Below are 57138 nucleotides of genomic sequence, written 5' to 3'. Positions count from 1 at the left end.
GTACAGCGCGCCCACGCCCATCAGCATGCAGCTCACCGTGCAGTTGCCGCCGATCCAGTTCTGGCCGCCCCTGGCCAGCGCGCTCTTGATGACCGGCAGGTTCACCGGATCGAGGATGATGATGGCGTCATCCTTCATGCGCAGGGTGGAGGCGGCGTCGATCCAGTGACCGTTCCAGCCGGCCGCGCGCAGCTTGGGGAAAATCTCGGCGGTGTAGTCACCGCCCTGGGCGGTGATGATGATGTCGCACTTCTTGAGCGCGGCGATGTCGTGCGCATCCTTGAGTGTGGACTCGTTCTTCGCCTGCGCCGGGGCTTTTCCGCCCGCGTTGGAGGTCGAGAAAAACACCGGCTCGATCAGACCGAAGTCGCCTTCCGCCTGCATCCGGTCCAGCAGCACGGAGCCGACCATGCCGCGCCAGCCCACCAACCCTACGAGATTACCAACCTTCATCACATCGCCCCTTTCGTTTCAAATCACTTTGGAATCCACGGCGGCCATTTGCGGCAGGCCGGGTTCCCAATGGTTTTGGTCGCCCGGCTCGTCGAGCCGGGAAGGCGTGACGAACCGGGCCGAGTCAGCCTTTGGTTGTCTTCTTGGTAATGGCACCGACCACCGCGTCACCCATTTCACGGGTTCCCACCTTGGTGGTGCCATCGGAATAAATGTCCGCGGTGCGCAAGCCCGAGACGAGCACGTCCTTCACCGCCGACTCGATACGGTCGGCAGCCTGAGGCTGGTTGAGTGAAAAGCGGAGCATCATGGCAGCAGACAATATTGTAGCCAATGGATTGGCGATGCCTTGGCCGGCGATGTCAGGCGCGCTGCCGTGGCTGGGTTCGTACAGGCCCTGGTTGCTGGCGTTCAGCGAGGCCGAGGGCAGCATGCCGATCGAGCCCGTCAGCATCGCCGCCTCGTCCGACAGGATGTCGCCAAACATGTTGCCGGTGACCACTACGTCGAACTTCTTGGGCGCCTTGACCAGTTGCATGGCCGCGTTGTCCACGTACATGTGGTCGAGCGCCACGTCGGGGTATTCGCGGCCGACCTCGGTGACCACGTCCTTCCAGAGCTGGAAGGTTTCCAGCACGTTGGCCTTGTCCACGCTGGTGACGCGTTTGCTGCGCTTGCGCGCCGCCTGGAACGCGACGTGCGCGATGCGCTCGATTTCCGGGCGCGAATAGCGCATCGTGTCGAAGGCTTCCTCGGCACCGGGGAAGTGGCCATCGACGGCGGTACGGCGACCACGCGGCTGGCCAAAATAAATATCACCCGTCAGTTCGCGGATGATCAGGATGTCCAGCCCGGCGATCAATTCGGGCTTCAGGCTGGATGCGCCGACCAGCTGCTCGTAGCAAATGGCCGGGCGGAAATTGGCAAACAGGCCCAGGTTCTTGCGCAGGCCCAAAATCGCCTGCTCGGGGCGCAGCGCACGCTCCAGCTTGTCGAATTTCCAGTCGCCCACGGCGCCGAACAGTATGGCGTCGGCGGCCTTGGCAAGCTTGAGCGTGGACTCTGGCAGCGGGTGGCCATGGGCTTCGTAGGCGGCGCCGCCGACCAGTGCGGATTCCATCTCGAACGGGAGATCGAGGACTTCCAGCACCTTGATGGCTTCGGCCACGATCTCAACCCCGATGCCGTCACCCGGCAGTACTGCAATTTTCATGGTTTTATTCGGTTTTTCTTTGATTACTATTAAATTGGTAGCTTACTGTGCAAGCGTGGTATGGGCTAGCCACGGTTTCTGTGCCAAACGCTGGGCTTCGAAGGCCCGGATCTTGTCGGACTGCAGCAGCGTCAGGCCAATGTCGTCAAGGCCGCCCAGCAGGCAATGCTTGCGAAACGGCTGTACGTCGAACGGCAACTCTTCGCCCTGCGGCTTGATGACGACCTGGCGCGCCAGGTCCACCGTCAGCGTGTAGCCGGGGAAAACCGCGGCTTCGTCAAACAGCTGGCCGACCTGCGCCTCGCTCAGCACGATGGGCAGCAGGCCGTTCTTGAAGCAGTTGTTGAAAAAAATGTCGGCGTAAGAGGGTGCGATGATGGCGCGAAAGCCGTACTGATCCAGCGCCCAGGGGGCGTGTTCGCGCGAGGAGCCGCAGCCGAAATTCTTGCGCGCCAGCAGGATGGACGCGCCCTGGTAGCGTGGCTGGTTCAGCACGAAGTCGGGGTTCGGCCGGCGTGTGGCCGGGTCCTGGCCGGGAAAACCGGGGTCCAGGTAGCGCCAGGCGTCGAACAGATTCGGGCCGAAGCCGGTCTTGCGGATGGATTTGAGGAACTGCTTGGGGATGATCGCGTCGGTGTCGACGTTTTCGCGATCCATCGGCGCCACCAGGCCCTTGTGTACGGTAAATTTTTGCATGATGTTTGTCTATCTCTAGTCAGTTGAGGGCAGAGCAAAATTGCTCCGCAATTCTTGGTCTGCCCCGCAAAGCTTCAGGAAAACCGGCGGATGTCGACAAAATGGCCATGCACCGCGGCGGCGGCGGCCATCGCGGGGCTGACCAGGTGGGTGCGCCCGCCGGTGCCCTGGCGACCCTCGAAATTGCGGTTGCTGGTGGAGGCGCAGCGCTCGCCGGGCTCGAGCCGGTCGGCGTTCATGGCCAGGCACATGGAGCAGCCCGGTTCGCGCCATTCGAAGCCGGCGGCCTTGAAAATGGCATCGAGCCCCTCGCGCTCGGCCTGTTCCTTGACCAGGCCGGAGCCCGGCACCACCATGGCGAGCTTGACGTTTTTCGCGACCTTTTGCCCCAGTTTTTTCACCATGGCCGCGGCCTCGCGCATGTCTTCGATGCGCGAATTGGTGCACGAGCCGATGAAGACCTTGTCGATGTAGACGTCGCCGATGGCCTTGTTGGGCGCCAGGCCCATGTAGGTCAGCGCGCGTTCGATCGCGCCGCGCTTGTTGGCGTCTTTTTCCTTGTCCGGGTCGGGCACGCGGCCATCGATGCCCAGCACCATTTCGGGCGAGGTGCCCCAGGTCACCTGCGGCGTGACGTCGGCGGCGTCGAGTTCGACCACCGTGTCGAAGCGGGCGTCGGCATCGGACTGCAGCGTGGCCCAGTAGGCGCAGGCCTGGTCCCATTCGACGCCGGTGGGCGCGAGCAGGCGGCCCTTCAGGTAGGCGATGGTTTTTTCGTCCACGGCCACCAGCCCCGCGCGGGCCCCGGCTTCTATGGCCATGTTGCACACGGTCATGCGGCCTTCCATGCTCAGCGCGCGAATTGCCGCACCGCCGAATTCGATGGTGTAGCCGGTGCCGCCGGCGGTGCCGATCTTGCCGATGATGGCGAGCACGATGTCCTTCGCGGTGATGCCGCGCGCCAGCGTGCCGTTCACTTTCACCAGCATGTTTTTGGCCTTTTTCGCCAGCAGGGTTTGCGTGGCCAGCACGTGCTCGACCTCGCTGGTGCCGATGCCGTGCGCCAGTGCGCCGAACGCGCCGTGGGTCGAGGTGTGCGAGTCGCCGCAGACCACCGTCATGCCGGGCAGGGTGGCGCCGTTTTCGGGGCCGATCACGTGCACGATGCCCTGGCGTCTGGAGAGGAAGGGAAAGTAGGCGGCCGCGCCCGATTCGGCGATGTTGTGGTCCAGCGTGGTGACCTGCTCGCGGCTGATCGGATCGGTAATGCCGTCGTAGCCCAGTTCCCAGCCGGTGGTGGGCGTGTTGTGATCGGCCGTCGCGACGATGGAACTGACGCGCCAGACCTTGCGGCCCGCCTGGCGCAGGCCTTCGAAGGCCTGCGGGCTGGTGACTTCGTGCACCAGATGCCGGTCGATGTAGAGGATGGCGGTGCCGTCTTCCTCGGTGTGGACGACGTGTTCGTCCCAGATTTTGTCGTAGAGAGTGCGTCCCATGGGATAGTTTCCTTGTGGCTGAAGTGATTTTATGGCTGTGGCGCGGCGCGCGCGCCGAGGTGCTCGACCAGCAGGCGCGCGGTGACGGGCAAGGTGGCGAAGTCGCGCGCCACCAGGTCGATCTGGCGCAGCGCCCAGTCGTCGTTCAAAGGCACGCAGGCCAGATCGCCCACGCCCTGCATCAACTCGAAGGCGCGCTGTGGAATCACGCCGACGCCCAGGCCGTTGTGGATCATGCGGCACATGGCGTCCAGCCCGGTCACGCGGATGCGCAGCCGGATGGTGCGCCCGGCCTGCGCCGCGGCCTGCCGCATGGCGAGGTAGATCGAGCTGGTGGCGTGCAGGCCGACATGGTCAAAATCCAGTGTTTCTATAAAATTGATAGCTGAAAGCGTAGACAACACATGGGCTTTGGGCACAATAAGCACCAAACGGTCATGCCGGTAGGGCCGCGTTTGCAGCTCGCCCGGGCCGCTGCTGCCTGTTACAGCGGTGTTGCAGATGCCCAGATCGGCGGCGCCTTCCTGCACGGCACGGATCACGTCCATGCTGAGATGCTCTTCCAGGTCGATCTTGACCTGCTCGTGCTTGCGCACGAAGGTGCCCAGGTCTTCGGGCAGGAACTGCACGATGGCTGAAATGTTGGCGTGCACGCGCACGTGGCCGCGCACGCCGTCGGCGTACTCGCTGAGTTCGCCCTGCATTTTTTCCAGGCTGAACAGCACCGAGCGCGCGTGGTGCAGCAGGCTCTCGCCGGCCGGCGTCAGGTCGACGCCGCGCGTGTGGCGGTACAGGAGCGGCGTGTCCAGAGTGGCCTCGAGATCGCTGAGCCGCTTGCTCACGGCCGAGGCGGCGATGAATTCGCGCTCGGCGGCCCGGCCGATGCTGCCGAGCTCGCACACCGCCACAAAAAGTTGCAGCGAGGTCAGGTCAATGCGGCGGGCAAAGTTGCGTTCGGTGGGTTTCATGGAAAAGCGCCGGAAGGTGGATTCCGGCCCTTTGTCATCGCGGTTGGCGATGGAGCTGTATTTTCACCCTTTACAGGCTGATTTGCCGTCGCGGTTCGCGATGCCTGCCTGCTTGAAGAGGCAGGCATGAAAAAGCCCGCACGAAGCGGGCTCCAGGCCTGTGAATCGGGGGCCGTGTGCGTGCCGGCCGGTTCAGGCGCAGGGTCCCTCAGCGCTTGGCAATCGGCTGCACATCGCGCTTGACCGCGCCGGTAAACAGCTGGCGCGGGCGGCCAATCTTGTACTCGGGGTCGCCGATCATCTCGTTGAGCTGGGCGATCCAGCCCACGGTGCGGGCCAGCGCGAAGACCGCGGTGAACAGCGACACCGGGATGCCGATGGCGCGCTGCACGATGCCCGAGTAGAAGTCGACATTGGGGTAGAGCTTGCGCGAGACGAAATAGTCGTCTTCCAGGGCGATCTTTTCAAGCGCCATCGCCAGCTTGAACAGGGGGTCGTTCTCCAGCCCCATTTCCTTCAGCACTTCCTTGCAGGTTTCCTGCATCAGCTTGGCGCGCGGGTCGTAGTTTTTGTACACGCGATGGCCAAAACCCATCAGCTTGACACCGGAGTCCTTGTCCTTGACCTGCTTGATGAAGTCGCCGATTTTCTCGACGCCGCCGTTTTTCTGGATGTTTTCCAGCATGTTGAGGGCGGCCTCATTGGCGCCGCCGTGAGCGGGGCCCCACAGGCAGGCCACGCCGGCCGCGATCGCGGCGAACGGATTGGTGCCCGACGAGCCGCACAGGCGCACGGTGGAGGTGGAGGCGTTCTGTTCGTGATCGGCATGCAGCGTGAAGATGCGGTCCATGGCGCGCTCGAGCACCGGGCTGACCTTGTATTCCTCGCACGGTGTGGCAAACATCATGTGCAGGAAGTTGGCGGAGTAGCTCAGGTCGTTGCGCGGGTACATGTAGGGCTGGCCTACGGTGTACTTGTGCGCCATGGCCACCAGGGTGGGCATCTTGGCGATCAGTCGGATCGCGGAGATCTCGCGGTGCTCGGGGTTGGTGATATCCGTGCTGTCGTGATAGAAGGCCGACAGCGCGCCGACCAGGCCGGTCATGATGGCCATGGGGTGGGCGCTGCGGAAGAAGCCGCGCATGAACAGCTGCATCTGCTCGTTGACCATGGTGTGCATGGTCACGAGACGCGAGAAGTCCTTCTTGCCGGCGGCGGTGGGCAACTCCCCGTACAACAGCAGATGGCAGGTTTCCATGTAGTCGCAGTTGACGGCCAACTGCTCGATCGGGTAGCCGCGGTACAGCAACTCACCCTTGTCGCCATCGATGTAGGTGATGGCCGACTGGCAGGCCGCCGTGGACAGAAAGCCCGGATCGTAGGTAAACATGCCGGTCTGGGCATACAGCTTGCGGATATCGACCACGTCCGGTCCCACACTGCCCTGGTACACCGGTAACTCGACGCTCGGGCTGCCGTTGCTAAACGACAGGGTGGCTTTGTTGTCAGCTAGTTTCATTTTTTACCCTTTCAGCGGTTATCTCGTAATTGATTCAATACTTCGAGCACGTCGGCGCGATCCAGTTCCGGGCTCACCTGGGCCAGGGTTTTGCGTGACAGGTGCAGGTCCAGCAGGTCGTTGTCGCTGAGATCCATTAGAGCACCGAGCCCCTGGGCTTGCCGGATGGTCAGGCTTTCCTCATACCGGTTGAAAAACCGTTCGATGAAGATGTCATTTTCCAGCAAACCGCGGCGGCAGCGCCACTTGAGCTTGCTCAAGGCCCGCTCATCCAAGCGCTCGTTCGCCATATGCATTCCAGGCCCCGCTCAGGTGGCCCGGGAGACCATCATTTCCTTGATCTTGTTGATGGCCAGAGACGGGTTCAGGCCCTTGGGGCACACGTCCACGCAGTTCATGATGGTGCGGCAGCGGAACAGGCGGTACGGGTCTTCCAGGTTGTCCAGGCGCTCGGCCGTGCCCTGATCGCGACTGTCGGCCAGAAAACGGTAGGCCTGCAGCAGACCCGCGGGGCCGACGAACTTGTCGGGATTCCACCAGAAGCTGGGGCAGGCCGTGGAGCAGCTGGCGCACAGGATGCACTCGTACAGGCCGTTGAGTTCTTCGCGCTCTTCGGGACTTTGCAGGCGCTCCTTCTCGGGCGGCACGGTGTCGTTGATCAGGTAAGGCTTGATCGAGTCGTACTGCTTGAAGAACTGCGTCATGTCCACGATCAGGTCGCGCACGACGGGCAGGCCCGGCAGCGGTTTGAGCACGATCGGGTCCTTCAGGGTGCGCATATTGGTCAGGCAGGCCAGGCCGTTCTTGCCATTGATGTTCATGGCGTCCGAGCCGCACACCCCTTCGCGGCAGGAGCGGCGAAAGGCGATGCCGGGATCCTGCGCCTTGAGTTTCATCAGGGCGTCCAGCAGCATGCGCTCGTGGCCGTCGAGTTCGACCTCCAGGGTCTGCATGTAGGGCCGGGCGTCCTTGTCCGGGTCGTAGCGGTAAATCTGGAAAGTGCGCTTGGTCATGGGGTTGTTCTCCGGTGTCTTGGTCGGTGCGGTTTCGCGCGGGTCAGAAGGTGCGGGTTTTCAGCGCAATGCTGTCAACGGTGAGCGGCTTCATCTGGACCGGCTTGTAGCTCAGGCGGTTGCCCTCCTTGTGCCACAGCGTGTGCCGCAGCCACTCGGTGTCGTTGCGCCCGAGCGGGTTTTCGGGCGTATCGCCGTATTCGGCCACGCTGTGCGCGCCCCGGCTCTCGTGGCGTGCCGCGGCGGAGATGATGGTGGCCTGCGCGACCTCGATCAGGTTCTCGACTTCCAGCGCCTCGATGCGCGCGGTATTGAACACCTTGGACTTGTCCTTGAGGTTGATGGCTTCGACACGTTTGCGCATTTCGGCAATCTGCACCACGCCTTCGTCCAGGATCGCCTGCGTGCGGAACACGCCCGCATGGTGCTGCATGGAAGCCCGCAGGGCGTTGGCCACGTCCTGCGCGTATTCGCCGCTGCTGGCACCATCCAGGCGCGCCAGCCGGGCCAGCGGCAGGTCCGCCGCATCCGCGGGCAGCGGCTTGTGCGCCTTGCTCTGCTTGTTGAACTCCACGATGTGGTTGCCGGCCGCGCGGCCGAACACCAGCAGGTCCAGCAGGGAATTGGTGCCCAGGCGGTTTGCGCCGTGCACGCTCACGCAGGAGCATTCGCCCACCGCGTACAGGCCGTTCACGACCTCGCTTTTGTTCTCCGCGTTTTGCGTGACCACCTGGCCATGGATATTGGTCGGGATGCCGCCCATCTGGTAGTGGATCGTCGGCACCACCGGAATCGGCTCCTTGGTGATGTCGACGTTGGCAAAGTTGTGCCCGATCTCGAGCACCGAGGGCAGGCGCTTCATGATGGTCTCGGCACCGAGGTGGTCCAGCTTGAGCAGCAGGTAGTCCTTGTTCGGGCCGCAGCCGCGGCCTTCCTTGATCTCCTGGTCCATCGAGCGCGAGACGAAGTCGCGCGGCGCCAGGTCTTTCAGGGTCGGCGCATAGCGCTCCATGAAGCGTTCGCCATTGCCATTGATCAGGATCGCTCCCTCGCCGCGGCAGCCTTCGGTGAGCAGCACGCCGGCGCCGGCCACGCCGGTCGGGTGGAACTGCCAGAACTCCATGTCCTGCAAAGGGATGCCGGCACGTGCCGCCATGCCCAGGCCGTCGCCGGTGTTGATATAGGCGTTGGTGGAGGCCGCAAAGATGCGTCCGGCACCGCCCGTGGCCAGCAAGGTGGTCTTGGCCTGCAGGATGTGGACGTCGCCGGTTTCCATTTCCAGCGCGGTGACGCCGATCACGTCGCCGTCGGCGTCCCGTATCAGGTCCAGCGCCATCCATTCGACGAAAAAGCTGGTCTTGGCCTTGACGTTTTGCTGGTACAGCGTGTGCAGCATGGCGTGGCCGGTGCGGTCGGCCGCCGCGCAGGCGCGCTCGACCGCTTTTTCGCCGTAGTTGGCGGTGTGGCCGCCAAACGGGCGCTGGTAAATGGTGCCGTCGGCGTTGCGGTCGAACGGCATGCCCATGTGTTCCAGGTCGTACACCACGTTGGGCGCTTCGCGGCACATGAACTCGATCGCGTCCTGGTCACCCAGCCAGTCACCACCCTTGACGGTGTCGTAGAAGTGGTAGTGCCAGTTGTCCTCGTTCATGTTGCCCAGCGAGGCGCCGATGCCGCCCTGCGCCGCCACCGTGTGCGAGCGCGTGGGGAAAACCTTGGAGAGCACGGCCACGTTCAGGCCGGCGCGCGCCAGTTGCAGCGATGCGCGCATGCCGGAGCCGCCGGCCCCGACGATGACAACGTCGAATTTTCGTTTGGTAACGGAATAAGTCATGAGTTTCAGCCTCGGTAGTGGCGTGGCATCAAAGGCGCCACAGAACCTGGATGGCCCAGCCCGCGCAACCCACGAGCCAGACGATGGAGAAGATTTGCAACACCAGGCGCAGCGCGACGGGCTTGATGTAGTCCATGAAGATGTCGCGCACACCGACCCACACGTGGTAGAGCAGGGCGACGATGACGATGAAGGTCAGCGCCTTCATCCACTGGGCCGCGAAGATGCCGGCCCAGGTGTCATAGCCGATCGGCCCGCGGGTGAAAACCACTTGCGCCAGCACCAGCAGCGTGAACAGCGCCATCAAACCCGCCGTGACGCGCTGCGCCAACCAGTCCCGGAAACCGTAGTGCGCACCCACTACGAGACGTTTGGTGCCGAAATTTACAGACATGGGAAGCTCCTGATCAATGGCGGGCAGCCTGGAAGATCTGCCCGCGAAGTTTTAGTAAAGGCCGAACAGCTTGGCGCCGAGGATCAGCAGCAGGGCGATGCTCAACACCAGTGTGCTGGCCGCGGACTTGCGGCCGAATTCTTTCGACACGGCGCCGTGGTGGATATCGGCCCACAGGTGGCGCAGGCCGGCGATGAAATGGTGCAAGAACGCCCAGATCAGCAGCAGGGCGACGAGTTTGATGAACCAGCCAGGTACAACGCCGATACCGATATTGAAGGCCGACTTGAAGCGCTCGAACGAGATTTCCGAGGAGACCGAGGTGTCGAACATCCAGATGATGAATGGCAGCAGCACGAACATGATCGCGCCGCTGATCCGGTGAAGAATCGACACCAGGGCGGCCAGAGGCATGCGGTAGGTGGTCAGATCCGTGAAGGCATTGATGTTCCGGAACTCGGGCCGTTTGGGTCGTGCGGGGGGGGCTAGCTGGGGCATGAAATGGCTTTCGTGAATGTAACGACTTTGTAATTGTGCAACGGCTGACGACCCAAAATTCTATTGCAACGCAGCAAACCGCCGCGGCGACCGCCATTTTTGCCCGATTTCTGCCATCGCCCGCACGTCAGTTCAGCTCATTGCGGTAGTGGTGCGTATCCGTGCGGTACAGGCCGCGGCGCAGCTCCATGGGGACGTCGTTGTAGGTGCAGGCGATCCGCTCCACGCTGAGCAGCGGCGTGCCCGCCTTGACCTTGAGCAGCGCGCATTGCGCGGCATCGGGCGTCACGGCCCGGATGTGCTCTTCGGCCCGCACCATGCGCACCCCGAATTCGACTTCGAACAGCGCATACATCGGGCCGTGGTAGTCCGACAGGCGCTCCGCGGTCAGTCCCTTGAACGGGCCCCCGGGCAGCCACAGATCCTCCAGAATGGTCGGGACCCCCGAGAACGACAGCACGCGGCGTACCTGCAGCACCGCGTCGCCCGTGCGCAGCGCCAGAGCGCGGGCCACGTCGGCGCTGGCCCGCAGGCGTTTGCAGTCGATGATTTCGCGCTGGGCCGGCCCCTCGCTGTTGACGTCGCCGTTGTCGGGAATCAGCTTCAAAAAGCGGTACTGCACCTGGTGTTCGGCATGCGTGGCCACAAACGTGCCCTTGCCCTGGCGCCGCACCACCAGGTTGTCGGCGGCCAGTTCGTCGATCGCCTTGCGCACCGTGCCCTGGCTCACGCGATAGCGCACCGCCAGATCCATCTCGCTCGGAATGGCCGCGCCGGGCTTCCATTCGCCCGACTGCAGGCTTTGCAGGATCAGGCCCTTGATTTGCTGGTACAGCGGGCTGAAGGCGGGTGTCGGGCTGCTTGCGCCGGCGCTGCCCGGCTCGGCGTCGGAGGCTTCGGGATCGACAGAAGAGTGAGACATGGGGCGGATCGTTTGAAGGACTCAATCATATCTTATATAAGATATAAGACAAATTGACCGGTCCGGGTTTTCGCGGGTAAACTCCAAGCCTGTTTCGAACCGCTTTTGCCAAGCGCCCGGGCTCCTTTTTGGAGGCCTCTTTCATCACCCTTTCTGGAGCTGTCCATCATGAGCAAAAAACCCGTTCGCGTCGCCGTTACCGGTGCCGCAGGTCAAATCGGCTACGCCATCCTGTTTCGCATCGCCTCGGGCGAAATGCTGGGCAAAGACCAGCCCGTGATCCTGCAACTGCTCGAAATCCCCGACGAGAAAGCCCAGAAGGCGCTCAAGGGCGTGATGATGGAACTGCAGGACTGCGCCTTCCCGCTGCTGGTCGAGATGCAGGCCCACGGCGACCCGATGACCGCGTTCAAGGACGTCGACTACGCGCTGCTGATCGGCTCGCGTCCACGCGGTCCCGGCATGGAGCGCGCCGAGTTGCTGGCGGTCAACGCGCAGATCTTCACGGCCCAGGGCAAGGCCCTGAACGCCGTGGCCAGCCGCAACGTCAAGGTGCTGGTGGTGGGCAACCCGGCCAACACCAATGCCTACATCGCGATGAAGAGCGCGCCCGACCTGCCCGGCAAGAACTTCACCGCCATGCTGCGCCTGGACCACAACCGCGCGCTGAGCCAGATTGCCGCCAAGACCGGCAAGGCTGTGGCTGACATCGAAAAGCTCACCGTGTGGGGCAACCACTCGCCCACGATGTACGCCGACTACCGCTTCGCCACCGTCAACGGCGAGAGCGTGGCCAAGATGATCAACGACCAGGAATGGAACGCCAACGTGTTCCTGCCCACCGTGGGCAAGCGCGGTGCCGCCATCATCGAGGCGCGCGGCCTCTCCAGCGCGGCCTCCGCGGCCAATGCGGCGATCGACCACATGCACGACTGGGCCCTGGGCACCAACGGCAAGTGGGTCACCATGGGCATTCCGTCGGATGGCAGTTACGGCATTCCGAAGGACGTGATGTTCGGCGTGCCGGTCACCTGCGAGAACGGCGAATACAAGCGGGTCGAGGGCCTGCCGATCGACGCCTTCAGCCAGCAGTGCATCGACAAGACGCTCAAGGAGTTGCTGGACGAGCAGGCCGGCGTGGCCCACCTGCTGTAAGCCGGGCCGTCAAACTGCCTGTCCATGCACGACTGGAATCCGGACCTGTACCGGCGCTACGAGGATGAGCGTACCCGGCCGGCGCAGGACCTGCTGGCGCGCGTGCCGCTGGAGCGGGCAGCGCGGGTGGTCGATCTCGGCTGCGGGCCCGGCAATTCCACCGAACTGCTGGTGCGGCGTTTTGCGACCGCGCAGGTCACCGGCACCGACAACTCCGAAGCCATGCTGGCGAGCGCACACCAGCGCCTGCCGCAGGTGCGCTTCGAGCTCAGCGACATCGCGCGCTGGACGCCCGACGCCGCCCAGGGCGGGGCGCCCGACCTGATTTACGCCAACGCGGCGCTGCAATGGGTGCCCGATCACGAAACGCTGATTCCGCGCCTGTTTGCCGCGCTCGCGCCCGGCGGCGTGCTCGCCATCCAGATGCCCGACAACCGCCAGGAGCCGACGCACCGCCTGATGCGCGAGCTGGCGGCGCAGGCGCCGTGGGCGGAGCCCATCGGCGACGCCGACCGGCTGCGCACCGCACTGCTGGGCATCGGCGGCTATTACGACCTGCTGGCAAAGCAGGCGGCGCAGGTCGACGTCTGGCGCACCATCTACCAGCACCCGATGGCGACTCCCGCCGCGATTGTCGAATGGGTGCGCGGCACGGGGCTCAAGCCCTTTGTCGATCGCCTGCCGTCCGCACTGCAGGCCAGCTATCTGGCCGAGTACGAGCGCTGCATCGCGCAGGCCTATCCGCCGCGCGCCGACGGACGCCTGCTGCTGGCATTTCCACGCCTGTTCATTGTGGCGCAGCGCAAGCCATCATGAGGGCCGGACGCCATCCGCGCGAAGTTTTGCTGGGCGCCCAGGCGGCCGGCGCTTTTCTTCCGGTGTGCGACCACTACAGCGGCGTCGAGGCGCGCATGCGCAAGAGCCTGCAGCTGCAGGCCGAGTTCACCGAGGAGTTCGGCGCCTGCGTGTTCGACGTGACGCTGGACTGCGAGGACGGCGCGCCGGTCGGTGGCGAGGCCGATCACGCGGCGCTGGTGGTGGCGCTGGCGCTGCTGGCGGACGGCAAGGCGCGCGTCGCCGTGCGCGTGCATCCGGTGGACCATCCCGCGTTCGAGTCCGACATCGCCACGATTGCCGGCGCGGCCGGGCGCAGGCTGTGCCACATCATGATTCCGAAAGTGGAGTCGGTGGACGACGTGATTCGGGCCGAAAAAGCCCTGGAGTCCGCATCTGCCGGGCATTTGCCGCTACAGGTTTTGATAGAGTCGCCGGCCGCCGTGCAGCGCGCCTTCGAGATCGCCGCGCACCCGCGCGTGCAGTCGCTGAGCTTCGGCCTGATGGACTTTGTCTCCAGCCACGGCGGCGCGATCCCCTCGGACGGCATGGGCGTGCAGGGCCAGTTCACCCATCCGCTGGTGGTGCGCGCCAAGCTCGAAATCGCCTCGGCCTGCCATGCCTGGGGCAAGGTGCCCTCGCACTGCGTGGTGACCGAGTTCAAGGACACCGAGGCGCTCGGCGCGGCCGCGCGCCGGGCCGCGCGCGAATTCGGCTACACCCGCATGTGGAGCATCCACCCGGACCAGATCCGCACTATCCTGCAGGCGTTTGCGCCGAGTGCGCGCGAGATCGAGATCGCTACAAAAATAATAGCCGCTGCTGCCGATGCAGACTGGGCTCCCGTCTCTTTTGAAGGAAAACTGCAGGACCGCGCCAGCTACCGCTACTTCTGGCAGGTGCTGGAGCGCGCGCACCAGACGGGCAGGGAACTGCCCGATGAAATCCGGATTTATTTCAACCCCGCCGACCCCCCCACGATACATTCCACGGAGACACCCTCATGAAAGCCTTCCTCACCGCCAGCCTGATTCTGCTAAGCCCCGCCCTGGTGCTTGCGCAAACGGGCACCACGCCCGACACCGCAGCGGCCAAACCCGCCGCCAAGCATGTCACCAAGCCCGCCGCCAGGCATGTGGCGAAGAAAAAGCCCGTGGTCAGCACGAACCGCCAAAACCTCAAAAGCGCCGCCATTAACGCGGCCGCCGGTATTGAAGCGGCCGACGCCGCACTCACGCCCGCCGAATTGGCGATTGCGCAGCGCGTGTACGTGGGCAGCCTGCCCTGCGAGTTGGGCGCCACCGTCACGCTCGCACCCGATCCCAAAACGCCGGGCTACTTCGACGTGCGCGGCAAGAACTTCAGCTACCGCATGTTCCCCGTGGTGACCTCGACCGGCGCGGTGCGCCTGGAAGACCAGAAGGCGGGTGCGGTGTGGCTCCAGCTGTCCAACAAATCCATGCTGCTGAACGAGAAGCTCGGGCAACGCATGGCCGACGAGTGCAAGAGCCCGGCCCAGGCGACGGTCGCCGAGAACATGAAAGAGCACCCCGGCCCCGGCCTGCTGGACGCACCGGTGAAGACCGGTGCAGCGTCGGCCGCTACTAAATGAATAGCTGAAAGCGCCCGCCAATGAAGGGCTGGCGCCATTATTTTCTAAAATCAAGAAGGACTCCCCCACCATGCTGCCCGAGTTTTTGCAAACCTACCGTGCCCATGTCGCCGAGCGTGCCGCGCTCGGCATTCCGCCGCTGCCCCTGTCGGCGAAGCAGACCGGCGAACTGATCGAACTGCTGAAGAACCCCCCAAGGGTGAAGAAGCCGCACTGGTCGAGATGGTCACGCACCGCGTGCCCGCCGGCGTGGACGATGCCGCCAAGGTCAAGGCCAGCTACCTCGCCGCCGTGGCCCACGGCACCGAAAAATGTCCGCTGCTGTCGCGCGAGCAGGCCACCGAGCTGCTCGGCACCATGCTGGGCGGCTACAACATCAGCCCGATGATCGATCTGCTCGACGATGCCGCCGTGGCTGCGGTGGCCGCGGAAGGGTTGAAGAAAACCCTGCTGATGTTCGACCAGTTCCACGACGTCAAGGAAAAGGCCGACCAGGGCAACGCGCATGCCAAGGCCGTGCTGCAAAGCTGGGCCGATGCCGAGTGGTTTACCTCGCGTCCCGAAGTGCCGAGAAGCATCAAGCTGACCGTGTTCAAGGTCACGGGCGAGACCAACACCGACGACCTCTCGCCCGCGCCCGACGCCTGGAGCCGCCCCGACATTCCGCTGCATGCGCTGGCCATGCTGAAGAACAAGCGCGACGGCATCACGCCCGAGGAAGACGGCAAGCGCGGCCCCATCAAATTCATCGAAGACCTGCGCGCGCGCGGCAACCTGGTGGCCTACGTGGGCGACGTGGTCGGCACCGGTTCCTCGCGCAAGTCCGCCACCAATTCGGTGCTGTGGTTCACCGGCGAGGACATTCCGTTCGTGCCGAACAAGCGCTTTGGCGGCGTGTGCCTGGGCAACAAGATCGCGCCGATTTTCTACAACACCATGGAAGACTCGGGCGCGCTGCCAATCGAGCTCGACGTGAGCCAGATGAACATGGGCGATGAACTGGAGCTGCGCCCTTATGAGGGCAAGGCGCTCAAGGGCGGCCAAGTGGTGGCCGAATTCAAGCTCAAGAGCGAGGTGCTGTTCGACGAGGTGCGCGCCGGTGGCCGCATTCCGCTGATCATCGGCCGCGGCCTGACCGCCAAGGCGCGCGAAGCGCTGGGGCTGCCGGTCTCGACCCTGTTCCGTCTGCCGCAAAGCCCGCACGACACGAAAAAAGGCTTCACCCTCGCGCAAAAAATGGTCGGCCGCGCGGTGGGACTGCCCGAAGGCCAGGGCGTGCGCCCCGGCACCTACTGCGAGCCCCGCATGACCTCGGTCGGCAGCCAGGACACCACCGGCCCGATGACGCGTGACGAGCTCAAGGACCTGGCCTGCCTGGGTTTCAGTGCCGACCTGGTGATGCAAAGCTTCTGCCATACGGCGGCCTACCCGAAACCGATCGACGTGAAGATGCACCACGAACTGCCCGAGTTCATGAGCGATCGCGGCGGCATTCCGCTGCGTCCGGGCGACGGCATCATCCACAGCTGGCTCAACCGCATGCTGCTGCCCGACACGGTCGGCACCGGCGGCGACAGCCACACGCGCTTTCCGATCGGCATCAGCTTCCCGGCCGGTTCCGGCCTGGTGGCGTTCGGCGCGGCCACCGGCGTGATGCCGCTGGACATGCCCGAGAGCGTACTGGTGCGCTTCAAGGGCAAGATGCAGCCCGGCGTCACGCTGCGCGACCTGGTCAACGCGATTCCGCTGTACGCGATCAAGGCCGGCCTGCTGACGGTCGAGAAGAAGGGCAAGAAGAACATCTTCTCGGGCCGCATCCTGGAGATCGAGGGCCTGCCCGACCTCAAGGTGGAGCAAGCCTTCGAGCTCAGCGACGCGTCGGCCGAACGCTCGGCGGGCGGCTGCACGGTGCACCTGAACAAGGAACCAATCATCGAGTACATCACCAGCAACATCACCATGCTCAAGTGGATGATCGCCACGGGCTACTCGGACGTACGCACCATCAAGCGCCGCATTGCCGCCATGGAGTCCTGGCTGGCCAACCCGCAGCTGCTGGCGCGCGACGCCGATGCCGAATACGCGGCCGTGATCGAGATCGACCTGGCCGACGTGCACGAGCCCATCGTGGCCTGCCCGAACGACCCGGACGACGTCAAGACGCTCAGCGATGTGTCGGGCGCCGTGATCGACGAGGTGTTCATCGGCAGTTGCATGACCAACATCGGTCACTTCCGCGCCGCCAGCAAGCTGCTGGAAAACAAGCGCGATATCCCCGTCAAGCTCTGGGTCGCGCCGCCCACCAAGATGGACGCCAAGCAGCTCAGCGAAGAAGGCCATTACGGCGTGCTCGGCAACGCCGGCGCGCGCATGGAAATGCCCGGCTGCAGCCTGTGCATGGGCAACCAGGCGCAGGTGCGCGAGGGCGCCACGGTGTTCTCCACCTCGACGCGCAACTTCCCCAACCGCCTGGGCAAGAACGCCAACGTGTACCTCGGCTCCGCCGAACTGGCCGCGATTTGCTCCAAGCTCGGGCGCATCCCGACCAAGGCCGAGTACATGGCCGACATGGGCGTTCTCACGGCCGCCAGCGACCAGATCTACCAGTACCTGAACTTTGACAAGGTCAAGGATTACACGGACATGGCGGATACGGTGAAGGAAGGCGTGGCGGCGTAAGCCGCCCGGCAAGTCATTCCCGCGCAGGCGGGAATCCAGCACTTCGGCAAGGCCCCGTAGCGAAAGCTCGGGGCTTTTTGCTGCGCAAGGCACATTCGCGCCTCCGTCGATCCTGTTGCGTTTGCCGGCTCCGATTACCTCGCACGTAATCGACGCGCCAAAGTGCCGCGCGGAGAATTTCTCTGTCGACAACGACAAAGCAACTCTTCCGGAAAGCCGGTCCATCTGTACAGGAGCCATGAACATGTCAACCACGAATTCCCAACCCCATCCTGGCCCTGATGCCTCGCGCATCGCTGCCCGCTACATCGCCGCGTGGAACGAGCAGGATGCAGGGCGCCGCCTCGCCCTGATCTCCGAAGTCTTTGGGCCAAAGGCCACCTATCTCGACCCCATGGCGCACAGCGCCGGCCACGATGAAATCAACGCCATGATCGGCGCGGTGCAACAACAATTCGCCGGGCTGCGGTTCCGGTTGCACGGCCCACAGGACGGGCATAACAACGTCATCCGTTTTTCCTGGGCGCTGGGCCGGGAAGGTGCCGAGCCCGTCGCTCACGGCACGGACGTCGCGGTTGTTTCCGAAGACGGACGCCTTGCCGGCGTGACGGGATTTCTGGATGCGATCGCGGCGCCGGCTTGATCGGATCCACGGACAACGGCAACGAATCCACTGCGCCGTGAGCGCCGATTCATGATGAATAGTGCCTGTAGCCTTTATTCCACGGCCACAGGTTGCTATTAAAAATGAAGTAAACGGATCACCTCAAGCCTGTGGCACTAAATGCTGCAGGGCTTGCCTGGTGAAGTCATCGGCGGGGAAAAAGGTTTCCATCGCCAGTTCCTGCAGCGTGACGTCGACCGGTGAGCCAAAGATGGTGGTGGTGCTGATGAAGGTGAGGATGCCGGCGGGCGTCTTGAACTTGAAAGGCACGACGACGCCCGCGTGCTCCCCTTCCAGTGGCGGCCCCTTTGCGCTTTCCGGCACGGGGTAGGCCTTGAGTTCTTCCAGCAAATCAACCAGCGCCGGGTCGGCGGTGGCCGCGATTTGCTGGCGCAGGCGCTCGAACAGGTGGCCGCGCCACTGCGCCAGATTCACGATGTTGCCGGCAATCCCGAGCGGGTGCAGGCTCAGGCGCAGCACGTTCACGGGCGCTTGCAGCAGCGCCGCATCGGCCCCCGCCATCAGCTGCGGCACCATGCGGTTGGCGGCCACCAGGTTCCAGTGCCGGTCGATCGCGAGCGCGGGATAAGGTTCGTGGCTTTTGAGCAGGAGCTCCACCGCCTGGCGCGCCGCAGCCAGCGCCGGGTCGCCCAGCGGCCGCTCGCGGTACATCGGTGCGTAGCCGGCAGCCACCAGCAGGGTGTTGCGCTCGCGCAGCGGGATGTCCAGGCGCTCGGACAGGCGCAGCACCATCTCGCGACTCGGCAGGGACCGGCCGGTTTCCACGAAACTCAGGTGCCGGGTGGAAATCGCAGCCTCCTGCGCCAGGTCCAGCTGGCTCAGGCGTCGATGCTGGCGCCAGTGGCGCAGGTGTTCGCCAAACGGTTCGGGCAGGTTGCGCGGCGCCGGACGGCTCAGGGGGTGGGTGCTTGCATTCATGGGGGCATCCTAAGGCCGGGCGGGCCGGCGTTCCATGACCTCCCACGTCATGAATCAGAGGCGGGGCTGATGTCGGCGCCGCTTTGCCATCCCAATGCCGGCGGTTTGAAAATGTCTTTCGCGGGTACCACAATAGGATGCACCCACACCATCAGGACATCGGGCCGGCCTGAAGCGCCGGCACCCGGATGTGGCCACAATGGTGCGCTAACGCCAACAACACAGGAGAGTCAGATGAAAACCGCGGCACATCCTTTTGCATCCACCGTCAAGTCTTTCAAGACGGCGTCGGGTAAAACCGGCAGCTTTTACTCCCTGCCAGCGTTGACCCGGCAATTCCCCGGCATCGCGCGGCTGCCGGTGTCGCTGCGCATCGTGCTGGAGTCGGTGCTGCGCAATTGCGATGGCAAGAAGGTCACGGCCGAGCATGTGGCGCAGGTGGCCAACTGGGGCCCGACCGAAGACCGCACCGACGAAATCCCGTTCGTGGTGGCGCGCGTGATGCTGCAGGACTTCACCGGCGTGCCGCTGCTGGCCGACATTGCCGCCATGCGCAGCGCGGCAGTGCGGCTGGGCAAGGACCCCAAGCGCATCGAGCCGCTGGTGCCGGTCGATCTGGTGGTGGATCACTCGGTCATGGTCGACTACTACGGCATCAAGAATGCGCTGACGCTGAACATGGAACTTGAATTCAAGCGCAACCGCGAGCGCTACGAGTTCATGAAATGGGGCATGCAGGCGTTCGACACGTTCCGCGTCGTGCCGCCGGGGGTGGGCATCTGTCACCAGGTGAATCTGGAATACCTGGGGCGCGGCGTACACAAGACGAAAGACCATGTTTACTACCCCGACACGCTGGTCGGCACCGACAGCCACACCACCATGATCAACGGCATTGGCGTGGTCGGCTGGGGCGTGGGCGGCATCGAGGCGGAGGCCGCCATGCTGGGCCAGCCGGTGTATCTGTTGACGCCCGACGTGGTCGGCATGGAACTGACCGGGCGGCTGCGCGAGGGCGTGACAGCGACCGACTTGGTGCTGACTGTGACGCAGGTGTTGCGCCAGCACAAGGTGGTGGGCAAGTTTGTCGAATTCTTTGGCGAGGGCACGCGCACGCTGGCCGTGCCGGACCGGGCCACGCTGGGCAATATGTCGCCCGAGTGCGGCGCCACCGTCAATTTCTTTCCGGTGGACGAGAAGACCCTCGAGTACTTTGTCGGCACCGGGCGCAGCAAGGACGAGATCGAGGCGTTCGAGGCCTACTTCAAGGCGCAGGGGCTGTTCGGCGTGCCCAAATCGGGCGAGATCGATTACTCGCAGGTGATCCGGCTCGATCTGGGCGATGTGACGCCCAGCCTGGCCGGTCCGAGGCGCCCGCAGGACCGCATCGATCTGGGCAAGATGAAGAGCCAGTTCGCCACGCTGTTTTCCAAACCCAACGCCGAGAATGGCTTCAACCAGCGCGCCGACCGGCTGGACACGCGCTACCCCGTGCATACCGCCGTCCCGCGCACCAATGGCGCCCCACCGGCGCCGCCGCTGCCACTGGGGGCCGCGCGTGACGTGGCGGAAATGGTGCTGAACCGGCCCACGCTGGAATCGAGCAAGGCGCACGCCGGCGTGCCCGAGCCGATGGAGCGCGACATCATGCTGGGCAATGGCGATGTGCTGATTGCCGCCATCACGAGCTGCACCAACACCTCCAACCCCAGCGTGATGCTGGCGGCGGGCCTGCTGGCCAAGAAGGCGGTGCAGGCGGGCCTGCGCGTGCAGCCGCACATCAAGACCTCGCTGGCGCCGGGCTCGCGCATCGTCACCGAGTACCTGACCCAGACCGGCCTGATGCCGTATCTGGAGCAACTGGGCTTCGGGCTGGTCGGCTACGGCTGCACCACCTGCATCGGCAACTCGGGCGACCTGACGCCGCAGCTGAACGACGCGATCAACCAGAACAACCTAGTATGCGCGGCCGTGCTCTCGGGCAACCGCAACTTCGAGGCGCGTATCCACCCGAACATCAAGGCCAACTTCCTGGCCAGCCCCCCACTGGTGGTGGCGTTTGCGATTGCCGGCACCGTGAGGCGCGACCTGATGACCGAGCCGGTGGGCCAGGGCACCGGGGGCAAGGACGTGTACCTGGGCGACATCTGGCCGACCAGCGACGAGATCTACAAGCTCATGAAGTTCGCGATGAACGGCAAGGCATTTCGCGAGAACTACGCGCGCATCGCGAGCCAGCCCGGCGCGCTGTGGGAGGAGATCGAGGGCGTGGCGGGCGAAGCCTATGCCTGGCCGCCCAGCACTTATATTGCCGAGCCGCCGTTCTTCGACGGGTTTGCTCTTGAAGAAGGAGCATCCAGGTCAGATGCCGTCGGGGCGATCGAGGTGAAAGGCGCCAGAATCATGGCGCTGTTCGGGGACTCCATCACGACCGACCATATCTCGCCCGCGGGCGCGATTGCGGAGAAGTCGCCGGCCGGCCAGTGGCTGCTCAAAAACGGCGTGGCCAAGGCCGACTTCAACAGCTACGGCTCGCGTCGCGGCAACCATGACGTGATGATGCGCGGCACCTTTGCCAATGTGCGCATCAAGAACCTGATGGTGCCGCCCGGCCCCGACGGCTCGCGCGAGGAGGGCGGCGTCACGCTGCTGCAGCCCGACGGCGCCAAGATGTTCATCTACGACGCGGCCATGAAGTACATGGCGTCCGGTGTGCCGACCGTGGTGTTTGCGGGCGAGGAATACGGCAATGGCTCGAGCCGCGACTGGGCCGCCAAGGGCACGCAGCTGCTCGGCATCAAGGCGGTGGTGGCCAGGAGCTTCGAGCGCATCCATCGCAGCAACCTGGTGGGCATGGGCGTGCTGCCGCTGCAGTTCAAGGGGGCGGACTCGTGGCAATCCCTCAAGCTCACGGGCAACGAAGTGATTGCCATCACGCCGCACCCCGACCTCAAACCGCAAAGCGACGCCAGGCTCGTGATTACGCGCGGAGACGGCAGCAAGACCGAGGTCACGGTGACGCTGCGCATCGACACGCCGATCGAGGTGGACTACTACCGCAACGGCGGCATCCTGCCGTTTGTGCTGAGGCAGCTGCTGGCCTGAATCCCTGCGGGGCGGTCATTCGCTGCGTTCGCCGGCTGTAAAGCAGGGCAAAATCGGCCTGCATGATTCGGCAGGCATTGATTTCGGGCGGTGGTATTGGCGGCCTCGCGGCGGCGCTGGCCTGCACGCGCGCGGGCTGGGAGGTGCGGCTGTTCGAGCAGGCCGCCCGGTTCAGCGAGGTCGGCGCGGGCATCCAGCTCGGGCCGAATGTGACGCGCGTGCTGCAGGACTGGGATCTGGCCGGAGCCTTGGCGGAAGTCGCCGCCTTTCCCGATCGTCTGCAGGTGCGCCATGCCGTCTCGGGCCAGGCGCTCGGCGTGCTGCCGCTCGGCGCCGCGATGCTGCAGCGCTACGGCGCGCCCTACGCCACGGTACACCGGGCCGACCTGCACCAACTGCTGCTGGCCCAAGTGCGGGAGCGCACGGATGCGACGCTGAATCTCAACTACTGCCTGGCACGCTTCACGCAAACCGGCGATGCCGTGACGGTGCAAGGCCGGGTGCAGTCGGGCGAAGAAATTAGCAAGAAGCCGCCAGCCTGGGGCCCGCAAATCGAAGGCGACGCGCTGATCGGGGCCGATGGCCTGTGGAGCCCGGTGCGCCAGTGGCTGCTGGCCGATGGGCCGCCGCGCGTTACCGGCCACCTGGCCTACCGCGCGTTGCTGCCGCAGTCGCGCCTGCCCGAGCAGCTGCGCAGCCAGCACGTCACCGCGTGGCTGGGGCCGCGCCTGCACGTGGTGCAGTACCCGGTGCGCGGGGGCGAATGGCTCAACGTGGTCGGCATCGTGCAGGGGCGCCTGGATGCGGCCAGCAGCGCGGATCTGGACAACTGGGATCACGCCACCAACGCCCAGGCGCTGCGCGCTGCGCTGGCAGGCACCTGTGCGCCGTTGCAGGACCTGGTCAACGCCATCGACACCTGGCGCCTGTGGGTTCTGTGCGACCGGCCACCCTTGCAGGGCGCGCAGCAGCAGGCGCAGGGGCGCGTGGCGCTGCTGGGCGATGCCGCGCATCCGATGCGCCCGTACCTGGCGCAGGGTGCGGGCATGGCGATCGAAGACGCGGCCGAGCTCGGGCGCGCGCTCGGCCAGGCGCTGGACCCGGCGCTCGATGTGCCCACCATGCTCGCCCGTTACGCACTCAATCGCTGGCAGCGCAATGCACAGGTGCAGGCCCGCGCGATTCGGAACGGGCAGATTTTTCATGCCGACGGGCTGGTCAGTTGGGGACGCGACGCGGCGCTCAAGCTGCTGGGCGAGCGGCTGCTGGATCTGCCGTGGCTGTACGGCGGGACGTAGCTTGTGATTGATTTGCTATCTATTTAGTAGCTGCATGCGAAGATTTGATATGGGCTACAGCCGCTTTTCTTATAAATCCGTGCGCAGCTTCCATAGCTCGGGGAACAGCACCACCTCGAGCATCTTGCGCAGATAACTCACGCCGCCGGTGCCGCCGGTGCCGCGCTTGAAGCCGATGATGCGCTCGACCGTGGTCACATGCTTGAAGCGCCAGACGCGAAATGCGTCTTCCAGGTCGGTCAGCTTCTCGCCGAGCTGGTACAGGTCCCAGTAATGGTTCGGGTCTCGGTACACGGTGAGCCAGGCCTGCTCGACCGCGTCGCTGGGCTCTCGCGGCTGGGTCCAGTCGCGCTCGGTTTGATCCGCGGGCAGCGGCAGCCCGCGGCGCGCGAGCAGGCGCAGCGCTTCGTCGTACAGCGACGGCGCCTCGAACGCGGCGCGCACCATCGCCAGCCGCTGCGGGTTGTGCTGGTGCGGACCCAGCATCGCCGGGTTCTTGTTGCCGAGCGAGAATTCGATGCAGCGGTACTGCGCGCTCTGGAACCCGCTCGACTGGCCGAGGTAGGGGCGGATCGCGCTGTATTCGGGCGGCGTCATGGTTGCGAGCACGTCCCAGGCGTGCACCAGCTGATCGAAGATGCGACTGACCCGCGCGAGCATCTTGAACGCCGGCGGCAGCTCGTCGCGGGCCACGCAGCGCACCGCGGCGCCCAGCTCGTGCAGCATCAGCTTCATCCACAGCTCGCTGGTCTGGTGCTGGATGATGAACAGCATCTCGTCGTGCGCCGGCGACAGGGGATGCTGCGCATTCAGCACCTCGTCGATGTGGAGATAGTCGCCATAGCTCATCGACTGGCTGAAGTCCAGCTGGGCCTTTTCTTCGATCACGATTTGTTCGTTGCTCATCACGTCACCGCCATTTTCTGGTTGAATTCGGGCCTGCGCCATTCACCGCTCTCGAGCACCTGCCGCAGGTGCTCGACCGCCTGCCAGACGTCCTCGAAGCCGAGGTACAAGGGCGTCAGGCCAAAGCGCAGGATGTCCGGGTGCCGGTCGCCGTCGCCCGCGCGGAAGTCCCCGATCACGCCGCGCGCAATCAGCGCCTGCACGATGGCGTAGGCGCCCGATGCACCATCGGGCGCCTTCGGATTCGTGCGCGTCAGGCAGACCTGCGAGCCGCGTTGTTCGTGCGCGCGCGGTGTGGCCAGGCCCAGGCCGTGGCCGGCGCAGCGCTGCAGCGCCAGTTCGATGAACAAGTCGCTCAAGGCCAGCGACTTGGCGCGCAGGGCCGCCATGCCGCCCAGCGGTTCGGCGGCCAGCACGGTGTCGAGCCCGCACTCCAGCGCCGCCAAGCTGAGCATCGGCTGGGTGCCGCACAGGTAGCGCGCGATGCCCGGCGCGGGCCGGTACCCGGGTGTGAACTCGAACGGCGCGGCATGGCCCCACCACCCCGCCAGCGGCTGCCAGAAGCGGTCGGCATGCCGCGGGTGGACCCAGACGAAGGCTGGCGCGCCCGGTCCGCCGTTGAGGTATTTGTAGCCGCAGCCGATGCTGAAGTCGGCCCTGGCCGCGTTCAGGTCCACCGGCACGGCGCCCGCACTGTGCGCCAGGTCCCAGACCGTGAGGGCGCCGGCCGCATGCGCTGCCGCGGTGACCGCCGCCATGTCGTGCATCGCGCCCGTGCGGTAGTTGACGTGGGTCAGCATCAGCACCGCGACCTCGGGCGTGAGGGCCGCCGGTATTTCCTCCGGCTCGACCAGTTGCAGGCGCAGGCCGCGCTCGGCGCACAGCGCCTGTGCGATGTAGAGATCGGTCGGGAAGTTGCTGCGCTCGCTCACGATCAGCTTGCGCTGCGGCGCATCCTGCGCGGCAATATGGAGGGCCGCGCTCAGCACCTTGTACAGGTTGATCGAGGTGCTGTCGGTCGCCACCACCTCGCCCGGCGCGGCGCCGATCAGCCGCGCGATCTTGTCGCCCAGGCGCTGCGGCATCTCGAACCAGCCGGCGCTGTTCCAGGAGCGGATCAGGCCGCTGCCCCATTCCTGCGTCACGACCTCGGCGACGCGGGCCGCCGCCGTTTTGGGCAGCACGCCGAGCGAGTTGCCGTCCAGGTAGATCACGCCGCCCGGAATAGAAAATTGGTCGCGCAGAGAGCGCAGGGGGTCTTGCGCGTCGCGCTGCTGGCAGTCTGTCAAGCTGGTCATGTCGTTCCCAAAATAAAAAGTGCTTGGAGTGGTTTTCAGAGTTCACGCAGGATCGCGCGCACCGGCGAGGCGTCGGCGCGCACCAGCTTCAGCGGCAGGGCGATCAGCTCGTAGTCGCCCTCGGGCACGGCATCGAGCACCAGGTTCTCCAGCACGCGCAGCCCGTGCCGCAGCAACTGGTGGTGCGCGGGCAGGTCCTGGCTGGTCGCCGGGTCCACGCTGGGTGTGTCGATGCCGACGAGCGCTACGTTTTTGGTAGCCAACAGCGCAATGGTCTCGGGGGCTATCGCCGTAAAGGATGCCCAATCCTGGCGGGCCACCGCCGACGTGCGCAGCAGCATGCGCGCGGGCAAGGCGTGCAGGGCGTGCTCGATGTGCCGTGGCAGCACCAGCGGCCCGCAGGCTATGCAGTGGATCACGCGGCACGGGCCCAGGTACGGCAGCAGGTCCACGGCGCCGATCGCTGCTGCGCCATTGGCGTAGTGCATGGGCGCATCGGCGTGCGCCCCGGTGTGGGGCGAGAAAGTGAGCGTGTTGACGTTGACCGGGCAGCCCGGCCCGAGCGCAAAGTGCAGTTGCTGCGAGTACGCCGCGTCGCCGGGGAAAACGGCGGCGTGCTCGTCAACGGGGGGTGAAATATCCCAGATCTTTTTCATGACGACGTGAAGGTATCACCGCGAAAAAGACCATGGTGTCGGTTATTTCCAACAGCCGGGATAAATAGGGGGGCCTGGTTCGCCTACCGATGGGCGGCCGAGGTCGCCACCGCCAGTGCCGTCATGTTCACCACGCGCCGCACGGTGGATGACGGTGTCAGCACATGCACCGTCGCGGCCGCGCCCAGCAGCACAGGCCCGATCGTGACGCCGTGGCCGCCCGTCATCTTGAGCACATTGAACAGGATGTTGGCGGCGTCCAGGTTCGGGCAGATCAGGATGTTGGCCTCGCCCGACAGCCGCGTGTCCATCAGCGACGTGCGCCGCACCTCCTCCGACAGCGCCGCGTCGCCATGCAACTCGCCATCGGACTCCACGTCGGGCGCCATCTTCGCAAACAGCTCCTGCGCCAGCCGCATCTTGCGCGCCGAGGCGCGGTTCGAGGAGCCGTAATTCGAGTGCGACAGGAACGCCACCTTGGGCGGAATACCAAAGCGCCGGATCTCCTCGACCGCCATCAACGCGATGCTGGCCAGCTGCTCGGCGCTCGGGTCTTCGTTGACGAAGGTGTCGGCGATGAACAGGGTGTGCGTGTCCAGCATCAGCGCGTTCACCGTGGCGAAGCCGGACGCGCCTTCTCTCAAGCCGATGATGTCGCGCACGTGCTCCAGGTGGATGTCGAAGCGGCCCAGCAGGCCGCACAGCATGGCATCGGCGTCGCCGAGTTTGACCATCAGCGAGCCGATGGTGGTGGTGGAGCGGCGCACGGCCGCCTTGGCGGCCTCCGGCGTCACGCCACGCCGGCCCATGAGGTGGTGGTAGGTCTCCCAGTACTGGCGAAAGCGCGGATCGTCTTCGGGGTTCACGCACTCTACGTCCTGCCCCAGTCTGAGCCGCAGGCCGGCCTTGGCGATGCGGGTTTCGATCACGGCGGGGCGGCCGATCAGGATCGGGCGCGCGAGGCCTTCGTCGAGCACCAGCTGCACGGCGCGCAGCACGCGCTCGTCTTCGCCTTCGGCATAGGCCACGCGCTTTTTCTCGTCGGGCACGGCCTGCGCGGCGTTGAACACCGGCTGCATGACCATGCCGGTGGAGTAAACGTGGCGCGTCAACTGCTGGCGGTAGGCGCGCATGTCGGTGATCGGCCGGGTGGCCACGCCGGAGTCCTGCGCGGCCTGCGCCACCGCGGGCGCAATGCGCAGGATCAGGCGCGAATCAAACGGCTTGGGGATGATGTAGTCGGGGCCGAACACCAGCTCCTGGCCCACGTAGGCGTGCGCGACCTCCTCGCTGATGTCGGCCTTGGTCAGGTCCGCAATCTGGCGCACGCAGGCCAGCTTCATGGCCTCATTGATCGTGGTGGCGCCGCAATCGAGGGCGCCGCGGAAGATGTAGGGAAAGCACAGGACGTTGTTGACCTGGTTCGGGTAGTCCGAGCGGCCGGTGGCAATGATGCAATCGGGGCGCACGGCCTTGGCCAGTTCGGGCCGGATCTCGGGTTCGGGGTTGGCCAGCGCCAGAATGATGGGCCGGGGCGCCATGGTCTTGACCATCTCCTGCGTCACCACGCCCGGCGCCGAGCAGCCGAGGAACACGTCGGCGTTGTGGAACACGTCGGCCAGCGTGCGCGCGCCGGTGTCTTTTTGCGCGTAGCGCGTCTTCGAATCGTCGAAGCCGCCGGCGCGGCCCTGGTAGATCAGGCCCTTGGAGTCGCACGCGTAGATGTTCTTCGCCTGCGCGCCCAGGCCGACCATCACGTCCAGGCAGGCCAGCGCGGCGGCGCCCGCGCCCGACACCGCGATCTTGACGTCCTCGATCTTCTTGCCCACCAGCTCCAGCCCGTTCAGCATGGCCGCCGCCGAGATGATCGCGGTGCCGTGCTGGTCGTCGTGGAACACCGGAATCTTCATGCGCTCGCGCAGTTTTTTCTCGATGTAGAAGCACTCCGGCGCCTTGATGTCTTCCAGGTTGATGCCGCCCAGCGTCGGCTCCATCGCCGCGATGATGTCAACCAGCTTGTCCGGGTCGCGCTCGGCCAGTTCGATGTCGAACACGTCGATGCCGGCAAACTTCTTGAACAGACAGCCCTTGCCTTCCATCACCGGTTTCGCCGCCAGCGGGCCGATGTCGCCCAGGCCGAGCACTGCCGTGCCGTTGGTGATCACGCCCACCAGGTTGGCGCGCGAGGTGTATTCGGCCGCGAGGGCCGGATCGGCCTCGATGTCGAGGCAGGGGTAGGCGACGCCGGGCGAATAGGCCAGGGACAGGTCGCGCTGGTTCGACAGCGGCTTGGTCGGCGTGATGGAGATCTTGCCGCGCACCGGACTGCGGTGGTATTCGCGGGCAGCGTCGCGCAGGGCGGCCTCGGCGGGGGAGATGGAATCGGTCATGAGTGCCTCCAGTTATTGTGTCGACGAAAAAAGAGGCTACCGCAAAGCGGGGCCTCTTTCATGGTTGGGGGCTTGCGCAATGGAAAAAATTTGTCGCCGTGATGCCCCTGGCGCGCCACTGCCCGCATCGCCGCGCCGGTGTTTTTATCTCATGGTTATATGCAAAAAGACCCTGTAGCTGATATCCAATATGCACTGAGAACTATCGAATTAATAGCGTACGCAAAATGCCGATCAGTGCGCGTCGGCCTGGCGCGCGGCGGCGACGGTGGCCTCGGTATCTTGCCTGGCGCCATTGAAGTACAGGTTCAGCAGCACGGCGGCAATGGAAGTCAGCAGGATGCCCGATTCGATCAGCGGGTGAATGGCATGCGGCATCCATTGCTTGAAATTGGGGGCAATCAGCGGCACCATGCCGACGCCGATGGCGATGGCCACGATCAGCGAGTTGTAGCGGTTGGTCTTGAAGTCCACTCCCGCCAGAATGCGGATGCCGGTGGCGGCCACCATGCCGAACATCACGAGGCCCGCGCCGCCGAGCACCACGGTGGGCAGCGACTCGACCAGCGCGCCCATCTTGGGCAGCAGGCCCAGCACAATCAGGATGACGCCGCCGGCCGCGCAGACGAAGCGGCTGCGCACGCCGGTGACGGCGACCAGGCCCACGTTCTGCGAGAAGCTGGTGTAGGGGAAGGTGTTGAAGATGCCGCCGATCAGCGTGCCCAGGCCGTCGGTGCGCAGGCCGCGCGCCAGGTCGGGCTGCTCGATCTTGCGCCCCGTCATCTCGCTCAGCGCCAGGAACATGCCGGTGGATTCGATCATGACCACGATCATGATCAGGGACATGGTGAGAATCGACACCACGTCGAAGATGGGCATGCCGAACTGGAACGGCAGCACGATGTCGAACCAGGCCGCCTTGCCGACCTTGTCGAAGGTCATCAGGCCAATGGCCGTGGCCAGGACGCCGCCGACCACGATGCCGATCAACACCGAAATGTTGGCCAGAAAGCCCTTGGTGAAGCGGCAGATCAGCAGGATCGTGGCGAGCACCACCGCGGCAACGCCCACGCCGGTCAGGTCGGCGTATTTCGGGTTGGGGACGGTCGGGATGATGGCCAGTCCCTTGGGCACAGCCGGCAGGGCCGAGCCGGGCGCGGTCGCGTCGGCCAGCCACTTCAGGTAGGCCGGGTCCACGACATTGGGCGCGGTCGGGCCGAACGGGTTGCCGAAGATCCAGTTGATGCCCACGCGCATCAGCGTGATGCCGATGATCGCAATGATGGTGCCGGTGACCACCGGCGGAAAGAACCGCAGCATGCGGCTGACAAAGGGCGCGATCAAGATCGAGATGATGCCGGCGCCGATGATGGAGCCGAACAGGATTTGCGCGCCGCTCGGGCCAGGGTTGGCGTTGGCGATGGCGACCATCGGCGAGACGGCGGCAAAGGTGACGCCCATCATGACCGGCAGCTTGATGCCGAACCAGCGCGTGGCGCCCAGTGACTGGATCAGCGTGGCGATGCCGCAGCAAAACAGGTCGGCGGAGACCAGCATGGCCACGTGCTCGGGGCTGAGATTGAGCGCGCGGCCCACGATCAGCGGCACCGCCACGGCGCCGGCGTACATCACCAGCACGTGCTGCAGGCCCAAGGCCGTGAGTTTGCCCGCAGGCAGATGCTCGTCAACGGGGTGAACGGTTTCGGTCATGGTGCGTCCTGTCGTGCCGTGAAGGGGTGTGCACGAAACTGTATACACGTTAAAGGCGCCCACGTATAGCGGTAAACCCTAGTGCCGGGCCAATGGCCGGATGAGGCAGTTTTGACTGTTTTGAAGGGAATGGTGCCGCCCGCACCGGCGCCCTCAGCGCGGGGCGCGCCCGGTGCGCAGCGACATGGGCGTGAGCGCGGCCTGCAGCCGGCCCTGCACGGGCGGAGCCCCGGGATTCAATGCTTCCTCCACATGGCCGATGTGGGTCAGCATGCGCTGGCGCGCCAGCGCGAAATTGCCGGTTTCCAGCGCCGCGACGATTTCCGAATGCTCGGCGCACGACTGCCGCGCGTCGTGCTCGGACTGGTACAGCGTGGCCACCAGCGTGGTGTGCGCGGTCAGGTCGCGCAGCACGTCGCACAGCATGCGATGGCCCATGCATTCCGCCAGGCAGACGTGGAAGTCCGCCAGCAAAAAGGCGCGGGTGGCGGCATCGGCATCTGCAATGGCCTGCTCTTCCTGCACGATGTGCTGGCGCAGCGTGCGCACCACCGACTGCAGGGGTCTTCCGTCGGGGTGGTCGTCGGCCACGGCCGAGAGAATGCCGGCCTCGACAATGCGCCGGGCCGAGAACGCATCCCTGGCTTCTTCGAGCGAAGGCTCTACCACGTACCAGCCCCGGCGCGAGCGGACCTCCACAAAGCCGCGCGCCTGCAATTGCATCAGGGCCTCGCGGATCAGGGTGCGGCTCACGCCGAACAGGTCGGCCAGATCCTGCTCACCCAGCCGCTCGCCCGGGGAGAGCCGCTGGGACAGGATGGACTCGACCACGCGCCGGGCTATTTCCGAGGGGCTGGCCATGGCAACTCCGTGATTTCTGGTCGTGGCATGAATCAGGCGACGGCGGGCTGACGGGCGATCTCGACATCGATGTCGTCCTCGGTGGCGGGCACCGGCCGGCCGTCGAGGACGGCATGGGCACGCTCGCGGTCGATGTCACCCTCCCAGGCGGCCACCACCACGGTGGCGACGCAGTTGCCGGTCAGGTTGCCCAGGGCGCGCGCAATGCCCATGAACCAGTCCACCGACAGCACCATCACCAGGCCGATGGCCGGAATGTCGGGAATCGCCTGCAGCGTGGCCGCCAGCACCACGATGGCCGAGCCCGGCACGCCGTGCGCGCCCTTGGAGGTGATCAACGCGACGGCCAGGATGGTCAGCAGGTGGCCCATCGTGATATGCGTGTTGGTGGCCTGCGCGATGAACACGGCGGCCAGCGTGATGTAGATCGAGAAGGCATCGAGATTGAACGAGTAGCCCGTGGGGATGACCAGGCCGACCGTCGAGTCGCGGATGCCCATGCGCTTGAGCTTGGACATGACCTGCGGCAGCACGGCGTCCGACGAGGTGGTGGCGAGCACGACCATCAGTTCCTCGCGCAGGTAGCGCAGCAGCTTGAAGATGTTGAAGCCCGCCACGCGCAGGATCAGGCCCAGGATCACGACCACGAAGATGACGACCGCGCCATAGAACAGCGCCACCAGCATGCCCAGCTGCCTGAGCGAGCCGATGCCGTAGCCGCCGACCGTGAAGGCGATGGCGCCCAGCACGCCCAGCGGCGCCAGCTTGATGAGGATGCCCATGATCTTGAAGATGACGTGCGAGAGCGCTTCGATGAAGGTCTTCACGGGGGTGCCGCGCTCGCCCAGCAGCGACAGCGCGCAGCCGAACAGGATGGCGAACAGCAGGACCTGCAGCACGTCGCCGGTGGAGAACGCGTTGCCCACGGTGCTGGGGATCAGCCTCATCAGGAATTGCACCGTGCCGCCGCCGGTGAGCTTGCTGGCCGTCTCGGTGTAGGCGCTCAGCGCGGTCGGGTCCAGCGTCTTCGGATCGATGTTCATGCCGACGCCGGGCTGGAACACGAAGGCCAGCAGCAGGCCGAGCCCCAGGGCCACGGTGGTGACGAGTTCGAAATAAATTAGCGCCTTGACCCCGACCCGGCCTACCCGCTTGAGGTCGCCCGCGCCCGCGATGCCGTGCACCACCACGCAGAACACCAGGATCGGGATGATCATCTTGATCAGCTTGATGAAGCCGTCACCGAGCGGCTTGAGTTGAATGGCGAACGCGGGCCAGACAACGCCGATGATGACGCCGACCACCAGGGCCAGCAGAACCTGTCCGAACAAGGACTTGAAAAACTTTTGCATCGCAGTCTCCAGGAATGGAATTAGTGCATGCAAGAATCGAATACAAATCTTGCATACAAGAAATGTAGACAATCTATGGAGAACCGAATTCAGGGTTATCCCGTGTTATTCGGCACCCTGAGGTTAAAACTGTTTGGATTCAGGTGCGGCCATCGGGCGCACGAGCGCCCCGGGCCGCGGCGTGCTCAGCCGAGCAGGTCGCGCAGGGTGCGCGCAATCACCTTTGTGGCGCGGCGCAGGTCTTCCAGTTCGAGCCGCTCGTCGGACCGCTTGGCGTGCGACTCGAGCACGGTGCGCGGTCCGGCGCCGTAGATCACGCCGGGAATGCCGGCCTCGGCGTACAGGCGCACGTCGGTGTACAGCGGCGTGCCCATGGCGGGAATGGGCTGGCCGAAAATCTGCTCGCCGTGCTTCTGGATCGCCGCCACCAGCGGCTGGTTGCCGGGCAGCGGCTTCATGGCATTGGCCAGCAGCAGGCGCCGGATGTCCACCGTGATGCCGGGCAGCCTGGCCGCGGCGTCGGCGATCACCTGGCGGATGGTGGCCTCGACCTGCGCCGGGTTCTCTTCGGGGATCATGCGCCGGTCCAGCTTGAAGATGACCTTGCCGGGCACCACGTTGGTGTTGGTGCCGCCTTCGATGCGGCCCACGTTGAGATACGGGTGGTTGATGCCCACAACCTCGGATGTGACCTGCTGGTACAGGATGTTCTGGGCATACAGCGCATTGAGGATTTGCACCGCACCCTGCAGCGCGTCCACGCCGGTGTCGGGCACGGCAGCGTGCGCCATTTTGCCGTGCACGGTCACTTCGAGTTGCAGGCAGCCGTTGTGCGCCGTCACGACCTCGTAGCTGAAGCCTGCGGCAATCAACAGGTCGGGCTTTGTGAGCTTGTTTCGGAGCAGCCAGCCCGGCCCCATCTCGCCACCGAATTCCTCGTCGTAGGTGAAGTGCAGCTCCACCGTGCCGTTCAGTTTGGCCTGCAGCGCCTCGAGCGCGCGCACGGCAAAGGTGAAGGTCGCGAAGTCGCCTTTGCTCACGGCCGTGGCGCGGCCGTAGATCTTGCCATCCACGATCTCCGCGCCGTAGGGCGCCTTGGTCCAACCCTCGCCGGGCGGCACCACGTCGCCATGGGCGTTGAGGGCGATCGTGCGACCCTTGCCATAGGGGCGGCGCACGATCAGGTTGGTGATCGATTCCATGCCGTAGGCGCGCACGTCGGCCTGCGGCACGGGATGCTTTTCGGCCTCGAAGCCGAAGCCCTTGAGCAGTTCGGCCGTGCGCTCGGCGTGCGGTGCGTTGTTGCCGGGCGGCGTGTCGGTGGCCACGCGGATCAGTTCCTGCAGGAAGCGCACTTCTTCGTCGAAGTGAGCGTCGATCCAGGCGTCGAGTTGGTCGTAGTCGGTCATGTCAATTCCGTCGCAAGGTTTTCAAGAAGAAGCTGGAAGGCCTCGACGGCGAGCTGCATGTCGTCGCTGGTCGTGCTCTCCAGGGGGTTGTGGCTGATGCCGGCGTTTTCGCCACGCACGAACAGCATGGCCTGCGGCATCACCTCGTGCAGCTTCATGGCGTCATGGCCTGCGCCACTGGGCATGCGGTACACCGGCGCGCCCAGGGCGTCCACGGCGCGCTCCCAGCGCTGCTGCCAGGCGGGTGCGCTCGGCGCGGCGGCGGCACGTATCGTTTCTTCCAGTTTGTAGTGCAGGCCGCGCCGCTCGCAGATGCGCGCCAGCTCGGCGCACACGTCGGCGATACAGGCATCGCGCACCCCGTTGGTGGTGGCGCGGATGTCGATGCTGAACTTGCAGCGCCCGGGCACCACGTTGATGGAGCCGTTGGGCACTTCGAGCATGCCCACGGTGGCCACCAGGTGCGGCACCGAGCCGCCGCGCTTCTCGACGTACAGCGCCAGCTCGGCGGCGGCCGTGGCGGCGTCACGGCGGCGATCCATCGGCGTGGTGCCGGCGTGACTGGCCATGCCGACGATCTCGGCGAGATAGCGCACGTTGCCGTTGATCGAAGTCACAATGCCCAGTGGCAGATCGAGTTCGTTGAGGACCGGCCCCTGCTCGATGTGCACCTCGACGAAGCCGAGGTATTTCGATGCGTCGCGCCTGAGCTTGGGGATGTCGGTTATGCACAGGCCAGCGTGCTCCATCGCTTCGCGCATGCTGACGCCGTCGGCGTCCTTTTGCTCAAGCCAGTTCGTGTCGAAGTGGCCCGTCAACGCACCCGAGCCGAGGAACACCGCCTTGTAACGCTGGCCTTCCTCCTCGGCAAAGCCGACGACCTCGAAGCCATAGGGCAGGCGCCGGCCCTGGCGATGCAGTTCGCGCACGCAGGCCATCGGCACGAAGATGCCCAGGCGTCCGTCGTACTTGCCGCCATTGCGCACGGTGTCGTAGTGGCTGCCGGTCAGCAGGCGGCGGGCGGCCGGGTCACTGCCGTGGTAGATGCCGACCACGTTGCCGACCGCGTCGATCGCGACCTCGTCGAAGCCGCACTCCTCGCGCATCCAGTGCGACAGGCGCTGCGCGCAGGCGCGGTGTGCGTCGGTCAGGTAGGTCACGGTCAGCTCGCCGCGCTCGGCGTAGCCGGGGTCGCTGTGCACCGCCAGCCGCTCGGCCCAGTCCCACACCAGATTGCCGAGCTCGGGCGTGTCGCCGAACACATCGTGCAGGCGAATTTCGGCGATGCGGTGGATGTTGCGCAGGCACTCGGCCAGCTCAAAATCCGGGTGATTCTCCAGCCGGCGCTCGAAGGTCTTGAGGATGTCCCGCTTGTTCAGGCCCGTGCCGCGCGGCCCGCGCACCGCCAGCACGAACGGGAAGCCGAATCGGGTGCTGTAGGTGGCGTTGAGTTGCTGGATTTTCGCGAGCTCGTCGGGCGTGCAGCCGGTCAGGCCGGCCCGGTTCTGCTCGTTCGCCGATTCGGCCGTGAGCGTTCCGGCCAGCATGGCCTTGCCGGCCAGTTCGGGGTGGGCGCGCACCAGCGCGACTTGTGCATCGCGGCCGGCGCCGGCGACGACGCGGGCCATCGCATGCTTGAGCTGTACCAGAGAGCGGAACGGTCGTGCGGCAAGCGCCTGCTCGGCGATCCAGGGGGAGTGCTCGTACAGGCCGTCGAGCATCGTCAGGGCCTCGCCCTTGGATGCCGCATTGAGTTGGGAGAGCGTGATGGCCATGGTCATCCTTGGTAGGGGTGAACTTGTTTCCAGTGCCGCGCGAGGTCGACGCGCCGGCACACCCAGACGCGGTCGTGCTTCGCAATGTGATCCAGAAAACGCTGCAGCGCCACGATGCGCCCGGGCCGGCCCAGCATGCGGCAGTGCATGCCGATGCTCAGCATCTTGGGCCTGTCCTCGCCATTCGGGTCGCCCTCGGCGTAGAGCGCATCGAAGCTGTCGCGCATGTACTGGTAGAACGGCTCGGCGTGCGAGTAGCCCTGGGGCAGTGCGAAACGCATGTCGTTGCAGTCGAGCGTATAGGGCACGATGAGCTGCGGCACCACAGTGCCGTCGGTCTTGCGCACCTTCATCCAGAACGGCAGGTCGTCGCCGTAGTAGTCGCTGTCGTACTCGAAGCCGCCATAGTCGGCCACCAGCCGGCGCGTGCGCGGGCTGTCGCGCCCGGTGTACCAGCCCAGCGCTCGCTCGCCGGTGAGCTGCTCGATGGCCTGCATGGCCAGGCGCATGTGCTCGCGCTCGGTGGCCTCGTCAACGCCCTGATAGTGGATCCAGCGCCAGCCGTGGCAGGCGATTTCATGGCCCAATTCTTTCACGGCGCTGGCGACTTCGGGATGGCGCTGCAGCGCCATGCCCACGCCGAAGACCGTGAGCGGCAGGCCGCGCTTTTCGAACTCGCGCAGGATGCGCCAGACGCCCGCGCGAGAGCCGTATTCGTAGATGCCCTCCATGCTGATGTGGCGCTCGGGAAAGCTCGCGGGGTTGAACATCTCCGAGAGAAACTGCTCGGAGCCGGCGTCGCCGTGCAGCACGCAGTTCTCGCCGCCTTCTTCGTAGTTGAGCACGAATTGCACGGCAATGCGCGCGTTGCCGGGCCATTGTGCGTGCGGCGGGTTGCGGCCGTAGCCCTTCAGGTCGCGCGGGTAGGGCAGGGTGCTGTCATAGGTGTTCATGATGCGGGGTCAGGACAAGGCCATGGAAATATCGCTGGTGGGCACCTTGCGATCGAAGGTCAGGTTCTCTTCAACGTGCAGCAGGTGCTCGTTCATCAGGCGCACGGCACGCTCCTCGTCGCGCGCGGCCAGCGCCTTGATGATCTCGGCGTGTTCTTCATTCGAATGCCGGGCGGCGCTCGCGCTCTGGTACATCAGCGTGATCAGCGCACAGCGCGCCACCAGCTTGCCCAGAATCTGCGCCAGCACCTGGTTGCCCATGAGCTCGGCCATGCGCACATGGAAGTCGCCCAGCAGCTCGGTGCGGCCCGCCACGTCCTCGTGCTCGACCGCCGCCCGCTCCTGCGCCACATGTTCCTTGAGTGCGCGGATCTTGGCCGGTGTGACCTCGCGCACAAAGGCGCGCGTCATCTCGGCTTCGAGCATGCGGCGCACCGCAAAAACCTGCCTGGCCTCGGTGACGGGCGGGGCCGCCACGAAGGCGCCGCGCGCCGGCTCCATGCGGATCAGCCGGTTTTGCGCCAGCTGGAACAGCGCCTGGCGCACCAGCGTGCGCGAGACACCGAAGTGATCCGCCAGCTTCTGCTCGGCGAGCTTGGCGCCGGGCTGCAGGCGGTGCTCGACGATGGCACGGGTCAGCGCATCGACAATGAAACTGGTGCTGGACGGTTGCATGAAAGGCATGATAGCGTCATTTTTAAAAAGTGTATACACTTCTGTCGACCAAATTTGGCGCTTTGCCGTTGGACCCTTATGGATCGGAATACACCATGGGCTTGAGCACACATGTACTGGACACCATGCACGGTTGCCCCGCGGCCGGCATGGCGGTGGAGTTCTACAGCACGCGGGGCGAAGCGGCCACGCTGATCCGCAAGCTGACGCTCAACAGCGATGGGCGCACCGACGCCCCGCTGTTCGATAGCGCCAGCCTGCGCCAGGGCACCTACCGCCTGGTGTTCGACGTCGCGGGCTACTTCAAGGCGCGTGGCGTCGCGTTGCCCGAGCCGAATTTTCTGGGCCGGGTGAGCCTGGATTTCGGCGTGGCCCACACCGACCAGCACTACCACGTGCCGCTCCTGGTCAGCCCATGGAGCTACTCGACCTATCGCGGCTCCTGAGCCACGGCACCGTGCTACTGCGAGTCTTCCCCGAGTTGCCCTTCGGTCAGCGTGTCGAGCTGGAAACGTCCGCTTTTGTCCCACAGCCAGACGTCGGTATAGGTCACCCGGCCGAGCCGCAGCGGGGCCGGGAACGGTGCGGCCTGGCGCACGGTGCGCTCGATCTCGGCGATCACTTCGGGCGCCTGGGTGGGCGCGCGCATCCAGCGCGTGCGCAGTACCCGGCCCCGGCCATCGAGGTCCACCTGCAGCACCCCGACGGCGTACAGCATGGGCGGCATCTTGCCCTTGTAGATCCTGTCGGCATTGAGGGCATACAGGTGATGTGCCGCGTCGAGACGGTATTCGCGGGCCGTGGCGGCATTCGAAGCGCGCGGCGCGGCACTCGCCCCGGGGACGGTGGGAGCTGCCGGCACCGGGGCAGGCGCCAAACGGGGTGCTGTCTTGCAGCCGGCAATCAGGGCCGCCGCCGCTGCGGCGCAGCCGGCAGCCAGCAACAGGCGTCGGTTCAGGGCGGGCGCCCAAGAGGTCTTTCTCAGCCGGAGGGGAGGCGTGTGATTCATATTGACGGCAGGCACGGGATGGTTGAAGGGTTTTCAGACGACTCGGAGCATACTTTGCCCGAAATCAGTCGCGGCGCGCGCTGCGGGTTCGCGCGCAGAGGTATCGGTTTGTGAATACGGCAGAAATTTTCTTGTCCCGGCTCGCGCATGAGGGCGCGGTGCTGGTCAGCGTGGCGTCAACCAAAGGCTCGGCACCGCGCGAGCGCGGCGCCTGGATGGCAGTGTTCGCGCAGGACGTGATCGGCACCATCGGTGGCGGCCATCTGGAGTACCAAGCCATCGATACTGCGCGTGCGCGCCTGGCCGGTGCGCGGGGCGAGCCGGTGCTGCGCTTTGCGCTGGGCCCGAGCCTGGGGCAATGCTGCGGCGGTGTCGTGCACCTGCAGTTTGAATGCGTCACGCTAGCCGATGTCCCGGCGCTGCGCGACCGGCTGGCACCCCGCCTGCAGCCGGTCGCGTTGTTCGGCGGCGGCCATGTGGGCGCCGCGCTGGCCCGCGTGATCGCCATGCTGCCGTTCTCGCTGACCTGGATCGACAGTCGCGACGGCATCTTTCCGCAAGACGTTCCCGCCGACGTCAGCTGCGAATACTCCGATCCGGTGCAGTCCGCGGTGAAGGACCTGGCACCGGGCTCGCGCGTGATCATCATGAGCTTCAGCCATGCCGAAGACCTGGACATCGTGGCGGCCTGCCTGCAGCGCCAGCGTGCGCGGGCCGACCTGCCCTATATCGGCCTGATCGGCAGCAAGACCAAATGGGCCACGTTCCGGCACCGGCTCGAGGCGCGCGGCTTTACCGCGGACGAGCTGGCGCACATCACTTGCCCGATCGGCGTACCCGGCATCCAGGGCAAGGAGCCGGAAGTCATTGCCGTGGCGGTTGCCGCGCAATTGCTGCAGCTTCAAATCTAGGGTTTGTACTGAGTCGCCGGCGCAGCAAGGCGCTGGAGCCCGGGTGGAAAAGTGTATACACTTCTCGTGTACAGGTCGCAGCGAGGCACAAATTTTGTAGTTCGCGGCCGGATTTCTGCTCAGAGCGCCCGCAGTGGTGGGCAGGTTGGAAAAAGGCGGCTTCGTGCCGCGAGGTTGAGAGACATGCAAAGTTACTATCTCGACTGGGCCAACCTGCTGCTGCGCTGGGTCCACGTCATCACTGCCATCGCCTGGGTGGGCTCCTCGTTTTATTTCGTTTTTCTCGACAGCAGCCTGACACCGCCGGTCGACGAAGACCTGAAAAAACAGGGTGTCAGCGGCGAACTCTGGGCCCTGCATGGCGGCGGCTTCTACCACCCCGTCAAGTTCAATGTCGCGCCGCCCAAACTGCCTGATCATCTGCACTGGTTCTACTGGGAAAGCTACACCACCTGGCTGACCGGCTTCAGCCTGTTCACCGTCTCCTACCTGTGGAGCGCGAACATCTACCTGATCGACAAGTCGCTGATGGATTGGGCGCCGGCCGCGGCCATCGCGGCGGCGCTGGCCTTCCTGGTGGTGTTCTGGCTCTTGTACGACGGCATCTGCCGCGTGTTCGGCCAGCGCAACAACGGCGACGCCATCGTCGGTGCGTTGGTGCTGGTGCTGGTGTGCGTGGCGTCCTGGCTGGCCTGCCACCTGTTTGCCGGGCGCGCCGCTTTCCTGCTGGTGGGCGCCATGATGGCAACGTCGATGAGCGCCAACGTGTTCTTCTGGATCATTCCCGGGCAAAAGAAGGTGGTGGCGTCCATCAAGGCCGGCCAGCCGGTGGACCCGATCCACGGCAAGCGTGGCAAGCAGCGCAGCGTGCACAACACCTACTTCACGTTGCCGGTGCTGTTTGCCATGCTGTCCAACCACTACAGCTTTGCCTACAGCCGCCCGAACAACTGGCTGGTACTGATCCTCATGATGTTCGCCGGCGCCGCCATCCGCCAGTTCTTCGTGATGCGCCATGGCTTCAAGCTGGGGCGCAACGGCAATCCGCTGCCGTATGCGCTGGTTGGCATGCTCGTGATCGCGGGCGTGATTGCCTGGATCCGCCCGGACGCTACCAATTCAATAGCTGCCAGCCAAGGTGCCACAGGGGCTACAGCCGAAGTTTCCTTCAAGGATGTGCAAAAGGTGGTGGCGCAGCGCTGCTACCTGTGCCACGGCGCCACGGTGCAGATGAAAAATATCCGGTTCGACTCCCCGGCGCTGATCAAGGAACATGCGCAGGACATGTACCAGCAGATCGTGGTGACCAGGATCATGCCGATGAACAACGCCACCGGCATGACCGATGAGGAGCGCGCGATGTTCGCGCGCTGGTTCCAGGCCGGCGCCAAGACCGATTAGGGCGAAGCGGACCCCCCGGATTCGTCAGCCCATGTGCTGCGGCAGCCACAGCGCGATGGCGGGGAACGCAATCAGGATGATCAGCCGGAGGATGTCGGTGGCAATGAAGGGCAGCACGCCCTTGAAGATGGTGGTGAAGCTCACGTCCTTCACCACGCTCTTGATCACGAACACGTTCATGCCCACGGGTGGATGAATCAGTCCGAGTTCGACCGTCATCACGATGATGATGCCGAACCAGATGGGGTCGAACCCCATCGCGGTGATGACCGGAAAGACGATGGGCACCGTCAGGATGATCATCGCCATGGCGTCCATCAGGCTGCCGAGAATCAGGAACGTCACCATCATCAGTGCCAGCACGCCGTAGCGGCCGATGCCCAGTGAGGTGAGGAATTCGGTGAGCTTTTGCGGCGTCTGCGTGATCGTGAGGAAGTAGCCGAACAGCAGCGCGCCGATCAGCACCGTGAACACCGCCGCCGTGGTGCGCGTGGCCTGCAACAGCGCGTCGCGCGTCTTCTTGCGATCGAGCTTGCCGCGCAGCACGCCCAGCAGGTAGGCGCCGCTCGCGCCCACGCCGCCCGCCTCGGTGGGCGTGAAGAACCCCCCGTACAGGCCGCCGATGACGAAGATGAACAGGGTCAACGGTGCCCACACCATCTTGAGCGCCTGTGCCCGCTCGCACCACGGCTTGCGCTCGCCGGCCGGCAGCAGCTCCGGCTTGAGTTTGACGATGAGGTTCACGGTGATCACGTACATTGCCATGGCAAGCAGGCCCGGCAGGATGCCGGCCATGAAGAGCTTGCCGATGTCCTGTTCGGTGAGGATGGCGTAGACCACCAGCACGGTCGAGGGCGGCAGCATCGCGCCCAGCGTGCCGCCGGCCGCGATCACGCCGGTCGAAAACGACTGTGGATAGCCGAAGCGGCGCATCTCCGGATACGCGACCACGGAGAAGGTGGCGGCGGTGGCCACCGACGAGCCGCAGATGGCCGCGAAGCCGCCGCAGGCCACGATGGTGGCGATGCCCAGGCCGCCGCGCAGGTGGCCGATGAAGGCGTCGGCCGCCCGGAACATCTCCTTGGACAGGCCCGAGGCGGATACGAATGCGCCCATCAGCATGAACATCGGAATCACGCCGAAGGTGTAGTCGGTGACGGTGCGCATCGACGTGAGGCTGACCAGCTTCATGGCCGGCCCGCCGCCGACGATGTAGCTGTAGCCGGTCACGCCCACCAGGCCCATTGCCATGCCGACCGGCACGCGCGCCAGCATCAGGATGAACAGAACGGCGAAGCCGATCAGGGCCACCATGTCGTTGCTCATTCAACCTCCCTGCCATGCGCCGGCTCGGCGAGCCGTTCCGGCCGGAAGATCAGCTGCCAGGTGCGGATGGCGATCAGCATCACGGCCGCGGCATCGCCCGCCCAGGCCAGCGCGTACAGCGGCCACACGGGCAGGTTCAGGTCGAAGGTCTGCACGTGGTCGTGGTAGGTGCCGCGCACCTTGTCGAAGATCGCGAAGGTGTGCACGGTTACCACAAACAGCAGCACCAGCGTTGCGAAGACGTCGATGTAGCGCTTGCCGCGCACGCTGGCGCTGCTCCAAACGAGGTCGACCGTGATGTGCGTGCCGCGGTAGCTGGTGGCGGCGATGCCCCAGAAGATCAGCGTGCCCAGCAGCAGCTTGCCGAAGTCGTAGCTGTCGGGGATCGAGGTGTTGAAGAACTTGCGCAGCACCACCGCGACGAAGATGTCGAGTGCGACGATGCCGATGAACAGCGCCGCCAGCCACTCGATGGTGTCGATCACGCGGTCCATGAAATCGCGTTTCATGGCTGCTGCTGCCCGCCGTTACAGTCCGGCCTTGTGCTTCACCAGCTCCTGCTTGAGCGAGTCCATCACCGCCTTCGGGTCGTAGCCGGCCTTCTTCACGCTGCTGGCCCACTCAGCTTCGGCTGGCGCGACGGCCTTGTGCCACGCGGCGAGCTGGTCCGGCGTCAGCTTGTAGATTTCGTGGCCGGGTTCGGCGGCGATCTTGGCGCGGCCGGCGTACTCGAAGTCGGCCCAGGGCGAGGCGACCTTCTCGGCCCATTCGGTGGTGCAGTGGTCGTCGATTACCTTTTTCTGCGCGGGGGACATGGCGTTGTACTTGTCCTTGTTCATGACCCAAACGAACGGCGTCGTGTACAGCGCCACGTCCATGTGATAGTTCACCACCTTGTCGATGCCGAACAGCACGATGGAGCCCCACGGGAAGGTGATCGCGTCAGCCACGCCGCGCGAGAGCGCATCGCGCGCGGCCGGTGCCGACGCCTGCACGTTGGTGCCGCCCAGCGAGGTGACGAGCTGGCCGATGGTGCTGGTGGCGGGACGGATCTTCATGTCCTTGATGTCCGAGGGCAGCACGATCTTCTTGTGTGAATGGAAGGTGCCGGGGTCATGCACGAAGGCGAAGCAGAAATGCACGTCCTTCATTTCCTTCTGCGCGTAGGGGCGGTACCACGCATCGATGGCGGCCGAGCCGCCCTTGGCGTTGGAGAACAGGAAGGGCAGGCCGGCGCCGGCCATCACCGGGAATCGTCCCGGCTGGTAGCCCGGGTTGACGTAGGCGAAGTCGGCGATGCCGTCGCGCGCCATGTCGTAGTGGTCGAAGGCCTTGCCGAGCTGCTCGGACGGATACATCGTCGCGGTGATGCTGCCACCCGAGGCCTTTTTGATGTCCTCCGCCCAGGCGATCAGGGAGGGGTTCAGCGGATGCTGCGGCGGCACCCAGCTGGACAGCTTGAGCTGGACCGGTTTGTCCTGCGCCTGCGCCCCGGTGCCGAGCAGCATCAAAGCCGCGGCGCCGGCCAGCGCCGCCTTGCCCGCGTGGGCACGGAATGTGGTGAGTGTGCTGTGCAGTTTGGTGTAACGCATGTCTTGTCTCCTGGTTGTAATTCCTGCTCTTGAAGGCAGAAGGTGGAAAGGTCGAAACCAAAAATCGCGCTGAAGAAAAATCTGTCTGGGCCGAGTGAGGCTTTTCGTGAGTGAGCGGGAGGTATCCGGATTCTTAACGTGATGCCGCGCTTTGGGCAAGCGGGGAAACCTTGGCGAATTTGGGAGCCATGAGGGTTCCTGCTTTTTTTGGGATGGCGTTCAGGCCACATCCACTTCCACCAGGATCGGGCCGGTCGAGCGCAGCGCCTGGCGCAGGACTTCGTGCAACTGCGCGGCGTCGCCGACATGCACCGCGTCGCAGCCGTGGCCTTTGGCCAGCGCGACGAAGTCGAGATCGGGCAGGGCCGTGCCTTCCAGCGGGTCCTCGGGCCGGAAGCCGAAGGCCGGGGCGAACTCCTGCAGCGCCGCATAGCGGCGGTTTTTCAGGATGACGAAGGTGATGGGCAGCCGCAGCTGCGCCGCGCTCCATAGCGCCTGGATCGAGTACATGGCGGAGCCGTCGCCCACCAGGCCGATCACGCGCGCGCCGGGCCTGGCCAGTGCCACGCCCACGGCCGCCGGCAGGCTGTGGCCCAGGCCGCCGCTGCACATGGTGTAGAAGGTTTCGCTGCGCAAAATCGGCAGGTAGTCATGCATGGGCGCGCGTGCGCTGGGTGCCTCCTCGACCACGATGGATGCCGGCTCGCGCACTTCGGCCAGCGTCTGCAGCACATAGGCTGTCGACATCGGTGCCGAGGGCTCGGCCCGCGGCAGCGCGGCGCGCGGGGCCGGCAGGGCGCGCGGTGCGGGCGCCGGGCGCGCCAGCAAATCGAGCACGCCCAGGCGGATGCTGCCCACGGCCGACGTGCCGACCGGCGTCCAGGCCGCGATCGTCGGGTCGTCGATCAACTGGACCAGCGTGGCGCCAGGGGGGACGTGCGGGCCGGCGCCTTCCACGTGATAAATGAAGGCGGGCGCGCCGATGACAAAAATCAGGTCGTGACCGCCGAGCAGACTCACAATCGCCTCGCGCATAGCTGGCAGGAATCCGGCAAACAGGCGATGGTCTTCGGGGAAGCCGCAGCGCCCGGACATGGGGGCCGTCCAGACACGCGCGTTGTGGCGCTCTGCCAGTTGCAGCACCTCGTTCCAGGCGTTGCCACGGTCCACCGCGGCGCCGATGACGAAGGCCGGGCGTGCGCTGGCGTCGAGCGCGGCGCCGATCTGCTCGAGCACGCGCGGCTCGGGCCGCGATTCGGTGCTCACCACGCGCGGCAGCACCCGCTCGGTGAGCTTGTCCCAGTCGTCCGCGGGGACCGACACCAGCACCGGCCCGCGCGGCTCCTGCATGGCGATGTAGTAGGCGCGGGCAATGGCCAGCGGCACATCTTCGGCCCGGGCCGGCTCGCAGCTCCATTTGACGTAGGGCCTGGGCAGCTCGGTGGCTTGAGCCGAGAACAGGAATGGATCGAACGGCAGGATGGAGCGCGCCTGCTGGCCCGCCGTGACGATCATCGGGGTGCGGTTCTTGTGGGCAGTGAAGATGTTGCCCATGGCATGGCCGACGCCCACGGCCGAATGCAGGTTCACGAACGAGGCATTGCGCGTGGCCTGCGCATAGCCGTCCGCCATGCCCACCACCACGGATTCCTGCAGGCCCAGAACGTAGCGGAAATCGGCGGGGAAATCGAGGAACAGCGGCAATTCGGTGGAGCCCGGGTTGCCGAACATGGTCGTGATGTTGAAGCCGCGCAGCAAGTCCAGCACGGCGGCGCGAACGCTGACTTTCTCCAGCAAGGGCGCGGCTCCTGACGGCGTGGGGTTGATGGGCATCCTTCGATCTTGAGGGCGATGACTGTATAAATCAATAAAATAACCGGAATATTCTGTATTAGATATATGCATATCAAAGACGTCGATCTGAACCTGCTGCGCCTGTTTGAAACCATCTTTCGCACGCGCAATGTGAGCCGCGCCGCCGAGCTGCTGGACCTCACGCAGCCGGCCGCCAGCCAGGGCCTGATGCGCCTGCGCCTGCTGCTCAAGGACCCTTTGTTCGAGCGCGCCCCCGGCGGCGTCAAGCCGACGCCGCGTGCCGAGCGGCTGGCGGTTGCGGTGCAGCTCGCGCTGGCGGCGATTGAACAGGCCCTGACCGAGGACGAGCAGTTCGATCCGGCGAATTCACAGCGCCTGGTTCGCCTGCACATGAGCGATATCGGCGAATGCGTGTTCATGCCACCGCTGATGCAGCGCGTGATGCAGGTTGCGCCCGGCCTGCGGCTGGAGCTGGTACAGCTGGAGCCGGCCCAGGTGGTGCCAGGGCTGGATAGCGGCCATCTCAACTTTGCGGTGGGCTTCCTGCCCACCGTCACCGACACACGGCGTGAGCGCCTGCTCGACGACCGCTATGTGCTGCTGCTGCGTGGCGGCCACCCGCTGGTGAAGTCCAGCCGCGGCAAGGCACCGACGATGGCGGAGTTGCGGCGCGTCGAGCTGGTGGCGGTGCGTTCCCACAGCGATACCCTGCGCATCCTCAAGATGCTCAAGCTGGAAAAACAGCTGCGCATGACCACCACGCACTACCTGGTGCTGCCCGCCATCGTCAAGGCCACCGACCTGGGCGTGGTGATGCCGCGCAACATCGCGCGTGAATTCAACGCCGGCGGGGGCTACGCGATCCTCGAGCCGAAATTTCCGCTGCGCGACTTCACCGTGTCGCTGCACTGGAGCCGGCGCTTCGAGGCCGACCCCTGCAATCGCTGGCTGCGCCAGACGCTAGTAGATTTGTTCGCCGAATAAGGTACAACCAGGTACAACTTTCATCAAGCCAAGAGCCGAATCGAGAAGATCCATGCCTGCACTGCAACTTGCCGTGATCGATGTGAAGCCCGGCGCGGCGCTGGAAAGCCAGTCGGGCCTGCAATTGCTGCGCCCGCGCATTTACGGCGCCTATGCGGCGCCGGCCGGCCCCAAAAAGACGGCCGCCATCGTGATGCATCCGGCCAGCAATTTCATGGGGCATTACCTGATCGGGCCGCTGGCCGAGCGCGGCATCTGCTGCCTGGGGCTGAACTCGCGCTACGCGGGCAACGACACTCTGCTGCTGATGGAGCGCGTGATCCAGGATCTGGGGGCGGGCGTGCAATGGCTGCGCGCGCAGGGCTACGACAAGGTGGTGCTGATCGGCAACTCGGGCGGCGCCTCGCTGGCCAGTTTCTACCAGGCCCAGGCCGAGCGGCTCACCATCGAGACCCTGGTCGATGGCGACCCGGCGGGGCTGGTGCCCGCCGACCTGCCGCCGGTGGACGGCCTGGCACTGTGCGCCGCGCACGAAGGCCGCTCGGCTTTGATGCGCAACTGGATCGATCCCTCGGTGATCGATGAGCACGACCCGCTCAGCGCCGACCCGGCGCTTGATATTTACAGCGCGGCCCATTCGCCGCCCTACACGCCTGAATTCCTGGCCCGCTTCAAGGCCGCGCAGCGCGCACGCCTCGCGCGCATCGAGGACTGGGTCTGGGCACGCCTGCGCCTGCTGCGCAGCCAGCACACGCCTGGCAGTGCGCGCGATCAGACCTTCGTCATCTACCGCACCCATGCCGACCCGCGCTGCCTCGATCTCAGCATCGAGCCGAACGACCGGCAGCCCGGCAGCGTCTGGGGCAACGGGTTTGAGGGTGCGCGGGCCGTCAACTACGCGGCCAGCCAGATGGGCCGCATCACCTCGCTGACCGCGTTCCTCTCGCAATGGTCATCGCACAGCCGTGCCGACGGCCCGGCCAATCTGGCCCGAACCAGCGTGCCGGCGCTGCTGTGCACCTACACGGCGGACCAGTCCACCTTCCCGAGCACGCGCGATGCGTGGCTGAGCGCCGGCGGTGCGCGCATCCGCAACGTGGATATCCAGGGCGGCAATCACTACCTCGCGGGCCAGCCGGCGCTGGTTGCGCAGGTGGCCGACGAGATGGCGTCGTGGATGCAGCGGCTGTAGGCGGCCAGCTCGACCATCCGGGCGGGTGGTACATTGCCCAGCGAGACAGGCTGGCGGCGGCAACTGACGAATCGAATGGTTTCGTGCATCGGACACAAAGTGTCCCTGCGCAAAAGAGCGCACCGGCGGCGGCGATCCGACATAAGCATCGGCATATGACGAGCATGCACATACCTATATGAGAGACCAGGCGCTTTTTGACAAGATAGACCTCCACTTGATCAGGGTCTTGTACACAGTGCTAACCGAACGCAACGTCTCGCGAGCCGCCATCCGCCTGGGCATGTCCCAGCCCGCGGTGAGCGCGGTGCTCAAGCGCCTGCGCGAGCTGGCCGGCGACCCGCTGCTGGTGCGCTCGGGCGCCGCCATGGTGCCCACCGACGCCGGGCTGCGCATGATCGAGCCCAGCGCCGGCATCCTGCGCGCGGCCGAGGTGCTGTTTACCGAGGCGCGCGGCTTCGAGCCGCAGACCGCGCGCAACACTTTCCGCGTCGCCGCCAGCGACTACCTGGACCCGTTCTTCCTGCCGCAGCTGGTCGCGCAAATCAAGGCCCGGGCGCCGCTGTGCCACATCGAAATCCACCCGCTGTCGGCCGACTCCGACTACCACACGCATCTGGCGCAGGGCGAGGTCGACGTGGTGATCGGCAACTGGCTCAAGGCCCCGGACGACCTGCACATGGGCCGCCTGTTTGGCGACGAGGTGGTGTGCCTGGTCAGCAAAGATCACCCCGCCGTGCGCCGGCCCTGGGACGCTGCGAGCTGGCTTACGTCCGAGCACATCGCGCCCACGCCGCTGCACCCGGGCGGGCGCGGCGTGATTGACGACCACCTCGACTCGCTGGGCCTGCAGCGCAACATCACGGCGCGCTGCCCGCATTTCGGCCTGATTCCCGCGATGGTGGCCTCGAGCCTGCTGGTGCTGACCACGGGGCGCCAGTATTGCGAACGCTTCACCGAGCGTTTGCCGGTCAAAATCCTGCCCTGTCCGATCGAATTCCCGCAACTGATGTACTACCAGCTCTGGCACGAACGCAGCCACGCCTCCAGCGCCGCCAAATGGCTGCGCGAGCGCGTCCGGTCGGTCGCCGAAGCGCTACGAAAGGAATAGCGAACTACTCATACTGTGCAACGATCCGAAGCCTGTTCAACCATAAATATACGAGAGACAATCGGCGCCATGACTCCTCCCAGACTCCAGCTTGCGCACATCACCAAGCGCTACCCCGCGGTGGTCGCCAACAGCGATGTGTCGCTCACCGTGCAGGCCGGCGAAACCCACGCCGTGCTCGGTGAAAACGGCGCCGGCAAATCGACGCTGATGAAAATCATCTACGGCTCGGTCAAGCCCGACGAGGGCAGCGTCGTGTTCAACGGCCAGCCGGTGCACATCCGCAACCCGCAGGAGGCGCGCGCTTTGGGCATCAGCATGGTGTTCCAGCACTTCAGCCTGTTCGACACGCTGACCGTGGCCGAGAACGTCTGGCTCGGGCTGTCCAGGAGCCTGACGCTGGCGGAGGTGACGCGGCGCATCACCACCAAGGCCGGCGAATACGGCGTCGAGGTCGATCCCCTGCGCCCGGTGCACACGCTCAGCGTGGGCGAGATGCAGCGCGTGGAAATCATCCGCGCACTCTTGACCGACCCGAAGCTGCTGATTCTGGACGAGCCCACCTCGGTGCTGACCCCGCAGGCCGTGGACCGGCTGTTTGGGGTGCTCAAGAAGATTGCCTCCGAGGGCTGCAGCATCCTGTACATCAGCCACAAGCTGCACGAGATCCGCGAGCTGTGCAGCGCCTGCACGGTGCTGCGCGGCGGCAAGGTCACCGGGGTCTGCGACCCGCGCCAGGAGACGAATGCCTCGCTGAGCCGCCTGATGATCGGCGCCGAGCCGCCTGCGCTGCAGCACCGCGAGGTCAAAACCGGTGCCACCGTGCTGGCGGTGAACGCGCTTTCGCTGCCCACTGAAAACCAGTTCGGCGTGGATCTGGAAGATATCTCATTGAACGTGCGCGCCGGCGAGGTGGTGGGGATTGCCGGGGTATCGGGCAACGGCCAGCAGGAACTGCTTTATGCGCTCTCGGGCGAGGACACGCGCGCGGCAGCGCCGATGATTCAAATCAAAGGCCAGAGCGCCGGCAAATTCGGCCCGGGGCGCCGGCGCGCCCTGGGCGTGCACTTTGTGCCGGAAGAGCGCCTGGGGCGCGGCGCCGTGCCCACGCTCGGGCTCGCGCACAACCTGTTGCTGACGCGGCGCGATGCGATCGGCACCGCCTGGTGGAATCGCGGCTGGATCAACGTGCGCTCGCTCGAAGCCCAGGCCAGCGACATCATCCGGCGCTTCAATGTCAAGGCCGGCGGCCCGAATGCCGAGGCCCGCTCGCTGTCGGGCGGCAACTTGCAAAAGTTCATCGTCGGGCGCGAGATCGATGCAAATCCGAAGCTGCTGATCATCTCGCAGCCGACCTGGGGCGTCGACGTTGGCGCCTCGGCGCAGATTCGCGGTGAAATCCTGGCGCTGCGCGATGCGGGCTGCGCCGTGCTGGTGGTCAGCGAGGAGCTCGACGAGCTGTTCGAGATCAGCGACCGCCTGTACGTGATCGCCAAGGGGCGGCTGTCGCCTTCGGTCGATCGCGCGCGCGCCACCGTGGCCCAGATCGGGGAGTGGATGAGCGGCCTGTGGAATGCGCCGGCTGGCGCGGAGGTGCAGCATGCTCAAGCTTGAAGCGCGCCCGCAAGCGTCTAAGTTCTGGAGCTACGGCTCGCCCCTCCTGGCGCTGCTGATCACCGTCATCATCGGCGTCATCCTGTTCGTGGCGCTGGGCAAGGATCCGGTCAAGGGCTTGCAGGTGTTTTTCTGGGAACCGATCCGTTCCCCGTACGCACTGGGCGAGCTGATGGTCAAGGCCACGCCGCTGCTCCTGATTGCACTGGGGCTGGCGGTGTGCTTTCGCACCAACGTCTGGAACATCGGCGCCGAAGGCCAGTACGTGATCGGTGCCGTGGCCGCGGGCGGCGTGGCGCTGCTGGCCGACAAGAGCACCGGCAGCTGGATCGTCATCGCCATCATGGGCGCCGGTGTGCTCGGCGGCATGGCCTGGGCGGCCATCACGGCCTTTTTGCGCGACCGCTTCAATGCCAACGAAATCCTGGTCAGCCTGATGCTGGTCTACGTCGCCATCTATGTGCTCAGTTATCTGGTCTTTGGCCCCTGGAAAGATCCGGCGGGCTACAACTTTCCGCAAACCAAGACCTTCGAGGCGGTGACGCAAATCCCGCGGCTGATGCACGGCTCGCGCGTGAGCATCGGGCTCCTGATTGCTTTGGGCGGTGTGGCGGCGCTGTGGGTGTTTTTGTTTCGCACACGCGCCGGGTTTGCGCAGCAGGTGGGCGGTCTCGCACCCGCCGCCGCGCGCTACGCCGGCTTTTCATCGCGCCAGGCGCTGTGGACGGCGCTGCTCATCTCGGGCGGTGCGGCGGGCCTGGCCGGCGCGCTGGAGGTGGCCGGCCCGGTCGGCCAGCTCACCCCCTATATACCGGTGGGCTACGGTTTTGCGGCCATCATCGTGGCCTTTGTCGGGCGCCTGCATCCGGTGGGCATCGTGTTCTCGTCCATCCTCATGAGCATGTTCTACATCGGCGGCGAGCTCGCGCAATCGCGTCTGGGCCTGCCCAAGTCGCTCACCGATGTGTTCCAGGGGCTGCTGCTGTTCACCCTGCTGGGCTGCGACACCCTGATTGCTTACCGGATCAAGTCCACCTGGTCGAACAAAGAGGGAGTGAAGTGATGGAATCCTATGCCCTGCTCTTCGCCTCCATGCTGAATGCGGGCACCGTGCTGGCCATTGCCTCGCTGGGTCTGCTGATCAACGAAAAGGCCGGCGTCGTCAACCTCGGGGCCGAAGGCCTGCTGCTGTGTTCGGCCATTGCCGGGTTTGCCGTTGTCGTGCATACCGGCAGCGACTGGATCGGGTTCGCCGCCGGCATGGGCGCGGGTGCCGTGCTGGCCGCCATCTTTGGCGTGTTGGTGATCTGGCTCAACACGAACCAGTACGCCACCGGGCTGGCGCTGGCCCTGTTCGGGGCCGGCTTTTCGGCCTTTGTGGGCGCCGGTTACGTGCAGGCCAAGTTGCCCGAGCGCCCGCATTTTTCCATCCCCGTGCTGGGGGATATTCCGCTGATCGGGCCGGCCCTGTTTCGCCAGCATCCGCTGGTGTACGTGACCATCGCGCTGGCCTTCGGCCTGATCTGGTTCCTGTACCGCACGCGCGCCGGCCTGGTGCTGCGCAGTGTGGGCGAATCGCCTGACTCGGCGCACGCGCTGGGCTACCCGGTGCGGCGCATCCGCCTGGCGGCGGTGGTGGCCGGTGGCGCACTGTGCGGTCTGTCGGGGGCCTATATCTCGCTGGTCTACACGCCGCTGTGGGTCGAGGGCATGGTCGCCGGCAAGGGCTGGATCGCGCTGGCACTGACCACCTTTGCGACCTGGCGTCCGGCGCGCGTGCTGCTCGGCGCCTACCTGTTCGGCGGCGTCACCATGCTGCAGTTTTACCTGCAGAGCCGGGGTGTGGAGATGCCCAGCCAGTTCCTGGCGATGACGCCTTATCTGGCCACCGTGGTGGTACTGGCGCTAATTTCGCGCAACCCGGCCTGGATTCGCATCAACATGCCGGCTTCGCTTGGAAAACCCTTTTACCCCGGTTCATAATCGGATTTTTGCCAACCTGTGTCCAACCTTGCAAGAAAGTGACTGACATGACTGACCTGAAAAAACGCTCGATGCTCAAAGTGGCGGCCCTGTCGGCCATCGCGGCTGCGGCCCTGGTGGGCTGCGGCAAAAAAGAGGAGGCCGCGCCGGCACCGGCTGCGGCACCGGCTCCCGTGTCGGCACCGGCGCCCGCCAAGCCCGAGCCCCTGAAGATCGCTTTCGCCTACGTCGGCCCGGTCGGCGATGGTGGCTGGAGCTATGCGCACGACCAGGCCCGCAAGGCGGTAGACAAGGAATTCGGCGACAAGGTGGTCACCAGTTTTGTCGAGAGCGTGCCCGAAGGGGCGGATGCGGAACGCGTGCTGCGGGACCTGGCCAACCAGGGCAACAAGCTGATCTTCGGCACCACGTTTGGCTACATGGAGCCCATGCTCAAGGTTGCGAAGGATTTTCCGGATGTGAAGTTCGAGCATGCCACCGGCTACAAGACGGCCGACAACATGAGCACCTACGACAGCCGCACCTACGAAGGTGCGTACATGGCCGGTGTCATCGCGGGCAAGATGACCAAGAGCAACACGCTGGGCGTGGTCGGCTCGGTGCCGATCCCCGAAGTGCTGCGCAACATCAACAGCTTCACGCTGGGCGCGCAGTCGAGCAACCCCAAGATCCGAACCAAGGTGGTGTGGGTCAACGACTGGCACAACCCGCCCAAGGAGACCGAGGCCGCGACCGCGCTGATCAATGGCGGCGCCGACGTGCTGTTCCAGAACACCGACTCGCCCGCGGTGCTCAAGACTGCCGAAGAAAAAGGCAAGCGCGCGTTCGGCTGGGATTCCGACATGACGGCGTACGGCCCGAAGGCGCACCTGGGCTCGGCCATCATCAACTGGGCGCCGTACTACATCAAGACCGTGCATGACGTGCTCGACGGCAAGTGGACCTCCAGCCGCAGCTGGTGGGGTGTCAAGGAAGGCGCCATCGACATGGTGTCGATCGCCGACGATGTGCCGGCCGAGACCAAGACCCGCATCGACGAGATCAAGAAAGGCCTGAAAGACGGCTCGTTCGCCATCTGGAAAGGCCCCATCGTGGACAACACCGGCAAGGTGGTGCTGGCCAAGGACGCGGTGGCCGATGACAAGTTCCTCGGCGGCATCAACTTCTACGTCAAGGGCGTGGAAGGCAAGGTTCCCGGCGACAAGAAATAATTTATCGTCATGAAGCCAAGGGTCGTCGTGAGGCGGCCCTTTTTTATTTGAAAACCATGATCGAAGAAACACTCTGGCATCCGGTGGCACTCAGTGCCGATGTGGTGGAGCAGCCGCTCGCGGCGCGGTTGCTCGAGCGCGATGTCGTGCTCTGGCGCGATGCGGCCGGCAGGGCGCACGCCTGGGCCGACCAGTGTCCGCACCGCGGCGCCCGGCTGTCGCTCGGGCGGGTGCAGGACGGCCGCCTGGAGTGTCCTTATCACGGCTGGCAATTCGAGGCATCGGGCCACTGCGTGCATGTGCCGGCGCTGCCCAGCTTTGAGCCGCCGGTCTCCAGTTGCGCCCACACCTATGCGGCGTGCGAAGCCTACGGGCTGGTGTGGGTGCAGATTGTGCAGGGCGAGGCCGCCGCGCTACCCGCGTTTGCCGCGGAAGACGATGCGCGCCTGCGCAAGCTCCATTGCGGCCCTTACGTGGTGGCCACCAGCGCGCCGCGGCTGGTCGAGAATTTCCTGGACATGGCGCACTTCGGTTTCGTGCACGAAGGCTGGCTCGGGATGCGCAGCGTGCCCGGCGACGCACGCCACGCCACCGCGATCGACGACTACCAGGTGCAGCCCACGCCCACCGGTCTGCTGGCCACTGGCTGCAAGGCCTGGCAGCCGCAATCCAATCTGCATTCGACGGCGCCCGCACAGGTGGAGTACACCTACGAAGTAACCGGGCCGTACAGCGCCGTCCTGACCAAGGTGCCGGACGCCGCCACGGTGGCCATCGCGGGCTACCGCGAGTCCATCGCCCTGTTCGTCTGTCCGCTGACACCGGAATCCAGCTGCGTGTGGTTCCGGCTCGCGGTGGCCGATCTCGAGTCGCCGGACGACAAGCTGCGCGCGTTCCAGCACACCATCTTCATGCAGGACCAGCCGGTGCTCGAATCGCAGCGCCCGCGGCGCCTGCCGCTGGACCTGCGCGCCGAGCTGCACACCGCGGCCGACAAGGCCTCGTCGGCCTATCGGCGCCACCTCAAAACCCTCGGCATCACGTTTGGAGTTTGCTGATGAACATTGCCGTGAAACCCGTATCCCCTGACCGTCTGCCGGAGCTGCTGCGCCGCATGCCCAAGGCCGAGCTGCACATCCACATCGAAGGCTCGCTCGAGCCCGATCTGATCTTTGCGCTCGCGCAGCGCAACAGCGTGGCCATTCCCTACGCGAGCGTGGACGAACTGCGCCGCGCCTATGCCTTCACCAACCTGCAAAGCTTTCTGGACATCTACTACGCGGGCGCCAGCGTGCTCCTGCATGAGCAGGACTTTTACGATATGGCCCGCGCCTACCTTGCGCGGGCCGCTATGGATAACGTAGCGCACACGGAAATCTTCTTCGACCCGCAAACCCACACGGCGCGCGGCGTCAAGATGGACACGGTGATCAACGGCCTGCACTGCGCCTGTGTGGACGCCCAGGCCGAACTGAACATCAGCGCGTCGCTGATTCTGTGCTTCCTGCGGCACCTGAGTGAAACAGAGGCCTTTGAAACGCTGGAGCAGGCGCTGCCGCATCGCGATAAATTCATCGGCGTCGGGCTCGATTCGAGCGAACTCGGTCATCCGCCCGAAAAATTCGCGCGCGTGTTTGCGCGCTGCCGCGAACTGGGCCTGCATCTGGTGGCGCACGCCGGGGAGGAAGGGCCGCCTGCCTACATCTGGACCGCGCTCGACATACTCAAGGTCGAGCGCATCGACCACGGCGTGCAGTCGTCGAAAGATGCCGCCCTGATGCAGCGCCTTGCCCGTGACCGGATTCCGCTGACCGTGTGCCCGTTGTCCAACCTCAAGCTCTGCGTGTTCCCGCAACTGGCCGACCACAACATCGGCGCGCTGCTGGAGGCGGGCCTCGTGGCCACTATCAACTCCGACGATCCGGCCTACTTCGGCGGCTATATGAACGAGAACTTCCTGCAGACCTTCGCTGCAACGGGACTCGCGGCGCAACATGCCTACCAGCTAGCGTGCAACAGCTTCGAGGCCAGCTTCATCGAGCCGGGCGCGAAGCGCCGCTACCTGGACCAGGTCAACGAGGTGTTTGCCTCGTTTGACTGACTCTTCGTCATTCCCGCAGACATGCCTGTCATTCCCGCAAATGTGCTTGTCATTCCCGCGCAGGCGGGAATCCAGACGGTGTCGGCACATTGCCATGGATTCCCGCCTGCGCGGGAATGACAGCGAGAGCCCGGGAATGACGGCGAGGGCGCGGTAAAATACGCCCGCATCGACCCGCCGCCCCGGCGGGTTTTGCGTTTTCCATACCGGGGCCATGTAGAGGACTACCATGTATAAAAACCTCGCTGCCGCGCTCGCGGCCGCCTGCTTGTTTTCTCCCGCTTTTTCCCAAGCCAAAGACGCCGCACCCGTGGCTCCCAAAGAGCCGCTCAAGATCGCCTTTGTCTATGTCACGCCCATCACGCCGGCCGGCTGGGTGCATCAGCACGAACTGGGACGCCAGGCCGTGCAGGCGGCACTGGGTGACAAGGTCAAGACCACGTACGTGGAAAATGTTCCCGAAGGCGCCGACGCCGAGCGCGTGATTCGCGATCTCGCGCGGCAGGGCAACAAGCTCATCTTCACGCCCAGCTTTGGCTATATGGAGCCCACGCTCCGGGTGGCCAAAGACTTTCCGGACGTAAAGTTCGAATCCATCACGGGCTACAAGACGGCGCCCAACGTCGCGGTGGCCAATGCGCGCTACTACGAGGGCCGCTACCTGTCGGGCATCGCGGCCGGGCGCATGACCAAAAGCAACGTCGCGGGCTACGTCGCGGGCTTTCCGATTCCCGAAGTGCTGCAGGGCATCAATGCCTTCACGCTGGGCATGCGGTCGGTGAACCCGAAGGCGGTGGTCAAGGTGATCTGGCTGAACAGCTGGTTCGACCCGCCACGCGAGCGCGATGCCGCCATGACGCTGTTCAACCAGGGTGTGGATGTGATTGCCTTCCACACCGGCTCGAATGCCGTGATGGCGGCCGCCCAGGAGCGCGGCAAGCTCGCCGTGGCCTACCACTCCGACATGCGGGCCGTCGCGCCCGACGCGCAGATCGTCGCGGTGACGCATCAGTGGGGCGCCTACTACACGGCGCGCGCGCGCGCCGTGCTGGACGGCAGCTGGAAAAGCGGCAAGGTCTGGGGCGGCGTCAAGGAAGGCATGATCCGCATGGAAGGCTTCGGCCCGAAGGTGCCCAAGGCGGTTCGCAGCGAAGTGCTGGCGCGCGAGAAAGACATCGCCAGCGGCAAGCTCAAGCCGTTCGCCGGTCCGATCGAGGACAACGAAGGCCACCTCGTGCTGGCCAGGGGCCAGGCCTTGAGCGATGAACAAATACTTAATATGAATTTTCTCGTATCGGGCGTGCAGGGAAAGATCGCAAAATAGCGCTGCCATGCATGCCTACCGCGCCGCCATTCTCCGTTTCGCCACCGATGGCGGCCCGCACCGATCGGCCGTCTATGAAGAAGACGGCCTGCTGGTGATCGGGCCCGGCGCGAACGGGGTGCAGGTCGTGCACGCAGTCGGGCCGTACCGTGATCTGGTGGGCCGCTTTCCCGGCATTGCCGTCGAGCACCTGCCGGGGCGCATCCTGGCGCCCGGCTTTGTGGATCTGCACCTGCACTACCCGCAGACGGACGTGATCGGCTCGCCCGCCGAGGGCTTGCTGCCGT

The 57138-nt window shown here is 65.3% G+C and carries 50 protein-coding genes and 1 pseudogene (2 of these 51 running past the window's edge); 22 read left to right on the top strand and 29 right to left on the bottom strand.

Annotation, left to right across the window (positions count from 1 at the left end; translation table 11 throughout):
* The 12 genes from asd to EUB48_RS17325 all read right to left on the bottom strand — a co-directional run.
* Window positions 1-453, bottom strand: the 5' end (the start) of a protein-coding gene (gene asd, locus EUB48_RS17380; protein WP_142820293.1) for an aspartate-semialdehyde dehydrogenase. Its footprint begins 711 nt before the window's first position; 453 of the gene's 1164 nt are visible here — the first part of the coding sequence; it begins with the start codon at window positions 451-453; its stop codon lies off the left edge, out of view.
* Window positions 454-577: 124 nt separating this feature from the next.
* A complete protein-coding gene (gene leuB / locus EUB48_RS17375; protein WP_142820292.1) occupies window positions 578-1666 on the bottom strand; it encodes a 3-isopropylmalate dehydrogenase in 1089 nt (362 codons plus the stop codon).
* A gap of 42 nt (window positions 1667-1708) precedes the next feature.
* Entirely contained in the window at window positions 1709-2362 is a 654-nt protein-coding gene (gene leuD, locus EUB48_RS17370) for a 3-isopropylmalate dehydratase small subunit (protein ID WP_142820291.1), read from the bottom strand.
* Between the two features lie 74 nt (window positions 2363-2436).
* Window positions 2437-3858, bottom strand: coding sequence for a 3-isopropylmalate dehydratase large subunit (gene leuC, locus EUB48_RS17365; protein WP_142820290.1), 1422 nt, complete (start codon window positions 3856-3858; stop codon window positions 2437-2439).
* Window positions 3859-3887: 29 nt separating this feature from the next.
* Entirely contained in the window at window positions 3888-4826 is a 939-nt protein-coding gene (locus EUB48_RS17360; RefSeq protein ID WP_142820289.1) for a LysR family transcriptional regulator, read from the bottom strand.
* A 208-nt stretch (window positions 4827-5034) separates the two neighbouring features.
* Complete coding sequence (locus EUB48_RS17355; RefSeq protein WP_142820288.1) at window positions 5035-6345, bottom strand: citrate synthase; 1311 nt, start codon at window positions 6343-6345, stop codon at window positions 5035-5037.
* An 11-nt stretch (window positions 6346-6356) separates the two neighbouring features.
* Window positions 6357-6641 (bottom strand): FAD assembly factor SdhE, encoded by a 285-nt coding sequence (locus EUB48_RS17350; RefSeq protein ID WP_142820287.1) that lies wholly within the window; start codon window positions 6639-6641, stop codon window positions 6357-6359.
* A 12-nt stretch (window positions 6642-6653) separates the two neighbouring features.
* Complete coding sequence (locus EUB48_RS17345) at window positions 6654-7358, bottom strand: succinate dehydrogenase iron-sulfur subunit (protein WP_142820286.1); 705 nt, start codon at window positions 7356-7358, stop codon at window positions 6654-6656.
* A 43-nt stretch (window positions 7359-7401) separates the two neighbouring features.
* A complete protein-coding gene (sdhA, locus tag EUB48_RS17340; protein ID WP_142820285.1) occupies window positions 7402-9192 on the bottom strand; it encodes a succinate dehydrogenase flavoprotein subunit in 1791 nt (596 codons plus the stop codon).
* Window positions 9193-9220: 28 nt separating this feature from the next.
* Window positions 9221-9586 carry a succinate dehydrogenase, hydrophobic membrane anchor protein gene (gene sdhD, locus EUB48_RS17335; RefSeq protein WP_142820284.1) on the bottom strand — a complete coding sequence of 122 codons (366 nt, stop codon included), beginning with the start codon at window positions 9584-9586 and terminating at the stop codon, window positions 9221-9223.
* Between the two features lie 51 nt (window positions 9587-9637).
* Entirely contained in the window at window positions 9638-10084 is a 447-nt protein-coding gene (sdhC, locus tag EUB48_RS17330) for a succinate dehydrogenase, cytochrome b556 subunit (protein WP_142820283.1), read from the bottom strand.
* Between the two features lie 127 nt (window positions 10085-10211).
* Window positions 10212-11006 (bottom strand): GntR family transcriptional regulator, encoded by a 795-nt coding sequence (locus tag EUB48_RS17325; RefSeq protein WP_142820282.1) that lies wholly within the window; start codon window positions 11004-11006, stop codon window positions 10212-10214.
* Window positions 11007-11174: 168 nt separating this feature from the next.
* Between EUB48_RS17325 and EUB48_RS17320 the strand changes: the two genes are divergently transcribed.
* The 6 genes and pseudogenes from EUB48_RS17320 (at window position 11175) to EUB48_RS17295 (ending at window position 17929) form a co-directional block, all read left to right on the top strand.
* Window positions 11175-12161: a malate dehydrogenase gene (locus EUB48_RS17320; protein ID WP_142820281.1), complete on the top strand. Its 987-nt coding sequence runs from the start codon at window positions 11175-11177 to the stop codon at window positions 12159-12161.
* A gap of 24 nt (window positions 12162-12185) precedes the next feature.
* Complete coding sequence (gene tam, locus EUB48_RS17315) at window positions 12186-12977, top strand: trans-aconitate 2-methyltransferase (protein WP_142820280.1); 792 nt, start codon at window positions 12186-12188, stop codon at window positions 12975-12977.
* The gene (locus tag EUB48_RS17310; protein ID WP_142820279.1) at window positions 12974-14002 is read left to right on the top strand and encodes an HpcH/HpaI aldolase/citrate lyase family protein; all 1029 of its coding nucleotides are present in this window, start codon (window positions 12974-12976) and stop codon (window positions 14000-14002) included. Before tam ends, EUB48_RS17310 begins: the two co-directional genes overlap by 4 nt.
* Complete coding sequence (locus tag EUB48_RS17305) at window positions 13999-14607, top strand: hypothetical protein (protein WP_142820278.1); 609 nt, start codon at window positions 13999-14001, stop codon at window positions 14605-14607. Before EUB48_RS17310 ends, EUB48_RS17305 begins: the two co-directional genes overlap by 4 nt.
* Window positions 14608-14677: 70 nt before the next feature.
* A pseudogene (locus EUB48_RS17300) lies at window positions 14678-17286 on the top strand (bifunctional aconitate hydratase 2/2-methylisocitrate dehydratase).
* A gap of 244 nt (window positions 17287-17530) precedes the next feature.
* Entirely contained in the window at window positions 17531-17929 is a 399-nt protein-coding gene (locus tag EUB48_RS17295) for a nuclear transport factor 2 family protein (protein WP_142820277.1), read from the top strand.
* A 123-nt stretch (window positions 17930-18052) separates the two neighbouring features.
* On the opposite strand, the gene EUB48_RS17290 is transcribed toward EUB48_RS17295, so the two are convergent.
* Window positions 18053-18889, bottom strand: coding sequence for a helix-turn-helix domain-containing protein (locus EUB48_RS17290; RefSeq protein ID WP_142820276.1), 837 nt, complete (start codon window positions 18887-18889; stop codon window positions 18053-18055).
* Between the two features lie 234 nt (window positions 18890-19123).
* Between EUB48_RS17290 and EUB48_RS17285 the strand changes: the two genes are divergently transcribed.
* Both EUB48_RS17285 and EUB48_RS17280 read left to right on the top strand, forming a co-directional pair.
* Window positions 19124-21994 (top strand): aconitate hydratase, encoded by a 2871-nt coding sequence (locus EUB48_RS17285; protein WP_142820275.1) that lies wholly within the window; start codon window positions 19124-19126, stop codon window positions 21992-21994.
* A gap of 62 nt (window positions 21995-22056) precedes the next feature.
* Window positions 22057-23292 carry an FAD-dependent monooxygenase gene (locus tag EUB48_RS17280; protein WP_142820274.1) on the top strand — a complete coding sequence of 412 codons (1236 nt, stop codon included), beginning with the start codon at window positions 22057-22059 and terminating at the stop codon, window positions 23290-23292.
* Between the two features lie 69 nt (window positions 23293-23361).
* On the opposite strand, the gene kynA is transcribed toward EUB48_RS17280, so the two are convergent.
* From kynA to EUB48_RS17225, 11 genes are all read right to left on the bottom strand, one after another.
* Window positions 23362-24198 carry a tryptophan 2,3-dioxygenase gene (kynA, locus tag EUB48_RS17275; protein ID WP_210411655.1) on the bottom strand — a complete coding sequence of 279 codons (837 nt, stop codon included), beginning with the start codon at window positions 24196-24198 and terminating at the stop codon, window positions 23362-23364.
* Complete coding sequence (gene kynU / locus EUB48_RS17270) at window positions 24198-25496, bottom strand: kynureninase (protein WP_142820272.1); 1299 nt, start codon at window positions 25494-25496, stop codon at window positions 24198-24200. The genes kynA and kynU overlap by 1 nt, the downstream gene beginning before the upstream one ends.
* A gap of 35 nt (window positions 25497-25531) precedes the next feature.
* The gene (kynB, locus tag EUB48_RS17265) at window positions 25532-26152 is read right to left on the bottom strand and encodes an arylformamidase (protein ID WP_142820271.1); all 621 of its coding nucleotides are present in this window, start codon (window positions 26150-26152) and stop codon (window positions 25532-25534) included.
* Between the two features lie 83 nt (window positions 26153-26235).
* On the bottom strand, window positions 26236-28542 hold the full coding sequence (locus EUB48_RS17260; RefSeq protein ID WP_142820270.1) for an NADP-dependent malic enzyme: 2307 nt from the start codon (window positions 28540-28542) through the stop codon (window positions 26236-26238).
* A 234-nt stretch (window positions 28543-28776) separates the two neighbouring features.
* The gene (locus EUB48_RS17255) at window positions 28777-30252 is read right to left on the bottom strand and encodes a nucleobase:cation symporter-2 family protein (protein ID WP_142820269.1); all 1476 of its coding nucleotides are present in this window, start codon (window positions 30250-30252) and stop codon (window positions 28777-28779) included.
* 153 nt (window positions 30253-30405) lie between these two features.
* Window positions 30406-31113 (bottom strand): GntR family transcriptional regulator, encoded by a 708-nt coding sequence (locus EUB48_RS17250; RefSeq protein ID WP_142820268.1) that lies wholly within the window; start codon window positions 31111-31113, stop codon window positions 30406-30408.
* A 32-nt stretch (window positions 31114-31145) separates the two neighbouring features.
* Window positions 31146-32465 carry a C4-dicarboxylate transporter DctA gene (locus EUB48_RS17245; protein WP_142820267.1) on the bottom strand — a complete coding sequence of 440 codons (1320 nt, stop codon included), beginning with the start codon at window positions 32463-32465 and terminating at the stop codon, window positions 31146-31148.
* Between the two features lie 185 nt (window positions 32466-32650).
* The gene (locus EUB48_RS17240) at window positions 32651-33874 is read right to left on the bottom strand and encodes a M20 family metallopeptidase (protein ID WP_142820266.1); all 1224 of its coding nucleotides are present in this window, start codon (window positions 33872-33874) and stop codon (window positions 32651-32653) included.
* Entirely contained in the window at window positions 33871-35649 is a 1779-nt protein-coding gene (uraD, locus tag EUB48_RS17235) for a 2-oxo-4-hydroxy-4-carboxy-5-ureidoimidazoline decarboxylase (RefSeq protein WP_142820265.1), read from the bottom strand. Before uraD ends, EUB48_RS17240 begins: the two co-directional genes overlap by 4 nt.
* Window positions 35650-35651: 2 nt before the next feature.
* Entirely contained in the window at window positions 35652-36602 is a 951-nt protein-coding gene (gene puuE / locus EUB48_RS17230; protein ID WP_142820264.1) for an allantoinase PuuE, read from the bottom strand.
* A gap of 9 nt (window positions 36603-36611) precedes the next feature.
* On the bottom strand, window positions 36612-37277 hold the full coding sequence (locus tag EUB48_RS17225) for a GntR family transcriptional regulator (protein ID WP_420821459.1): 666 nt from the start codon (window positions 37275-37277) through the stop codon (window positions 36612-36614).
* A 95-nt stretch (window positions 37278-37372) separates the two neighbouring features.
* Here EUB48_RS17225 and uraH point away from each other — a divergent pair, with 95 nt between their 5' ends.
* Entirely contained in the window at window positions 37373-37723 is a 351-nt protein-coding gene (gene uraH / locus EUB48_RS17220) for a hydroxyisourate hydrolase (RefSeq protein ID WP_142820262.1), read from the top strand.
* Window positions 37724-37737: 14 nt separating this feature from the next.
* Here uraH and EUB48_RS17215 read toward each other — a convergent pair whose 3' ends face one another.
* Window positions 37738-38286 (bottom strand): hypothetical protein, encoded by a 549-nt coding sequence (locus EUB48_RS17215; RefSeq protein WP_244618254.1) that lies wholly within the window; start codon window positions 38284-38286, stop codon window positions 37738-37740.
* 110 nt (window positions 38287-38396) lie between these two features.
* Here EUB48_RS17215 and xdhC point away from each other — a divergent pair, with 110 nt between their 5' ends.
* Together xdhC and EUB48_RS17205 are read left to right on the top strand one after the other, a co-directional pair.
* Complete coding sequence (xdhC, locus tag EUB48_RS17210) at window positions 38397-39197, top strand: xanthine dehydrogenase accessory protein XdhC (protein WP_142820261.1); 801 nt, start codon at window positions 38397-38399, stop codon at window positions 39195-39197.
* Between the two features lie 183 nt (window positions 39198-39380).
* Window positions 39381-40598 (top strand): urate hydroxylase PuuD, encoded by a 1218-nt coding sequence (locus EUB48_RS17205; RefSeq protein WP_142820260.1) that lies wholly within the window; start codon window positions 39381-39383, stop codon window positions 40596-40598.
* Window positions 40599-40622: 24 nt separating this feature from the next.
* Here the strand turns inward: EUB48_RS17205 and EUB48_RS17200 are convergent, their stop codons facing one another.
* The 4 genes from EUB48_RS17200 to mdlC form a co-directional block, all read right to left on the bottom strand.
* Window positions 40623-41924 carry a TRAP transporter large permease gene (locus EUB48_RS17200; RefSeq protein ID WP_142820259.1) on the bottom strand — a complete coding sequence of 434 codons (1302 nt, stop codon included), beginning with the start codon at window positions 41922-41924 and terminating at the stop codon, window positions 40623-40625.
* The gene (locus EUB48_RS17195; RefSeq protein WP_142820258.1) at window positions 41921-42433 is read right to left on the bottom strand and encodes a TRAP transporter small permease; all 513 of its coding nucleotides are present in this window, start codon (window positions 42431-42433) and stop codon (window positions 41921-41923) included. Before EUB48_RS17195 ends, EUB48_RS17200 begins: the two co-directional genes overlap by 4 nt.
* Window positions 42434-42451: 18 nt before the next feature.
* Entirely contained in the window at window positions 42452-43516 is a 1065-nt protein-coding gene (locus EUB48_RS17190) for a TRAP transporter substrate-binding protein (RefSeq protein ID WP_210411654.1), read from the bottom strand.
* Window positions 43517-43735: 219 nt separating this feature from the next.
* The gene (gene mdlC, locus EUB48_RS17185) at window positions 43736-45349 is read right to left on the bottom strand and encodes a benzoylformate decarboxylase (RefSeq protein WP_142820257.1); all 1614 of its coding nucleotides are present in this window, start codon (window positions 45347-45349) and stop codon (window positions 43736-43738) included.
* Between the two features lie 66 nt (window positions 45350-45415).
* Here mdlC and EUB48_RS17180 point away from each other — a divergent pair, with 66 nt between their 5' ends.
* From EUB48_RS17180 to guaD, 11 genes are all read left to right on the top strand, one after another.
* A complete protein-coding gene (locus tag EUB48_RS17180) occupies window positions 45416-46315 on the top strand; it encodes a LysR family transcriptional regulator (RefSeq protein ID WP_210411653.1) in 900 nt (299 codons plus the stop codon).
* Between the two features lie 52 nt (window positions 46316-46367).
* Window positions 46368-47507 carry an alpha/beta hydrolase gene (locus EUB48_RS17175; RefSeq protein ID WP_142820255.1) on the top strand — a complete coding sequence of 380 codons (1140 nt, stop codon included), beginning with the start codon at window positions 46368-46370 and terminating at the stop codon, window positions 47505-47507.
* Window positions 47508-47685: 178 nt separating this feature from the next.
* Window positions 47686-48618, top strand: coding sequence for a LysR family transcriptional regulator (locus EUB48_RS17170; protein ID WP_142820254.1), 933 nt, complete (start codon window positions 47686-47688; stop codon window positions 48616-48618).
* A 69-nt stretch (window positions 48619-48687) separates the two neighbouring features.
* Complete coding sequence (locus tag EUB48_RS17165) at window positions 48688-50232, top strand: ABC transporter ATP-binding protein (RefSeq protein ID WP_142820253.1); 1545 nt, start codon at window positions 48688-48690, stop codon at window positions 50230-50232.
* Entirely contained in the window at window positions 50219-51295 is a 1077-nt protein-coding gene (locus EUB48_RS17160) for an ABC transporter permease (RefSeq protein ID WP_142820252.1), read from the top strand. The genes EUB48_RS17165 and EUB48_RS17160 overlap by 14 nt, the downstream gene beginning before the upstream one ends.
* Complete coding sequence (locus EUB48_RS17155) at window positions 51295-52215, top strand: ABC transporter permease (RefSeq protein ID WP_142820251.1); 921 nt, start codon at window positions 51295-51297, stop codon at window positions 52213-52215. The genes EUB48_RS17160 and EUB48_RS17155 overlap by 1 nt, the downstream gene beginning before the upstream one ends.
* A gap of 47 nt (window positions 52216-52262) precedes the next feature.
* Window positions 52263-53426, top strand: a complete 1164-nt coding sequence (locus tag EUB48_RS17150) for a BMP family ABC transporter substrate-binding protein (RefSeq protein WP_142820250.1) — start codon at window positions 52263-52265, stop codon at window positions 53424-53426.
* A gap of 56 nt (window positions 53427-53482) precedes the next feature.
* A complete protein-coding gene (locus tag EUB48_RS17145) occupies window positions 53483-54484 on the top strand; it encodes an aromatic ring-hydroxylating oxygenase subunit alpha (RefSeq protein ID WP_142820249.1) in 1002 nt (333 codons plus the stop codon).
* A complete protein-coding gene (locus EUB48_RS17140; protein ID WP_142820248.1) occupies window positions 54484-55527 on the top strand; it encodes an adenosine deaminase in 1044 nt (347 codons plus the stop codon). Before EUB48_RS17145 ends, EUB48_RS17140 begins: the two co-directional genes overlap by 1 nt.
* Before the next feature lie 229 nt (window positions 55528-55756).
* A complete protein-coding gene (locus tag EUB48_RS17135) occupies window positions 55757-56851 on the top strand; it encodes a BMP family ABC transporter substrate-binding protein (RefSeq protein ID WP_142820247.1) in 1095 nt (364 codons plus the stop codon).
* A gap of 7 nt (window positions 56852-56858) precedes the next feature.
* A protein-coding gene (guaD, locus tag EUB48_RS17130; protein ID WP_142820246.1) for a guanine deaminase crosses the window boundary here: on the top strand, window positions 56859-57138 show its 5' portion. Its footprint extends 1028 nt past the window's final position; the window shows 280 of its 1308 coding nt (coding positions 1-280); it begins with the start codon at window positions 56859-56861; the stop codon falls past the right edge of the window.

Origin of the sequence: Rhodoferax sediminis (assembly GCF_006970865.1) — a bacterium.
In the GTDB taxonomy this organism is placed as follows: domain Bacteria; phylum Pseudomonadota; class Gammaproteobacteria; order Burkholderiales; family Burkholderiaceae_C; genus Rhodoferax_A; species Rhodoferax_A sediminis.
Note: the sequence above shows the minus strand (reverse complement) of the source record. Positions and strands in the feature narration are given on the sequence as shown.

What these genes read in the sequence shown, in the direction of transcription:
- leuB (WP_142820292.1), bottom strand. Translation starts at nt 1,666, where the DNA reads ATGAAAATTGCAGTACTGCCGGGTGACGGCATCGGGGTTGAGATCGTG.
- leuD (WP_142820291.1), bottom strand. Translation starts at nt 2,362, where the DNA reads ATGCAAAAATTTACCGTACACAAGGGCCTGGTGGCGCCGATGGATCGC.
- leuC (WP_142820290.1), bottom strand. Translation starts at nt 3,858, where the DNA reads ATGGGACGCACTCTCTACGACAAAATCTGGGACGAACACGTCGTCCAC.
- EUB48_RS17360 (WP_142820289.1), bottom strand. Translation starts at nt 4,826, where the DNA reads ATGAAACCCACCGAACGCAACTTTGCCCGCCGCATTGACCTGACCTCG.
- EUB48_RS17355 (WP_142820288.1), bottom strand. Translation starts at nt 6,345, where the DNA reads ATGAAACTAGCTGACAACAAAGCCACCCTGTCGTTTAGCAACGGCAGC.
- EUB48_RS17350 (WP_142820287.1), bottom strand. Translation starts at nt 6,641, where the DNA reads ATGCATATGGCGAACGAGCGCTTGGATGAGCGGGCCTTGAGCAAGCTC.
- EUB48_RS17345 (WP_142820286.1), bottom strand. Translation starts at nt 7,358, where the DNA reads ATGACCAAGCGCACTTTCCAGATTTACCGCTACGACCCGGACAAGGAC.
- sdhA (WP_142820285.1), bottom strand. Translation starts at nt 9,192, where the DNA reads ATGACTTATTCCGTTACCAAACGAAAATTCGACGTTGTCATCGTCGGG.
- sdhD (WP_142820284.1), bottom strand. Translation starts at nt 9,586, where the DNA reads ATGTCTGTAAATTTCGGCACCAAACGTCTCGTAGTGGGTGCGCACTAC.
- sdhC (WP_142820283.1), bottom strand. Translation starts at nt 10,084, where the DNA reads ATGCCCCAGCTAGCCCCCCCCGCACGACCCAAACGGCCCGAGTTCCGG.
- EUB48_RS17325 (WP_142820282.1), bottom strand. Translation starts at nt 11,006, where the DNA reads ATGTCTCACTCTTCTGTCGATCCCGAAGCCTCCGACGCCGAGCCGGGC.
- EUB48_RS17320 (WP_142820281.1), top strand. Translation starts at nt 11,175, where the DNA reads ATGAGCAAAAAACCCGTTCGCGTCGCCGTTACCGGTGCCGCAGGTCAA.
- tam (WP_142820280.1), top strand. Translation starts at nt 12,186, where the DNA reads ATGCACGACTGGAATCCGGACCTGTACCGGCGCTACGAGGATGAGCGT.
- EUB48_RS17310 (WP_142820279.1), top strand. Translation starts at nt 12,974, where the DNA reads ATGAGGGCCGGACGCCATCCGCGCGAAGTTTTGCTGGGCGCCCAGGCG.
- EUB48_RS17305 (WP_142820278.1), top strand. Translation starts at nt 13,999, where the DNA reads ATGAAAGCCTTCCTCACCGCCAGCCTGATTCTGCTAAGCCCCGCCCTG.
- EUB48_RS17295 (WP_142820277.1), top strand. Translation starts at nt 17,531, where the DNA reads ATGTCAACCACGAATTCCCAACCCCATCCTGGCCCTGATGCCTCGCGC.
- EUB48_RS17290 (WP_142820276.1), bottom strand. Translation starts at nt 18,889, where the DNA reads ATGAATGCAAGCACCCACCCCCTGAGCCGTCCGGCGCCGCGCAACCTG.
- EUB48_RS17285 (WP_142820275.1), top strand. Translation starts at nt 19,124, where the DNA reads ATGAAAACCGCGGCACATCCTTTTGCATCCACCGTCAAGTCTTTCAAG.
- EUB48_RS17280 (WP_142820274.1), top strand. Translation starts at nt 22,057, where the DNA reads ATGATTCGGCAGGCATTGATTTCGGGCGGTGGTATTGGCGGCCTCGCG.
- kynA (WP_210411655.1), bottom strand. Translation starts at nt 24,198, where the DNA reads ATGAGCAACGAACAAATCGTGATCGAAGAAAAGGCCCAGCTGGACTTC.
- kynU (WP_142820272.1), bottom strand. Translation starts at nt 25,496, where the DNA reads ATGACCAGCTTGACAGACTGCCAGCAGCGCGACGCGCAAGACCCCCTG.
- kynB (WP_142820271.1), bottom strand. Translation starts at nt 26,152, where the DNA reads ATGAAAAAGATCTGGGATATTTCACCCCCCGTTGACGAGCACGCCGCC.
- EUB48_RS17260 (WP_142820270.1), bottom strand. Translation starts at nt 28,542, where the DNA reads ATGACCGATTCCATCTCCCCCGCCGAGGCCGCCCTGCGCGACGCTGCC.
- EUB48_RS17255 (WP_142820269.1), bottom strand. Translation starts at nt 30,252, where the DNA reads ATGACCGAAACCGTTCACCCCGTTGACGAGCATCTGCCTGCGGGCAAA.
- EUB48_RS17250 (WP_142820268.1), bottom strand. Translation starts at nt 31,113, where the DNA reads ATGGCCAGCCCCTCGGAAATAGCCCGGCGCGTGGTCGAGTCCATCCTG.
- EUB48_RS17245 (WP_142820267.1), bottom strand. Translation starts at nt 32,465, where the DNA reads ATGCAAAAGTTTTTCAAGTCCTTGTTCGGACAGGTTCTGCTGGCCCTG.
- EUB48_RS17240 (WP_142820266.1), bottom strand. Translation starts at nt 33,874, where the DNA reads ATGACCGACTACGACCAACTCGACGCCTGGATCGACGCTCACTTCGAC.
- uraD (WP_142820265.1), bottom strand. Translation starts at nt 35,649, where the DNA reads ATGGCCATCACGCTCTCCCAACTCAATGCGGCATCCAAGGGCGAGGCC.
- puuE (WP_142820264.1), bottom strand. Translation starts at nt 36,602, where the DNA reads ATGAACACCTATGACAGCACCCTGCCCTACCCGCGCGACCTGAAGGGC.
- EUB48_RS17225 (WP_420821459.1), bottom strand. Translation starts at nt 37,277, where the DNA reads ATGCAACCGTCCAGCACCAGTTTCATTGTCGATGCGCTGACCCGTGCC.
- uraH (WP_142820262.1), top strand. Translation starts at nt 37,373, where the DNA reads ATGGGCTTGAGCACACATGTACTGGACACCATGCACGGTTGCCCCGCG.
- EUB48_RS17215 (WP_244618254.1), bottom strand. Translation starts at nt 38,286, where the DNA reads ATGAATCACACGCCTCCCCTCCGGCTGAGAAAGACCTCTTGGGCGCCC.
- EUB48_RS17205 (WP_142820260.1), top strand. Translation starts at nt 39,381, where the DNA reads ATGCAAAGTTACTATCTCGACTGGGCCAACCTGCTGCTGCGCTGGGTC.
- EUB48_RS17200 (WP_142820259.1), bottom strand. Translation starts at nt 41,924, where the DNA reads ATGAGCAACGACATGGTGGCCCTGATCGGCTTCGCCGTTCTGTTCATC.
- EUB48_RS17195 (WP_142820258.1), bottom strand. Translation starts at nt 42,433, where the DNA reads ATGAAACGCGATTTCATGGACCGCGTGATCGACACCATCGAGTGGCTG.
- EUB48_RS17190 (WP_210411654.1), bottom strand. Translation starts at nt 43,516, where the DNA reads ATGCGTTACACCAAACTGCACAGCACACTCACCACATTCCGTGCCCAC.
- mdlC (WP_142820257.1), bottom strand. Translation starts at nt 45,349, where the DNA reads ATGCCCATCAACCCCACGCCGTCAGGAGCCGCGCCCTTGCTGGAGAAA.
- EUB48_RS17180 (WP_210411653.1), top strand. Translation starts at nt 45,416, where the DNA reads ATGCATATCAAAGACGTCGATCTGAACCTGCTGCGCCTGTTTGAAACC.
- EUB48_RS17175 (WP_142820255.1), top strand. Translation starts at nt 46,368, where the DNA reads ATGCCTGCACTGCAACTTGCCGTGATCGATGTGAAGCCCGGCGCGGCG.
- EUB48_RS17170 (WP_142820254.1), top strand. Translation starts at nt 47,686, where the DNA reads ATGAGAGACCAGGCGCTTTTTGACAAGATAGACCTCCACTTGATCAGG.
- EUB48_RS17165 (WP_142820253.1), top strand. Translation starts at nt 48,688, where the DNA reads ATGACTCCTCCCAGACTCCAGCTTGCGCACATCACCAAGCGCTACCCC.
- EUB48_RS17160 (WP_142820252.1), top strand. Translation starts at nt 50,219, where the DNA reads ATGCTCAAGCTTGAAGCGCGCCCGCAAGCGTCTAAGTTCTGGAGCTAC.
- EUB48_RS17155 (WP_142820251.1), top strand. Translation starts at nt 51,295, where the DNA reads ATGGAATCCTATGCCCTGCTCTTCGCCTCCATGCTGAATGCGGGCACC.
- EUB48_RS17150 (WP_142820250.1), top strand. Translation starts at nt 52,263, where the DNA reads ATGACTGACCTGAAAAAACGCTCGATGCTCAAAGTGGCGGCCCTGTCG.
- EUB48_RS17145 (WP_142820249.1), top strand. Translation starts at nt 53,483, where the DNA reads ATGATCGAAGAAACACTCTGGCATCCGGTGGCACTCAGTGCCGATGTG.
- EUB48_RS17140 (WP_142820248.1), top strand. Translation starts at nt 54,484, where the DNA reads ATGAACATTGCCGTGAAACCCGTATCCCCTGACCGTCTGCCGGAGCTG.
- EUB48_RS17135 (WP_142820247.1), top strand. Translation starts at nt 55,757, where the DNA reads ATGTATAAAAACCTCGCTGCCGCGCTCGCGGCCGCCTGCTTGTTTTCT.